58 protein-coding genes (1 of these 58 only partly in view) are annotated in these 57671 nt (G+C 35.0%); 21 read left to right on the top strand and 37 right to left on the bottom strand.

The annotated features are described in order from the left end of the window. From OCL94_RS00890 to pepT, 3 genes are all read left to right on the top strand, one after another. On the top strand, window positions 1-90 hold the 3' portion of the coding sequence (locus tag OCL94_RS00890; RefSeq protein WP_262993613.1) for a threonine/serine exporter family protein. It extends 669 nt beyond the left edge of the window; 90 of the gene's 759 nt are visible here — the last part of the coding sequence; the start codon falls outside the window, past its left edge; the stop codon is at window positions 88-90. A 13-nt stretch (window positions 91-103) separates the two neighbouring features. After that, window positions 104-589: a threonine/serine exporter family protein gene (locus OCL94_RS00885; protein ID WP_262993611.1), complete on the top strand. Its 486-nt coding sequence runs from the start codon at window positions 104-106 to the stop codon at window positions 587-589. Window positions 590-702: 113 nt separating this feature from the next. After that, window positions 703-1926 (top strand): peptidase T, encoded by a 1224-nt coding sequence (pepT, locus tag OCL94_RS00880; RefSeq protein ID WP_262993610.1) that lies wholly within the window; start codon window positions 703-705, stop codon window positions 1924-1926. Between the two features lie 57 nt (window positions 1927-1983). Here pepT and OCL94_RS00875 read toward each other — a convergent pair whose 3' ends face one another. Both OCL94_RS00875 and ytxJ read right to left on the bottom strand, forming a co-directional pair. After that, window positions 1984-3069, bottom strand: coding sequence for a glycerate kinase (locus OCL94_RS00875; RefSeq protein ID WP_262993608.1), 1086 nt, complete (start codon window positions 3067-3069; stop codon window positions 1984-1986). Window positions 3070-3143: 74 nt separating this feature from the next. Next, window positions 3144-3464, bottom strand: a complete 321-nt coding sequence (gene ytxJ, locus OCL94_RS00870; protein ID WP_262993605.1) for a bacillithiol system redox-active protein YtxJ — start codon at window positions 3462-3464, stop codon at window positions 3144-3146. Between the two features lie 141 nt (window positions 3465-3605). Between ytxJ and OCL94_RS00865 the strand changes: the two genes are divergently transcribed. After that, on the top strand, window positions 3606-3818 hold the full coding sequence (locus OCL94_RS00865; protein WP_262993603.1) for a hypothetical protein: 213 nt from the start codon (window positions 3606-3608) through the stop codon (window positions 3816-3818). 93 nt (window positions 3819-3911) lie between these two features. On the opposite strand, the gene OCL94_RS00860 is transcribed toward OCL94_RS00865, so the two are convergent. After that, window positions 3912-4805: an EMYY motif lipoprotein gene (locus tag OCL94_RS00860; RefSeq protein WP_262993601.1), complete on the bottom strand. Its 894-nt coding sequence runs from the start codon at window positions 4803-4805 to the stop codon at window positions 3912-3914. Between the two features lie 125 nt (window positions 4806-4930). On the opposite strand from OCL94_RS00860, the gene OCL94_RS00855 reads away from it, so the two are divergent. Both OCL94_RS00855 and murB read left to right on the top strand, forming a co-directional pair. Beyond that, window positions 4931-5431: a GrpB family protein gene (locus OCL94_RS00855; protein ID WP_262993599.1), complete on the top strand. Its 501-nt coding sequence runs from the start codon at window positions 4931-4933 to the stop codon at window positions 5429-5431. Window positions 5432-5488: 57 nt separating this feature from the next. After that, complete coding sequence (murB, locus tag OCL94_RS00850; RefSeq protein ID WP_262993597.1) at window positions 5489-6406, top strand: UDP-N-acetylmuramate dehydrogenase; 918 nt, start codon at window positions 5489-5491, stop codon at window positions 6404-6406. Window positions 6407-6501: 95 nt separating this feature from the next. On the opposite strand, the gene OCL94_RS00845 is transcribed toward murB, so the two are convergent. From OCL94_RS00845 to nrdI, 4 genes are all read right to left on the bottom strand, one after another. Continuing rightward, entirely contained in the window at window positions 6502-6912 is a 411-nt protein-coding gene (locus tag OCL94_RS00845) for a FixH family protein (protein ID WP_262993596.1), read from the bottom strand. A 130-nt stretch (window positions 6913-7042) separates the two neighbouring features. After that, a complete protein-coding gene (gene nrdF / locus OCL94_RS00840; RefSeq protein ID WP_262993594.1) occupies window positions 7043-8014 on the bottom strand; it encodes a class 1b ribonucleoside-diphosphate reductase subunit beta in 972 nt (323 codons plus the stop codon). 93 nt (window positions 8015-8107) lie between these two features. Continuing rightward, entirely contained in the window at window positions 8108-10213 is a 2106-nt protein-coding gene (nrdE, locus tag OCL94_RS00835) for a class 1b ribonucleoside-diphosphate reductase subunit alpha (protein ID WP_262993592.1), read from the bottom strand. Next, window positions 10176-10571, bottom strand: a complete 396-nt coding sequence (nrdI, locus tag OCL94_RS00830; protein ID WP_262993590.1) for a class Ib ribonucleoside-diphosphate reductase assembly flavoprotein NrdI — start codon at window positions 10569-10571, stop codon at window positions 10176-10178. The genes nrdE and nrdI overlap by 38 nt, the downstream gene beginning before the upstream one ends. Window positions 10572-10990: 419 nt before the next feature. On the opposite strand from nrdI, the gene OCL94_RS00825 reads away from it, so the two are divergent. The 5 genes from OCL94_RS00825 to OCL94_RS00805 all read left to right on the top strand — a co-directional run bounded on the left by OCL94_RS00825 (window position 10991) and on the right by OCL94_RS00805 (window position 16838). Further along, window positions 10991-11839: a DMT family transporter gene (locus tag OCL94_RS00825; protein ID WP_262993588.1), complete on the top strand. Its 849-nt coding sequence runs from the start codon at window positions 10991-10993 to the stop codon at window positions 11837-11839. A gap of 60 nt (window positions 11840-11899) precedes the next feature. After that, window positions 11900-12397 carry a preQ(1) synthase gene (queF, locus tag OCL94_RS00820; protein WP_262993586.1) on the top strand — a complete coding sequence of 166 codons (498 nt, stop codon included), beginning with the start codon at window positions 11900-11902 and terminating at the stop codon, window positions 12395-12397. A 145-nt stretch (window positions 12398-12542) separates the two neighbouring features. Next, complete coding sequence (locus OCL94_RS00815; RefSeq protein WP_262993584.1) at window positions 12543-14051, top strand: peptide MFS transporter; 1509 nt, start codon at window positions 12543-12545, stop codon at window positions 14049-14051. Window positions 14052-14291: 240 nt separating this feature from the next. Next, the gene (locus OCL94_RS00810) at window positions 14292-15797 is read left to right on the top strand and encodes a peptide MFS transporter (protein ID WP_262993582.1); all 1506 of its coding nucleotides are present in this window, start codon (window positions 14292-14294) and stop codon (window positions 15795-15797) included. Window positions 15798-15917: 120 nt separating this feature from the next. Beyond that, the gene (locus tag OCL94_RS00805; RefSeq protein WP_262993580.1) at window positions 15918-16838 is read left to right on the top strand and encodes a diacylglycerol/lipid kinase family protein; all 921 of its coding nucleotides are present in this window, start codon (window positions 15918-15920) and stop codon (window positions 16836-16838) included. 260 nt (window positions 16839-17098) lie between these two features. Here OCL94_RS00805 and OCL94_RS00800 read toward each other — a convergent pair whose 3' ends face one another. From OCL94_RS00800 to OCL94_RS00775, 6 genes are all read right to left on the bottom strand, one after another. After that, the gene (locus OCL94_RS00800) at window positions 17099-17629 is read right to left on the bottom strand and encodes a 5' nucleotidase, NT5C type (RefSeq protein WP_262993578.1); all 531 of its coding nucleotides are present in this window, start codon (window positions 17627-17629) and stop codon (window positions 17099-17101) included. 113 nt (window positions 17630-17742) lie between these two features. Next, window positions 17743-18798: a histidinol-phosphate transaminase gene (gene hisC, locus OCL94_RS00795; RefSeq protein ID WP_262993576.1), complete on the bottom strand. Its 1056-nt coding sequence runs from the start codon at window positions 18796-18798 to the stop codon at window positions 17743-17745. A gap of 63 nt (window positions 18799-18861) precedes the next feature. Beyond that, window positions 18862-20376 carry an ABC transporter permease/substrate-binding protein gene (locus OCL94_RS00790; RefSeq protein WP_262993574.1) on the bottom strand — a complete coding sequence of 505 codons (1515 nt, stop codon included), beginning with the start codon at window positions 20374-20376 and terminating at the stop codon, window positions 18862-18864. Further along, window positions 20376-21299 carry an ABC transporter ATP-binding protein gene (locus OCL94_RS00785; protein ID WP_262993572.1) on the bottom strand — a complete coding sequence of 308 codons (924 nt, stop codon included), beginning with the start codon at window positions 21297-21299 and terminating at the stop codon, window positions 20376-20378. Before OCL94_RS00785 ends, OCL94_RS00790 begins: the two co-directional genes overlap by 1 nt. Before the next feature lie 93 nt (window positions 21300-21392). Beyond that, a complete protein-coding gene (recQ, locus tag OCL94_RS00780; RefSeq protein WP_262993885.1) occupies window positions 21393-23165 on the bottom strand; it encodes a DNA helicase RecQ in 1773 nt (590 codons plus the stop codon). Continuing rightward, window positions 23166-25046, bottom strand: a complete 1881-nt coding sequence (locus OCL94_RS00775) for an ABC-F family ATP-binding cassette domain-containing protein (RefSeq protein WP_262993570.1) — start codon at window positions 25044-25046, stop codon at window positions 23166-23168. A 145-nt stretch (window positions 25047-25191) separates the two neighbouring features. Between OCL94_RS00775 and OCL94_RS00770 the strand changes: the two genes are divergently transcribed. Further along, complete coding sequence (locus tag OCL94_RS00770) at window positions 25192-26004, top strand: ZIP family metal transporter (RefSeq protein WP_262993567.1); 813 nt, start codon at window positions 25192-25194, stop codon at window positions 26002-26004. A 220-nt stretch (window positions 26005-26224) separates the two neighbouring features. On the opposite strand, the gene ltaS is transcribed toward OCL94_RS00770, so the two are convergent. The 5 genes from ltaS to OCL94_RS00745 all read right to left on the bottom strand — a co-directional run bounded on the left by ltaS (window position 26225) and on the right by OCL94_RS00745 (window position 32074). Continuing rightward, window positions 26225-28162, bottom strand: coding sequence for a polyglycerol-phosphate lipoteichoic acid synthase LtaS (ltaS, locus tag OCL94_RS00765; protein WP_262993565.1), 1938 nt, complete (start codon window positions 28160-28162; stop codon window positions 26225-26227). 219 nt (window positions 28163-28381) lie between these two features. Then, window positions 28382-29341, bottom strand: a complete 960-nt coding sequence (locus OCL94_RS00760) for a 5-oxoprolinase subunit C family protein (protein WP_262993883.1) — start codon at window positions 29339-29341, stop codon at window positions 28382-28384. 83 nt (window positions 29342-29424) lie between these two features. Then, on the bottom strand, window positions 29425-29646 hold the full coding sequence (locus OCL94_RS00755; RefSeq protein ID WP_262993563.1) for a hypothetical protein: 222 nt from the start codon (window positions 29644-29646) through the stop codon (window positions 29425-29427). Window positions 29647-29724: 78 nt separating this feature from the next. Beyond that, entirely contained in the window at window positions 29725-31512 is a 1788-nt protein-coding gene (locus tag OCL94_RS00750; RefSeq protein WP_262993561.1) for a bifunctional anthranilate synthase component I family protein/class IV aminotransferase, read from the bottom strand. Further along, window positions 31496-32074, bottom strand: a complete 579-nt coding sequence (locus OCL94_RS00745; protein WP_262993559.1) for an anthranilate synthase component II — start codon at window positions 32072-32074, stop codon at window positions 31496-31498. The genes OCL94_RS00750 and OCL94_RS00745 overlap by 17 nt, the downstream gene beginning before the upstream one ends. Window positions 32075-32261: 187 nt before the next feature. On the opposite strand from OCL94_RS00745, the gene queC reads away from it, so the two are divergent. The 5 genes from queC (at window position 32262) to OCL94_RS00720 (ending at window position 35094) form a co-directional block, all read left to right on the top strand. After that, window positions 32262-32930, top strand: coding sequence for a 7-cyano-7-deazaguanine synthase QueC (gene queC, locus OCL94_RS00740; RefSeq protein ID WP_262993557.1), 669 nt, complete (start codon window positions 32262-32264; stop codon window positions 32928-32930). Continuing rightward, entirely contained in the window at window positions 32930-33340 is a 411-nt protein-coding gene (gene queD, locus OCL94_RS00735; RefSeq protein ID WP_262993881.1) for a 6-carboxytetrahydropterin synthase QueD, read from the top strand. Before queC ends, queD begins: the two co-directional genes overlap by 1 nt. Further along, window positions 33337-34047 (top strand): 7-carboxy-7-deazaguanine synthase QueE, encoded by a 711-nt coding sequence (gene queE, locus OCL94_RS00730; protein ID WP_262993555.1) that lies wholly within the window; start codon window positions 33337-33339, stop codon window positions 34045-34047. The genes queD and queE overlap by 4 nt, the downstream gene beginning before the upstream one ends. A 65-nt stretch (window positions 34048-34112) precedes the next feature. After that, complete coding sequence (locus OCL94_RS00725; protein ID WP_262993553.1) at window positions 34113-34715, top strand: hypothetical protein; 603 nt, start codon at window positions 34113-34115, stop codon at window positions 34713-34715. Window positions 34716-34839: 124 nt separating this feature from the next. Continuing rightward, window positions 34840-35094 carry a GlsB/YeaQ/YmgE family stress response membrane protein gene (locus OCL94_RS00720; protein WP_262993551.1) on the top strand — a complete coding sequence of 85 codons (255 nt, stop codon included), beginning with the start codon at window positions 34840-34842 and terminating at the stop codon, window positions 35092-35094. A gap of 33 nt (window positions 35095-35127) precedes the next feature. Here OCL94_RS00720 and OCL94_RS00715 read toward each other — a convergent pair whose 3' ends face one another. Together OCL94_RS00715 and OCL94_RS00710 are read right to left on the bottom strand one after the other, a co-directional pair. Next, the gene (locus OCL94_RS00715; protein ID WP_262993549.1) at window positions 35128-35856 is read right to left on the bottom strand and encodes a YwiC-like family protein; all 729 of its coding nucleotides are present in this window, start codon (window positions 35854-35856) and stop codon (window positions 35128-35130) included. Between the two features lie 118 nt (window positions 35857-35974). Beyond that, entirely contained in the window at window positions 35975-36808 is an 834-nt protein-coding gene (locus OCL94_RS00710) for an aldo/keto reductase (RefSeq protein ID WP_262993548.1), read from the bottom strand. A 130-nt stretch (window positions 36809-36938) separates the two neighbouring features. Here OCL94_RS00710 and OCL94_RS00705 point away from each other — a divergent pair, with 130 nt between their 5' ends. Then, complete coding sequence (locus OCL94_RS00705) at window positions 36939-37724, top strand: TIGR00266 family protein (protein ID WP_262993547.1); 786 nt, start codon at window positions 36939-36941, stop codon at window positions 37722-37724. A 124-nt stretch (window positions 37725-37848) separates the two neighbouring features. Here OCL94_RS00705 and OCL94_RS00700 read toward each other — a convergent pair whose 3' ends face one another. The 14 genes from OCL94_RS00700 to OCL94_RS00635 all read right to left on the bottom strand — a co-directional run bounded on the left by OCL94_RS00700 (window position 37849) and on the right by OCL94_RS00635 (window position 51019). After that, window positions 37849-38553 (bottom strand): pseudouridine synthase, encoded by a 705-nt coding sequence (locus OCL94_RS00700; RefSeq protein WP_262993879.1) that lies wholly within the window; start codon window positions 38551-38553, stop codon window positions 37849-37851. Window positions 38554-38599: 46 nt separating this feature from the next. Then, window positions 38600-38899, bottom strand: coding sequence for a DUF3817 domain-containing protein (locus tag OCL94_RS00695; RefSeq protein WP_262993546.1), 300 nt, complete (start codon window positions 38897-38899; stop codon window positions 38600-38602). Next, entirely contained in the window at window positions 38892-40235 is a 1344-nt protein-coding gene (locus tag OCL94_RS00690) for a hemolysin family protein (protein WP_262993544.1), read from the bottom strand. Before OCL94_RS00690 ends, OCL94_RS00695 begins: the two co-directional genes overlap by 8 nt. 301 nt (window positions 40236-40536) lie before the next feature. Then, the gene (locus tag OCL94_RS00685; protein WP_262993542.1) at window positions 40537-40794 is read right to left on the bottom strand and encodes a hypothetical protein; all 258 of its coding nucleotides are present in this window, start codon (window positions 40792-40794) and stop codon (window positions 40537-40539) included. Continuing rightward, complete coding sequence (locus tag OCL94_RS00680; protein ID WP_262993540.1) at window positions 40775-41125, bottom strand: hypothetical protein; 351 nt, start codon at window positions 41123-41125, stop codon at window positions 40775-40777. The genes OCL94_RS00685 and OCL94_RS00680 overlap by 20 nt, the downstream gene beginning before the upstream one ends. Then, entirely contained in the window at window positions 41122-42516 is a 1395-nt protein-coding gene (locus OCL94_RS00675; protein WP_262993538.1) for a hypothetical protein, read from the bottom strand. Before OCL94_RS00675 ends, OCL94_RS00680 begins: the two co-directional genes overlap by 4 nt. Window positions 42517-42521: 5 nt before the next feature. Beyond that, window positions 42522-43295, bottom strand: a complete 774-nt coding sequence (locus tag OCL94_RS00670) for a tandem-type lipoprotein (RefSeq protein WP_262993536.1) — start codon at window positions 43293-43295, stop codon at window positions 42522-42524. A 144-nt stretch (window positions 43296-43439) separates the two neighbouring features. After that, window positions 43440-44210: a tandem-type lipoprotein gene (locus OCL94_RS00665; RefSeq protein ID WP_262993534.1), complete on the bottom strand. Its 771-nt coding sequence runs from the start codon at window positions 44208-44210 to the stop codon at window positions 43440-43442. A 112-nt stretch (window positions 44211-44322) separates the two neighbouring features. Next, window positions 44323-45099 carry an alpha/beta fold hydrolase gene (locus OCL94_RS00660; RefSeq protein WP_262993532.1) on the bottom strand — a complete coding sequence of 259 codons (777 nt, stop codon included), beginning with the start codon at window positions 45097-45099 and terminating at the stop codon, window positions 44323-44325. 352 nt (window positions 45100-45451) lie between these two features. After that, complete coding sequence (locus tag OCL94_RS00655; protein ID WP_262993530.1) at window positions 45452-47359, bottom strand: PTS fructose transporter subunit IIABC; 1908 nt, start codon at window positions 47357-47359, stop codon at window positions 45452-45454. Window positions 47360-47369: 10 nt separating this feature from the next. After that, window positions 47370-48290 (bottom strand): 1-phosphofructokinase, encoded by a 921-nt coding sequence (pfkB, locus tag OCL94_RS00650; protein ID WP_262993528.1) that lies wholly within the window; start codon window positions 48288-48290, stop codon window positions 47370-47372. An 11-nt stretch (window positions 48291-48301) separates the two neighbouring features. Then, window positions 48302-49066: a DeoR/GlpR family DNA-binding transcription regulator gene (locus OCL94_RS00645; protein ID WP_262993526.1), complete on the bottom strand. Its 765-nt coding sequence runs from the start codon at window positions 49064-49066 to the stop codon at window positions 48302-48304. 156 nt (window positions 49067-49222) lie between these two features. Next, window positions 49223-50101 (bottom strand): aldo/keto reductase, encoded by an 879-nt coding sequence (locus OCL94_RS00640; protein WP_262993524.1) that lies wholly within the window; start codon window positions 50099-50101, stop codon window positions 49223-49225. Between the two features lie 9 nt (window positions 50102-50110). After that, the gene (locus OCL94_RS00635) at window positions 50111-51019 is read right to left on the bottom strand and encodes a CobW family GTP-binding protein (protein WP_262993522.1); all 909 of its coding nucleotides are present in this window, start codon (window positions 51017-51019) and stop codon (window positions 50111-50113) included. A gap of 246 nt (window positions 51020-51265) precedes the next feature. On the opposite strand from OCL94_RS00635, the gene OCL94_RS00630 reads away from it, so the two are divergent. Beyond that, window positions 51266-51706 (top strand): MarR family winged helix-turn-helix transcriptional regulator, encoded by a 441-nt coding sequence (locus OCL94_RS00630; RefSeq protein WP_262993520.1) that lies wholly within the window; start codon window positions 51266-51268, stop codon window positions 51704-51706. Between the two features lie 139 nt (window positions 51707-51845). Here the strand turns inward: OCL94_RS00630 and OCL94_RS00625 are convergent, their stop codons facing one another. From OCL94_RS00625 to OCL94_RS00615, 3 genes are all read right to left on the bottom strand, one after another. Beyond that, complete coding sequence (locus tag OCL94_RS00625) at window positions 51846-52682, bottom strand: DegV family protein (RefSeq protein WP_262993518.1); 837 nt, start codon at window positions 52680-52682, stop codon at window positions 51846-51848. Window positions 52683-52808: 126 nt separating this feature from the next. Continuing rightward, a complete protein-coding gene (locus tag OCL94_RS00620; RefSeq protein ID WP_262993516.1) occupies window positions 52809-54431 on the bottom strand; it encodes an amino acid ABC transporter ATP-binding/permease protein in 1623 nt (540 codons plus the stop codon). Continuing rightward, on the bottom strand, window positions 54428-56017 hold the full coding sequence (locus OCL94_RS00615) for an ABC transporter ATP-binding protein/permease (protein WP_262993514.1): 1590 nt from the start codon (window positions 56015-56017) through the stop codon (window positions 54428-54430). The genes OCL94_RS00620 and OCL94_RS00615 overlap by 4 nt, the downstream gene beginning before the upstream one ends. Window positions 56018-56135: 118 nt before the next feature. Between OCL94_RS00615 and OCL94_RS00610 the strand changes: the two genes are divergently transcribed. Together OCL94_RS00610 and OCL94_RS00605 are read left to right on the top strand one after the other, a co-directional pair. After that, window positions 56136-56990 carry an undecaprenyl-diphosphate phosphatase gene (locus OCL94_RS00610; RefSeq protein WP_262993512.1) on the top strand — a complete coding sequence of 285 codons (855 nt, stop codon included), beginning with the start codon at window positions 56136-56138 and terminating at the stop codon, window positions 56988-56990. Between the two features lie 135 nt (window positions 56991-57125). Then, complete coding sequence (locus OCL94_RS00605) at window positions 57126-57545, top strand: MarR family winged helix-turn-helix transcriptional regulator (protein WP_262993510.1); 420 nt, start codon at window positions 57126-57128, stop codon at window positions 57543-57545. Window positions 57546-57671: the final 126 nt, after the last annotated feature.

The raw sequence follows: 57671 nt of genomic DNA, 5'->3' as shown, positions 1-57671 counted from the left end.
CTCATAGCGGGTATTGCAAAAGGTGTCGAATCAGCATTAACAGCATTTGCAATTGGTGCAGGTGTAGCAACAGTACTCATTATTTTTTAGAGGAGGAATAGCCATGACGTTACTATTTCAAACGATTATTAGTTTTTTTGCTTCTATCTTTTTTGCGATTGTCTTTAATGCACCAAGGAAACTACTCATGGCTTGTGGCTTCGTCGGTGGCATCGGCTGGATGGTATTTACAATTGCTGAGACTTCTAAACTCACAATGGCCGTTGGTGCATTTCTTGGTTCTCTATCACTCAGTTTATGCGCGCACCTCTTTGCCAGATATTATAAGCGCCCTGTGATTATCTTCAATGTTGCGGGTATCATTCCATTAGTACCTGGAGGCGTGGCGTATGATGCAACGAAGAACTTAATTATTTCAGACTATAGTGAAGCGCTCTCTAAAGGGATGGAGGCAACACTTATATCCGGCGCCATCGCTTTCGGATTGTTAATCGCAGAAATTGTATTTCAATCGACTTTAAAAGGATATAAACACTTTAACTATTATCGTCTCCGCCGAAAGAAGGGTGAACACCCGATACAATTATAATACACACTTATTTTTATTTTATTCATCGATAAAATAAAAATAAGTGTGATTTTTTTATCAAATAAGATTAAAATAAAGATATTCACAATAACTTAAAATTGGAGGCAAAAACAATGAAAGAACAATTAATCGAACGTTTATCAACTTACGTTAAAATTGATACGCAATCCGATGCGTCAAGCACATCAACACCATCTACAGCAAAGCAATGGGATTTACTCAATGTACTGCAAAAAGAAATTGAAGCTTTAGGGCTTGAAACTGATATCGATGAGTATGGCTATTTATTTGCCACTTTATCAGCAAATACGGATAAAGATGTACCAACAATTGGCTTATTAGCGCACGTTGATACTGCGACTGACTTTACTGGAACAAATGTATCACCACAAATTATCGAAAATTTCGATGGCAACGATATTACATTAAAAAATGGATTAGTAATTGAGAAAGAAAAATTCCCCGAGTTAGAAATCTATAAAGGTCACACTTTAATGACGACAGATGGAACGACACTTTTAGGTGCTGATAATAAAGCAGGTATTACAGAAATTATGACTGCAATTGAATATTTAATAAACCACCCTGAAATTAAACACGGTAAAATTCGTTTCGGATTTACACCGGACGAAGAGATCGGACGTGGTCCACACAAATTTGATGTTGAGCGATTTGGTGCAGATTTCGCTTACACAATTGACGGCTCTCGCCGTGGAGAATTACAATATGAAAGCTTTAATGCAGCTGGCGTAGAAGTTGAATTTAATGGTGTGAACGTACACCCTGGCAGCGCAAAAGATAAAATGGTTAATGCACTCAATTTAGCGGTACGTTTCCAAAGTGCTTTACCTGCGCTTGAGCGTCCAGAACATACTGAAGGCTACGAAGGTTTCTATCATTTAATGGATTTACAAGGCAATGTGGAACATGCGAAACTTTCTTATATTATTCGTGATCATGATCGCGACAAATTTGAAGCGCGTATAACAACAATGAAAAATATTATTCAGGACATTCGTGCGGAATTTGGAGAAACATCTGCGAATATTGAGATAAAAGATCAATACTTTAATATGGGCGAGAAAATTACACCACATAAAGACTTAATTGACGTTCCATTAGAAGTCATGAAGTCATTAAATATTGAACCGATTGTAGAACCAATCCGTGGTGGTACTGACGGTAGCCAATTATCATTTATGGGCTTACCAACACCGAATATCTTTACAGGTGCTGAGAATTTCCATGGACCATACGAGTACGTTTCAATCGACGATATGGAAAAGTCAGTGATGACGATTGTCGGAATATTAGCTAAGTTTGAAGAAAGAGCATAATAGTAAAAGATTGATGGCCGATATTTTTATTTTATCGGCCATCTTTTCATTATCGTACTATTGTTTACGCGTTGCAATCATAATATTTTTCATAGCATTTTGTAACTGTATACCAATCTGTATATCTTCTGTATCAGCATGGACTTCAGGATAAATATTGAACTCTATCACTTCTTTATCGTTACTCATCTGTTTATATTGTTTGCCACCACTTAAATAGACATTTATCTTATCTGGATTTTGAAGTTTATTAATTTCACTCACAACGAGTGAGCCTGTCGTTTCATCCAAACTGCCACCACCATATATCACCATATCCGCTTCATCTAATAAACTTTGTATATGTGTACGGTTAAATATTAATTCAGCAGAGGTCATCGTATCGGCTTTAAACATTTGTTCAAATAACGCGCGTATTGCCCCACCGTCTCCACCATAAATAGAAGTCGTTAAATCAATTCCAAATTTATTAAACTGCTGCGCAATATACCAAATGCTATTATCCACCGTCTGTTTCGTCTCAAAATCAAATTGACTTTGGGCAATATGACTCTCTTTACCATAAATTTTATATTGATGATCACTGACTATCGTAAAAGTTGCATCTTTTAAACGTGTATCCATATCACCAAATTCCATATGGCGAATTTCCTTTAAATCACTTTGCGTCATATGACCTTCTATAACAGCATAATCACGATTATAAAATTTAGCACCGAACGCTTGTAACATACCGATACCTGCATCAAATGTCGTTAATCCACCAATTGAAATAATAAACGATTGAATGCCCATATCCAGCCCTTGTGTTATTAATTCACCTAAGCCGTAACTTGACGCATGAAGTGGATCATTGGATGTCGCTAATATTGATTTACTATCGATAAGCATCGTATCGTGCCCTAATATTGCCACTTCAACATCTGACGGAATCAGTAGCTCACTATGCACATGACGTAATAATTTACGTCCTTTCTCCCATACGAGTAACGCTTCTATCATATTCTTATCACTTTCGAACAGCGGAATCATCACAATGTTCGACTGTGGCGCCACTGCTTTCACTCCATCAAATACATATTGGTTGGCATGATGAGAGTATAATGTATCAAAAAATGAATCCATTGCGATTAATATTTTCATCATTTCCTCCAAAATAAATAACTAATAGCATCACTATTAGTTAATCTTGTTTGTATTAATTTTTCTGCACATCACTATTCTTCTGCTTTAGAAAGATTCGCGATTGTTATATTTTTATGGCTGTCATGCCATGTTACTTCACCGTTATTAAAGTAAAATGCTTGAGGTGATTCATGCTTTATATTCGTTTTTTTTGCGATATAATCCGATAATTCACGTGCATCCTGTACGATTAAGTAATAAGCGTTAATGTCACGCTCATATGCAAAATTATCAAACTGATCATAAGCACTCGCTGATATTGGGCATGTGTTTGAATGTTTTAAGAAAAATACTTTTGCATTTGTTTCTAACATTTCATCAAACTGTTCCACAGTATTCAATTTAATTATCATGATTTCACCCCGTCAATGTGCATTCGATTTTTAAAATATATCACGGTCAGATTAATTTTGCAATCTATTATTTATATATACCCCTATCTCAAACAATTACGCATTGTTATAATAAAGTTATACAATGAATGGAGGATTATAATGAAAACACAAAAATTCCCACTGAAACGTTGGACATTTATTGATACACTGAACACATGCGTACTCATTTATGTAATACTCTTCTTTAAAGATATTAATAAGAATCCGACACTGACTATCATCATCTTTGCTGCAATTGCAATCTGGATTATTACCGTTATTGCAAAGAACGTTATTATTTCTAAACAAAATGATACCCACCAGAATAAATAATAACAATCATACTACAATTACGATCAATGCATTAAAAACCGAACAAAGCACATAAATCACTTTGATTTATTGTCTGTTCGGATTTTTTATTGTTTATTGTTTCGCTTCAAGTGCTTTCAATGCTTCGTAATACTTCTCATCCATCGTTTTTATATATTTTGTATTCTCTAGAATATCCTGTATCGGCAATGCCTGTAAGTCACCTTCTGTTTTCATAGCAACTTTACGTTCTTTATAATAATTAATTAAGCTATAGTACGTTTCTATCGTTGCTTTGCGCATACCGATCACATTTTTCGAAGTCAGTTTCGTTTGATTCAACTTATCAACATTTGATTTCAGTAACGGAATTAATGTTTCATCGATATATTTTTGCTTCTCAGTCACTTTTGCACTCGTCGTTAAATAAGCGACTTTGTCTTTGAGTACATCGCTATTAGCATTAATGAGTTTTGATAAAGTTTCAAGTTCACTACTATCCTTAGGATTTTGTTCAGCTTTCAACACATAATTCTCATTCAAACTTTTGTTCTTCTCAAATACTTTCGTATATTGTAATATCTTTTCGTTAGAATGAATCGATTGATTAAACAACTTCATGTAACGTTCGAGTTCTGAAATAAACTGTTGCTTCTTCACTAAGTTACGTAAATAAATTTCGTGAACATCTTTCACTTCTTTCGTCTTTGGATCGACTGCCTTTACTTTTTTCTCATATTTATTCAGTTGTGGTTTAATCTTCTCCTGAATATCCATTTCAATTTGCTTTAACTGCTGTTTCTTCTCTTCCGTCACTTCTGCACCAAGTAACTGATCTGCTTTATCTAACCCTAAACGATCAATCTCAGAAACAAGTTTCTGTTCTTCAGATTGTACATCTTTCATTTGCGCTTTATAATCATTAATGTCAGACTTTACTTTATTACCACATCCGGCAATAATGGTACTTACTAATAAAATTAGCATAAAGATATTGATATTTTTCATAAATAATCTCCTCGATATCAATATTATACAGAATTTGAATGAGAATTTAAACTATGATTACCTTGATGCAATTACGGCCTCATTTCAATATTGATTCATTGCTTAAAAAGAAAGGAACAATCTCAATGTACAAACAAAAGCCTCAACTTACAATTAATCATACGACACAGCACTTTCATCAGCAATTTCAAAAGATTGACACGATGTTAATGACTTTACTCGACACTCCTATCATACAGACGTTGCATGTTGGTTCAACAGCTATCGACGGCGCCTTAACAAGCGGTATTATCGATGTGCTTGTTGTCGTGAAAAGCTTACACGCGATGACCACACTCGATGAAAAAAGACTGAATTTGCAACACTTTTATCGTCTGCATCATCCATATGAGAAAAAATGTGTCTATGCGAAATTCGATAATTTACAAACATTAAATGAAACCATCCGACTACACATCGTTGAAGCCGAAAGTAAAAAGCTAGAACGCTACATTGCGGGCCAACAACTATTAACACAAAATTTCATCGCATTTAATGCAGTAAAGGCTGAAATAAATCATGAAATTTCTGTGAAGGAATACGAAGATTTAAAGTCAAAATGGTTTAATAGACATCTGTCGGTTTAAAAGACAATGATTAACTGATATAATAAAGTTTGAATTTACCGAAAGGGCGTAATATACATGCAAGTGAAAGCAATTTATGAAGGACTTAGTGCTTTAATCGGTCCAGATCATATTAAGATGAATGAACCTTTAAAAAATTATACATACACTAAGACTGGCGGTAATGCTGATATTTACATTACTCCAAAAAAATATTCTGAAATTCAAAAGACGATTCAATTCGCAAATCAAAATCAAATTCCGATCACTTATTTAGGCAATGGTTCAAACATTATTATTCGTGATGGTGGTATTCGAGGTATCGTCATTAGTTTACTTGGCCTTACGGAAATACATGTTGAAGTCGATACAATCATTGCAAGCAGTGGTGCTGCTATTATCGATGTTTCACGTACAGCACGTGACCATCATTTGACTGGTCTGGAATTTGCATGCGGTATTCCCGGTTCAGTCGGCGGTGCAGTATTTATGAATGCTGGCGCATACGGCGGAGAAATTAAAGATGTTATTGAAAGTGCAACGGTAATTGACCAGCATGGAGACATCATTACTTTATCGAATGAAGCACTTGCATTAGACTATCGTACGAGCATCATACAGTCTAACCACTACGTAGTGCTCGAAGCAACATTTAAATTAGAACGCGGTGACGTAAATGTCATTCAATCGCAAATGGATGTATTAACAGAGCGTCGCGAAGACAAACAACCGTTAGAATATCCTTCATGTGGTAGTGTATTTAGAAGACCACCAGGATACTTTGCAGGACAATTAATTCAGGAAGCTGGATTACAAGGACATCGAATTGGCGGTGTTGAAGTATCTAAGAAACATGCCGGCTTTATCGTCAATGTCGATAACGGTACAGCGACTGACTATGAAGCAATGATTGCTCATGTACAGAAAGTTGTGTTTGACAATAGCGGTATTGAACTGCAACCGGAAGTAAGAGTGATCGGTGAACCGTTACAATAAATATTATTAATATATATCGATAGACGATGAAAGTGAAACACCCCAATTGCGTTAGCAATTGGGGTGTTTCATATGTCACGTATTCATATGTCGAATTATTCAACAACGATATCTGCGTTTGGCATAGTATGTGAATTATGTGCTGTCACATGACTAATCACGTTATAGTTGCCTTTTTCTTTAAACGTATATTCTAACGTATAAACGCCGTTTTCTGCTTTTTTCACTTTTTCTTTTACTGATTTTTTCATATCCTTGTCTTTAATGATTTCAAACATTACTTCATCTGCATCATTAACTGCATCATCACCATATTTCACTTTTGCAGTAATTGTTACTTTTTCTCCAGCTTTCGCTTTTGCCGGTGCTTTTAAATCAACCGTTAAAGCTTTCACATCTTTAGATTCAACGTGTTTACTATGACCTTCATGACCTTCGTGCTTTTCTTCGTGTCCACATGCTGCAAATAATAGTGCACTCGCAGCGATTAACATTATTTTTTTCATTATTTTGTCCCCCTATTTTTAAAATCTTTTTTCATTATCGGAAACATTCCGTTCTAAAGCAATGAATAAACTGTGACAATACATAAAAAAAAACAAGCTGATGCAAAGTTTGTCATCAGCTTGTCAAAAATTATTCGTTGTCAAATACAAAATCTTCATCCGTCAATGCTTCAACGTTTAATGCGATGACATAGCCATCACCTTTCACACTAAAGAAATCATGGTTTTTCGTCGAAGTATTTAATGCATTCTCAATAATTGGATTGAAGTCTTTTTCTTCAAAGTATGGCTCGAATCCTAAATTCGCTAATGCTTTATTACCGTTATACTGTACATAGTTTAATACATCTTCCGTTAATCCAACACGGTCATATAACATCTTCGTATAACTTTCTTCATTGGCATAAAGCTTTTGCAGCATATCATACATATCTTTATCTGCTCTTACTTTCTCATCATCGGTTAATTCATTACGCAAGCTTTGCGCATCAAGCCCGGTGAATACACCGTGGATTGATTCATCTAATAAAATCTTACGAATGATCTCACCTGACGTCGTCATCTTTCCTTGTCCAGCAAGGTATAACGGATAATAGAAGCCACTATAGAATAAAAATGTTTCTAAAAATACTGATGCAACACGTGCCATATATTGATCATAAATTGATGCATCTTGGGCCCATAATTTATGGTAACGACTTACGATTAAATCTGATTTAAACTTTAAATGCGGTTCATTGACAACCCAGTTATCTAACAGTTCATTTGTTTCAGATGAAGGTAATAATGTCGTGAAAATATGAGAATAACTTTTCGCATGAATTTGCTCCATCATCCCCATAAATGAATAAACTGCTTTCTTACGCAAATCCTGCGTATGTAATCCGATCAACGGCATTCCGTCATCTGCCTGATGTGTATCTAATCCAGTAAGGCCTGCTAATGCATGGTTAAATGTATATTTCTCATCATCAGTTAATTCTTTCCAGCTGGCGATATCTTTTGACACTTTAAATTCAGATTCCACCCACATTTGTGAGATATTTTGACGCCAGAACATATTCGTCATATCTTCCTGCGTATTCCAGTTAACAGCTTTCATCTTGTCAGTCCCTTTTTTATGATTTGATAAACAGTATTAAGAGACCAATAACTGGCCTCTTAATCCAAAATGACTTTATATTGTTCATTCATATTATACTGCACAGCTAGTACATTCTTCTACACTTAATAATTTATTACGTGTATAGTATAAAGATTTTAAACCTTTATGGTGTGCATAAACATAAAGTCTAGATAATTCTCTCGTAGAAATATCAGAGTTAACAAAAAGTATCGTTGAAATCCCTTGATCCACATGTTCCTGTATCGTCGCAATTAAATCGATTAATTTCATTTGGTTCGTATTGAATGCTGATTTATAGAACCACATCGTTTCCGGAGATAAGAATGGCATCGGGTAGAATGTTTCTGCATTGCCGTATGTTCTACGCTCAATTTGATCAACTATCGGCATCACTGAACTTGTTGCATTTTGTACATATGAAATACTTTGCGTCGGTGCGATGGCTAAGCGATATGCATGGAAAAGACCATTTTTCATTACCGCTTCTTTTAAGTTTGACCAGTCTGCTTGTGTTGGAATCGTCATCCCTTCAAATAATACTTTCACTTTATCTGAAGTTGGTGTGTAATCTGTCGTTTCATATTTCTCGAAATACTTGCCTGATGCATAATCAGATTGTTCGAAATCAGCATAACGTTCATTGCGTTCAACCGCAATCTGCATAGAGCGTTCGATTGAATAATAGTTCATCATCATGAAGAATGTTGCTGCAAATTCCTTCGCTTCTTCACTTTCGTAACCAATCTTATTCTTCGCTAAGTATCCATGTAAGTTCATTACGCCCAGTCCAACTGAATGTAATTCACGGTTTGCTTTTGCAACGCCTGGTGCATTCTTAATATCTGCTGCATCACTTACCGTAGTCAATGCATCCATTCCGATATGGACAGATTCCTGAAACTTCTTAGATTCCATTACATTAACGATATTAAGTGATCCTAAGTTACATGAAATATCACGTTTAATTTCGTCATCTGTGCCGTAATCGTTAATCACTGATGTCTCTTGTAACTGGAAGATTTCCGTACATAAGTTACTCATTTTAATTTGTCCGATATTTGAGTTTGCGTGAACTTTGTTGGCATTATCTTTAAACATTAAATATGGATAGCCTGATTGCAATTGTGTTTGTGCAATTAAATTAAGCATTTCACGTGCGTCTTTTGACTTCTTCATAATATTTGGATTATTCACTAGCTCATCATACATTTCATCGATGTTTAAGTCATCTAACGTAATACCATATTCACGTTCTACAGTATGAGGCGCAAACATAAAGAATGCTTTACCTTCTTTTGCTAAATCGAAGAACTTAGAAGGCACGATTAATCCCGTAGAAATCGTTGATAATCTTAAATCTTCATCCGCATTTACTTTCTTCGTATCTAAAAATTCTAATACATCGTAGTGGAAGATATTTAAATAAACAGCACCTGCACCAGGACGTTGACCTAATTGATCGGCATAGCTGAAGCCACCTTCTAACGCTTTCGCTACAGGTAATACACCTTTCGCTACACCTTTAATGCCTTTAATCGCTTCACCACGCGCACGCAATTTAGATAAATTGATGGCTACCCCACCACCAATCTTTGATAATTGCTTCGCAGTAGAATCGATATAGTTGATTGAGTTTAAGCTATCATCCACTTCCAGTAAGAAACAAGAGACTAATTCTCCACGGCGTGCTCGACCTGCATTTAAGAATGTCGGTGTTGCTGGTTGATAGCGTTGTTCGATCATTGCTGAAACAAGTTGCTTCGCTTTCTCTTTATCACCTTTTGCTAAATAAAGCGCCACAATCACTACGTGTTGCTTATAGTCTTCTAAATATTGCTTCTTATCATTCGTCTTTAAAGCGTAATCTTTAAAGAATTTACTCGCTGACATATAGCTCGCAAATTTAAATGGAATACTGTCAGCATAGTGAATAATGTCTAATAAATCTAATTCTGTATATTCTTCAAATAAATTATAATAGAAATCTTGATCCACTAAGAAATGAAGACGTTCAAGCGGTGAATCAAAATGAATTGTATAGTCATGAATTTCCTCTAAGTATACCGCTAACGCTTCCTGATCTTTGTCAATATCAAAGAATCCATCTTCGCGTCGCTTTGTTACCTGATTATTTAATTCAATATGTCTGTACTGTTTCTCTTCTACTGTTTTCATTACATTTTTCCACCTTTTCATTGAATAATTCAACATCTCGTTTGTTACCATGTAGTTCAAACTTCATTAACAACGGCACGTGATACGTTGTGCTGATAATATCTCCCGCTTTTGCAAAGTTCTGCCCCCAATTGCGGTTTCCACTCGCTACTACTGCAAATAAATGTTGATGATAGCTTTCTAAAAATTGAGAGACCACATCCGGCACTTGTCCAAAGCCAATTGTTCCTGTGACGATGATAAAAGGCTCTGACACTCCTTGTGCCATTGCAGTTTCCAGAGGGATAACATGGGGTTGTTCTGACTTATGAATAAAACGGCGTACATTACCTGTTAAAGAATAATAAACGATTAACATGTACTTCACTCCCGGACCATAAGGAATGTTTTTAAGATTAACCTTACGCATTTTTTATATGTATAATGTGTCGTAAATTTCTCTTTTTTGTTTAAAATTATCTTGTGTCTCTCATAAGATATAACACAAGATGTAGTGGTGTTGAAATTAAACACACACAAGATATACGAATAATTATAGCACTTAATATTTCCATTTCAATTAGAACAACTCTAAATTTTTTTTATTTTCCGTATTGACTTTTTCTTCGTTTTTCTTACCTATTGATATGACTAGTTTGAGCGAACTTGAAATTTTGTAACGTACTCAAAGAAATTAAATTCTTCATCTGAGAATTGAAAAATATTCTAATGCATGGTATAAACATAACTTATGTTAAGATGAAGATACATTATTTTATAACGTAAGAAAGGATTCCTATGGATAATAAACTCAAAGGTATTATATGGCTCTTAATTGCTTCACTCGGCTTCAGTTTAATGGGGTTATTCGTCAAATTGTCAGGTGATTTACCCGTCGTTCAAAAATCATTATTTCGAAATATCGTCGGTATGATCCTCCCGCTTTATTTTGTATATCGTTACAAGACGAAGTTATTTGGAAGTTTAAACAATCAACCTGTATTGATGATGCGAAGTTTATTCGGTTTAACCGGTGTACTGCTCAACTACTATACGATTGATAAGATGATCTTAAGTGATGCAGATATGCTGAATAAACTCAGTCCATTTTTCACGATAATTTTTTGCGCACTCTTCCTGAAAGAACATATTAAACGCTATCAAATGATTAGCATGATTATCGCTTTTTGTGGTGCGTTGTTCATTATTAAACCCAGTTTCTCATCGGATATGCACATCGCGCTGATTGGTGTCGCTGGTGCCATCTTTGCTGCTCTTGCATACACGACACTAAGAGTGCTCGGCTCAAAAGAACAATTTTATACAACCGTATTTTATTTCTCATTTTTTTCAACGCTTGTTCTTATACCTTTAACGTACTTTCAATACGTTCCGATGACCGGCACCCAAATTGTATATTTACTGTTATCAGGTGTATTTGCCACGCTCGGACAATTCGGGTTGACGATAGCCTATCAACATGCCGCAGCGAAAGATATATCTATCTTCTTTTATTCAACTGTACTCTTTAGCGCAGTGATTGGCTTTATTACTTTTCAGGAAACGCCTGATTTATTAAGCTTTGCAGGTTATATCATTATCTTTAGCGCAAGCTACTATATGTTCCAGCGTGCGCGCACAGTATAACATTCACAAATCTTGTATAATACATTATAATGAAATAATTAAAATTGACGGAGGTGCCTCATGGCTGGCAGACAAAAAGATGAATTACAAGATATTACACTACTCGGCAATCAAAACAATAAATATTTATATGAATACGATCCAGGCATTTTAGAGTCGTTTGATAATAAACATCAAGGTAGAGATTATTTTGTGAAATTTAACTGCCCTGAATTTACAAGCCTTTGCCCGATTACAGGTCAACCTGATTTCGCAGCAATATACATCAGTTATATTCCAAATGTTAAAATGGTCGAATCAAAATCACTTAAATTATATTTATTTAGTTTTAGAAATCATGGTGATTTCCACGAAGACTGCATGAATATTATTATGAATGATTTAATCGCATTAATGGATCCGCATTACATCGAAGTTTGGGGCAAATTTACGCCACGTGGTGGTATTTCAATTGATCCGTATACAAATTATGGTCGACCAGGAACGAAATATGAAGAGATGGCACACTACCGATTAATGAACCACGATTTATATCCTGAAACGATTACAAATCGTTAATCTATATACGTATGAACAAATACCTCTTTTGGGGTATTTTTTTATTAAAATTTGAATTGTCTTAATATTTAAATAAGTGTATTATATATAAATAGTTTTATTTTTTATATTTTAAGTATCATTGATACGCAAGGGGGAAAAGGGTATGGCGCAACACACACGCGATGAAGTTGTGAACAGTATGCCGAGAACTGGGTTCTTCGGTCATCCTAAAGGTTTATTTACATTAATGGTAACAGAGTTCTGGGAACGCTTTAGTTACTATGGTATGAAAGCAATTTTAGTGTATTATCTTTATTATTCTGTGAAAGATGGCGGTTTTGGATTACCGGATGCACTTGCGATGCAAATTGTATCGATATATGGTGCATTAATTTATATGAGTGGTGTCATCGGGGGATGGCTTGCTGACCGTTTCATTGGTACTCGAAAGTCCATTTTCTATGGTGCCATCTTAATCATGATTGGACATATTCTCTTATCATTACCGAATAATTTCAATTTATTATTAGCGGCTTTATTATTTATCATATTAGGTACAGGGTTATTGAAACCCAATATTTCATCTAACGTCGGTGAACTATACCATAAGAATGATCCGAAAGTAGATGCTGCATTTACACTATTCGTTATGTCTATTAACTTAGGTGCATTTATTTCGCCACTATTTGTAGGATGGTTACAAGAAAATGTCGGTTTCCATGCTGGGTTCATGGTTGCTGCAATTGGGATGTTCTGTGGTTTAGTTGTTTATGTACTTCGTGCTAAACCAACGCTCGGGTTATCAGGTTTAGATGTTCCAAACCCAGTTACACCTGAAGAAAAGAATAAAACAATCATCACTGTCAGCATTATTGTTGCTATTGTTGCTGCATATTTCGGTATTGGTAAAGCAACAGACAGTTTATCGTTAGCAAGCTTTATGAATGTCGTATCAATTGTCGGTATCGTATTACCGTTCTTCTATTTTATTAATATGTTTATCTCTAAAAAAGCAACAGCAGATGAGAAAGCACGTGTTGGCGCATATATTCCACTATTCCTAGCAGCAGTTGCCTTCTGGAGTATCCAGGAGCAAGGATCAACTGTACTTGCAACATTTGCAGATAAGAATACACAATTAAACATGGGCGTCCTGACAAACGGTGCGATTGATTTCAAAATTCCAGCAGCTTGGTTCCAATCATTAAATCCATTATTTATTGTGACATTAGCGCCAGTATTCGCATGGTTATGGGTGAAATTAGGACGCTTCAATCCACCTACCGTTGTAAAGTTTAGTATTGCATTATTTTTAGCTGCATTAAGTTATTTAATTATGGTCTATCCACTAACACACGGTGGCCACTTAATGAACCCAGTGTGGCTCGTATTAAGTTATTTACTCGTAACGATGGCGGAGTTATGTTTATCGCCTGTCGGACTTGCAACAACGACTAAATTAGCACCACAAGCCTTTACATCACAAATGATGAGTGTATGGTTCCTGGCTAATACTGTGGCACAAATCGTTAATGCGCAACTGGTGAATTATTATGATTCAGTTGAAAAGTATCAATATTTCAGTCATATCGGCCTTGTAACTTTAGCATTTGCTGTCGTGCTATTTGTCATCAGTCCATTTATGAAGAAATTTATGCGTGGTATTCATTAATATTACTTTTGAGGTATACCTTTTTAAGGGATACCTCTTTTTTTATACCAATAAACTTTTACACTTTATGATGGCAACACGTATTGCTTACTATAATATTGTTACAAACCGTTGAACGAAAATAGTTTTGAAAATTCCGACTATTAATTCTCATATTGATTGTCTAAAATTTAATGGTAAAATAATATTCTGAAATAATATAAATTTTCGAAATATTTATAAATCGAAAGGGTGGAAGAGATGAAGTATACAAGAGAAGAAATGGTCGAAAGTGTTCCACAAACGGGATTCTTCGGTCATCCTAAGGGGTTAGGAATTCTATTCTTCGTAGAGTTCTGGGAACGTTTTAGTTATTATGGTATGAGAGCAATCTTAGTGTACTATATGTACGATACGATTGCGAACGGTGGTCTTGGTATGGACAAGACAGCTGCAGCAAGTATTGGATCAATGTACGGTGCATTAATCTTTATGACAGGTATTTTAGGTGGTTGGTTAGCGGACCGTGTGTTAGGTTCTAGACGTGCCCTATTATACGGGGCAACTTTAATTATGTTTGGACATATCGCAATGAGTTTACCGTTCGGTGTGCCAGCATTTTTAGCGTCAATGTTCTTAATTATCGTAGGATCAGGTTTAATGAAGCCGAACATTTCAAACGTTCTTGGTGGTTTATACCATAAGAACGACAACCGTATGGACGCTGGATTCGTAATTTTCTATATGTCAGTTAACATGGGTGCATTCGTGTCACCATTAGTTGTTGGGGCGTTACAAAAGAACTATAACTACCATATCGGATTTTTAGCTGCGGCTATTGGTATGGCACTTGCTTTAATTGCGTATGTTATATTCAATAGAAAAGCATTAGGTTTAGTTGGGGTTGAACCAACACATTTACTTGAAGGTGAAGAAAAGAAAAAATACGCAAGAATTTTCTCAATTGCTATTTTAGCTTTAATCGTTATCATTGCTGTTGGTATTGCAACAGGTTTATTAACATTTAATACGTTTTCATTTATTGTAACGATTTTAGGTATTGTATTACCGATTATTTACTGGACAACAATGTATCGCAGTAAAGATGTAACAGATGTAGAAAGATCACGTTTAATTGCTTATATTCCATTATTCTTAGCGAGTGTCATGTTCTGGTCTATTCAAGAGCAAGGTGCAAATACGTTAGCGATCTTCGCAGATGAATATACACAACTTGATTTAAATAAAGTATTCGGTATTAATTTCATGATTCCAGCAGCGTGGTTCCAATCATTAAATCCATTTTTCGTTGTATTATTAGCGCCAGTTATTTCAGCGTTATGGTCGAAGCTTGGTAAACACAATCCGTCAACGCCAATTAAATTTGCAATTGGTATTTTAATGGCTGGTATTAGTTTCTTAATCATGGTGTTACCTGCACATTCAGCAAGTGCATCACACTTAATTAACCCAATGTGGTTAGTTGCATCATTCTTAATTTGTGTAATTGGTGAGTTATGTTTATCACCTACAGGATCAGCAACGTCAGTTAAATTAGCACCTGTTGCCTTTAACTCACAAATGCTAAGTTTATGGTTCTTATCTAATGCAACTGCACAAGGATTAAATGCACAGCTTGTGAAGTTAATTGAGCCACTTGGTTATGCGAATTACTTCTTATTTATCGGTGCATTATCAATTATGTTATGTGTTGTTATTTTCTTATTAAGCCGTTTTATTTCTAAGAAGATGCAAGGCATTCACTAATCTTTATTAACAATTACAGCACTCGGGACAATCGTCCTGAGTGCTTTTTTATTTGATTAATCCAATTTAAAACGGGAATAGTACAATTAAAACAAACTAGAAAGAAAGCTGGAGGATAATATGCAGAAGTTTAAATCAGGCATACTCTTTTACCATGATAAAGCCGGGCAAGGTGATGTTCATCAAATTATTGGCGAAGTGAGTAAACATTTAACGCAGTTAATAGACCAATTAACCCTTTATCGCAGTACAGAACAAGGTGAAATTTATGATTATTTAACGCACAATGAGACTCAATTTGATATTTATTTAATACTGGGTGGTGATGGAACTGTCCATGAATTAATGAACGGTATGATTGATGGTAATCATCATGTACCGATTGGCATATTACCTGGTGGGACTTTTAACGATTTCACGAAGACACTTCAGTTAAACCCTAACCCGGTTAAAGCAGCACAGCAACTCTTAGCAGCTGAAGTAAAGTATTATGATGTCATGAAGACGAATGATCGTTATGCGCTTAACTTTGCGGGACTTGGGCTTATTGTTGAAAATTCAAATAGCGTGAACCCGGATACGAAAAGTAAAATCGGGAAATTTAGTTATTTATTCTCGACGATTAAAAATGTGACTAACCCTACTTTCTTCAAATATCACGTTGATGTTGACGGACAAACACATGAAGGTGAATCATCTATGATTATTGTGGCGAACGGTGCATTCGTTGGCGGCAATAAAATACCGCTCATTGAATTATCACCGAATGACGGGAAACTGAATGTATTTATCTTCAAAGAAAGCGGACTGAAGTTGTTTACTGAAATGATTGCGATGAAGTCTGAAATTAATTGGAATGAAATCAGTCAGAATATCGAGCATATTGCTGGAGAACAAATAAAAATTACAACAGATGAAACAATGGATGTTGATGTTGATGGAGAAATTGATTTGTCTACACCACTACACGTGAGCATCGTACCAAGTCAACTAAAAATATTAACAGCAACCGATCGATTAGTGATAAACGAAGAAAAGTAAGTGGGATGTATCAACAATAAGTTCGCAATACTCGGGTGTATTGCGAACTAAATCACTACATAACATATGATTACTTTGATTTCTTACCACTATAAACACAAAAAGTTCGCAATACTCGGGTGTATTGCGAACTAAATCACTACATAACATATGATTACTTTGATTTCTTACCACTATAAACACAAAAAGTTCGCAATACTCGGGTGTATTGCGAACTTATTCTTTGCATGCGTCTAAACGCTCATTCGATAGCCTTCTCACTAATCTTCAAAAAAGTATTGTTCTACTTCCAGCCAGCTTTTCACACGGTCAAATTCTTTAATACTTTGATTATGCACAGCATCAAATATTATCCCTGTACCTTTAAATGCTGTGAGTTGTCTCGGATTATCATCTATTAAATAATCTGTCCCAACAACGCCTTTATTCCCACAGAAAATAAAATGTTGCGGGTCTAAAAATGGAAAGTGTTCACGTAGCCATTCATATTTCGCATCGAACGATGTCGGTACATCCATCGCCGCTGTCGCGATATACACATCAAAATGTTGATTAAGTCGCTCAACAACTCGAATCGCATCAGGTAACACTTCTAAATCTCTAAAAAATGAACGATCTAACAATAAATCATCCAGTTTGTCCACGTGTTCTGGATATTCAGTTCGTAATTTTTTCTCATATAAATCTTCTTTCTTAATATCCATCCCGGTACGTTCATTAAACTGAAAAATAACTTTCTTCAGTGTATCTGCTAACACTTCATCCATATCAATCGCAATTGACTTCTTCATCTCTGCACCTCTTCTTATTATTCTCTAACATTTCTTATTTCTATTATAATTCAACCTACAAAAAAAGCTAAACGATACGATTACCGTCTAGCTTATTTATTATAAAATTTGTACTACCCGAAATATTCGGTTAACGCTGCATCAATCTTATGATTATCCTGCTCTGTACCAATCGTCACACGTACTCCATTTGGCATCGGTCTTGAAATAACCCCATGACTTATCAATGTATCAAATAGCGCTTGTGGTTCATTTGTCTTAATAAATATAAAGTTAGTCTGACTCGGATAAAAATGTTTACTATAAGGTTGTGCAAACAACCATTCTCGTGCTGATTGATTGTGTCTTACATAATTTTGTAAGTATGCTTGATCTGCTAATGCAGTGCTTGCTGCCAGCTGTGACAAAGTCGTCACATTAAATGGTAGTTTCACTTTATTAAATTCTGATACATACGCTTTCGATGTCAGTGCATACCCAATCCGCATTGCTGCTAATCCATATGCTTTAGAGAACGTACGTAACACGATAATATTAGGAAATGCCTTTAACAGCTGTAAACTATCCGGAAAATCAGTTGCATCAACGAACTCAAAATAAGCTTCATCAAGTACTACAGGTATTGATTCCGGCACTTGATTTAAAAATGTTCTTAATTCTGTTTCATTTACATACGTTCCTGTCGGATTATTAGGATTACATATCCAGATTAATTTTGTCTTCTCGCTTATCGCCTGACTCATTGATACTAAATCATACTTACCTTCTTTTAAAGGAATCTTTGTTAACGTCGTATTTTCAATTAAAGCATGCGTTGCATATTGAACAAACGTGGACTCACTAGTAATCACTTCACCATAGGGTTCAAGAATCGCTCTGGAAATCATCATAATGACTTCATCTAATCCCGCCCCAACGAGTATTTGTTCTGATGGTAATCCGTAAAATTCCGATAGTTCTGATTTTAAATATGTTGCTTCAGGATCAGGATAGTAATTAAAACCATCCAGTGCTGCACTTAACTTCGCTTTCACTTGAGGCGTTGGTCCAAACGGATGCTCATTACTTGCTAAACGACTAAATGATCCTGTAAATCCTGTTTTACGTTTTAACGCTTCTTCTGACAAACCTGCTGAATAAACTTGTAGTGTTTTTAATTGTGGTTTCATCGCTGTTCCTACTTTCTATTTTTTTGTCAGTACAATGATTTTCACTAAATTTCGCCCGACTGATTATTTAATCAGTTTTTCTTTCTTTAAATACGCTTTTGCAACACTTTCTGGTGATTGATTTTCATATGCAACCGCATAGTTCATCGCCTGCATTTCTTCATCTGAAATCTTTCCTGCTAATTGATTCAATGCTTTCACAACTTCAGGATGAGCTTTAATCGTTTCATTCTTTAATAAAGGCGCTCCTTGATAAGGCGGGAATAAATGTTTATCATCTTTCAATACAACCATATCATATTTCTTAAGTTCAGCATCTGTTGAATATGCATCAATTAAATCAATTTTACCTTGTTCAACCGCCTGATATCTAATTTTAGGTTCCATCGTTTTTACATGGTCAATCGAAATACCATATTGTTTTTGAATCCCTTTATAACCATCCATCCGATCATTAAATTCTAACGTAAAACCAGCTTTTATTGTAGATTTCACTTTTTGAAGGTCGCTGATTGTCTTCAAATTATTTTGCTCCGCAAACGATCTTTTCACCGCTAAGGCATACGTATTATTGTATTGCATTGGCTTTAATAATGACATTTGATACTTTTGATTAATGCTATTGTTCGCTTGCTTGTACACTTGCTGTTCTGTCGTATATTTCGGATCTTCTTTCGTAATCTCGCCTAATACTGTCCCTGTAAATTCTAAATAGCCATCGATATTATCTGATTTCAAGGCATTAAATAAAAACGTCGTCTTACCCATGCCAGGTGCTACTTCAACTTTTACGTCTGTCTTATCCTCTATGATTAATTTATACATATTTGTAATGATTTCTGGCTCTGTACCGAGTTTACCGGCAAACTTCATTTGATTATCCTTCTGGAATAATAGTGGCCAAATAGCTACGATTAGAAATGATAATAATAACAGTCCGGTTACCATCATCATCTTGCGATAGCTTAATTTCTCCATGCGTTTCAATATGAAATCAAATATCAATGCTAATATTGCTGCCGGAATTGCACCAAGTAATAATATATTCATATTATTACGATCAATACCGAGTAAAATTAAATCTCCTAATCCACCAGCACCAATGAACGCTGCAAGTGTTGCAGTGCCGATAATTAATACCATTGCCGTACGAATCCCTGCCATTATAACCGGCATCGCAATTGGGATTTCAACATTTTTCAGTTGGCGGAAAGTATTCATTCCTATACCTTGAGCCGCTTCTTTTAACGATGGATCAACTTCTTTAATCCCTGTATATGTATTTCTTAATATCGGTAACAATGCATAAATTACGAGCGCAATAATTGCAGGTACACGACCAATCCCAAATATCGGAATCATCAAACCAAGTAGCGCTAAAGATGGGATTGTTTGCATGATTGCTGCAATATTAATAACAGGTTCTGCAATCTTCGTATGGCGTGATAACCAAATGCCTAATGGTATCGCAATCAATGTCGCGATTAATAATGCGATAAATGAAATTTGTATATGCTCAAAGAGTGTTTGAGCTAATTCCCATTTACGATCTTGTAATGTTTCAATAAATGACTGCATTATTTCGCCTCCTGACTGAGACGCGCAAATACTTTATCACGAGAAATGATACCAATAACATTACCGGATTCATTCACTGCAACATGCTCATGTTGACTTAACATACGAAAGACTTCTTTAGAACTCGCTTGCGCATCAATTGACGCTGTCGTTGCATAATTGATAGCAGTATCCATATAATTACGTGCAAATAATGTATTCATCATCGCATCTCCCATAAATGACTTAACGAAATCATTATTCGGTTGATTAATGAACGATTCCGGAGTACCGATTTGCTCTATTTGACCTTTGTTCATTAAACAGATGCGATCGCCAAGTTTCATCGCCTCAGCAATATCGTGTGTTACAAAGACAATCGTTTTATGAATTTCTGATTGCAGTCGGATTAGATCATCCTGCAACTTCTCACGAGATAATGGATCGAGCGCACTAAACGGTTCATCCATAAGTATTACCGGAGGATCTGCCATTAATGCACGTACAACACCAACACGTTGTTGTTGACCACCCGAAAGTTCACTTGGATAACGGTACATAAACTCTTCTGCAGGTAATCCTACCATGTTCAGTAAATGTACTGCTTGTTCTTCAATGCGTTGTTTCGACCATTGCTTCATCAATGGCACCTGGCTAATATTCTCTTTAATTGTCATGTGGGGAAATAGCGCGATTTGTTGTAATACATAGCCAATATCCCAGCGCATTTCATCCAGTTTATAATCGCTGACGGGTTTCCCTTTAAAATAAATAAATCCTTTAGAAAGTGGTATCAATCGATTAATCATCTTTAAAGTCGTTGTTTTACCACTTCCTGAAGGACCAATTAATACAAAGAATTCGCCTTCTTTAATTTCAAAAGAGATATTATTCACAGCGATTTTCTCATTATATTGTTTTGTCACATTTTCGAAACGTATCATACGCCACCTCTTAAAAAGTTTATTGTTTTACTTATATCCTAATTTTTAATATTAAAACATAAAGTTAAAAATAAAAAAGACATGACTAACACGTCATGCCGAATATGCTTTAATCGCCTCAATAAAATCAGGGCAATAATGTTTTAATTTATATGAACCGACACCTTCAATCAAAATCATTTCATCTTTAGTGGTCGGTTTCTTTAATGCAAATAATTGTAACGTATGATCAGAGAATATCGTAAACGGTGGTACGGATAAGCTGTCTGATAATTTTTTGCGTACATCTTTCAACGTTTTTAACAAGTTTTCATCTGTTGTTTCAATCGTCGTAATTTTAACACGTTCATTATACGATGGACTTTTATAATACGTCATCACTTGCTGATTTCCCGTTAATATATCCTTCGCACTTTCATGACAGTAAAGCTTACCGTGTTGTTCGATAATATATCCATTAAATAATAATGTCTCGATAAACGATTGAATAGCACTCGTCGTATAACTTTTTAATAAACCAAATGTCGATAACTGGTCGTATTGTGAATGGATAATCGCATCGTCACGTTCACCATGCAATACTTTTGTGATGATTAATTTATGAACGGGTGTCTTAATGCGCACGATGCAGCTTAATATTTTTTTCGCTTCTGTCGTCATATTATAATTTTCGATGTGCTGAATACAATTTGAACATTTACCGCACTTCGTTAAATATTCATTCGGATTAAAGTAATTAATAATTGTCGACTGTAAGCATTGTTTCGTCTTCGTATAGGCTATCATCTTATTGAGCTTTTCCTTCTTGAGCTCTTTCACCGCTTCATCCTGACTCGTTTCAATAAAGAACTGTTGCAATTTAATATCCTGATCACCAAACATCAGTAAACACTCACTATCTACACCGTCTCGACCTGCACGACCTGCTTCCTGATAATAACTTTCTAAATCTTGTGGCAAGTTATAATGAATGACGTAACGTACATTAGACTTATCAATTCCCATTCCAAAGGCGTTTGTCGCAATCATCACTTTAATATCATCTTTCACAAATAGCGATTGATTATGGTCTCTTTCATCTTTTTTTAATCCGGCGTGGTATATGGTATGTGTGATGTCTTCCATCTTTAATACTTCACTTAAACTTTCTACTTGTTTACGTGTACTTGCATACACAATACCAGAGTCTTCACTATGCGATTGAATATAAGATATTAATCGCTTTTGCTTTTGATATGTTGGATCAATCAAAAATGATAAGTTCTCACGTTTCGTGCTCGTTTCTATCACATGTTCAGGCTGGATATGTAGTAAGTCACATATATCTTCTTTCACATCTAAGGTTGCTGTTGCTGTAAGCGCCATAATCGTAAACTGATGCGGTAAAGTCATCACTGCACGAATGGACTCGCGGTAACTTGGTCTAAAGTCATGACCCCATTTCGATATACAGTGTGCTTCATCAAATGCAATCAATTGTATATCGAGCTGATATAACAAATGGATAAATGCGCGCTGATTAAATCGTTCCGGTGCTACATAAAGAAATTGATAGTCGCCATTTAATAGCTTTGTTTCGATTGCTTTTGTTTCTTTCACCTTTTGTGTCGAGTTTAAATAGGCTGCCTGTATTCCATTCGCATTTAAACTATCCACCTGGTCTTTCATTAATGAAATCAAAGGACTAATGACAAGTGTTAGTCCGCCTTTCATCAAACCAGGGATTTGATAACAGATTGATTTCCCGCCACCTGTCGGTAATATCCCTAAAGTAGGATGGTTGTGGATTGCATTCTCAATTAATGCCTTTTGGCCTGGCCGAAAAGCTTCGTACCCAAAATATTCTTTTAATATACGTTCCATGATTTACTCCATTCGTTCACTCAGTTCATCCCACTCTTCGAAATAAGTTTCGTACTGTGCTTCAATTGATTGTCGCTCTAATGTCAATTGGTTTAATTTATCATAATTCGTAGATTCACCTGCAATGGCTGCATCAATCGCTTCAAGTTGTGCTTCTAACGATTCAATTTCTTTAGAAAGCCATTCGAAGCGACGTTTATCTTTGTATGAAACGCGTGTTGATTGTTTCGCTTGCACAGTGGCTTTCTCTGCTTTCTCGGTCGATTCTTTACGCTGTTTCTCTTCTTGATCGGCAATTTGTTTATAACTTAAATAATCATCGAAATCACCTAATACTTTATCGATACGTTCATTATTAACAAACCAATATGTGCTAACAACTTTATTTAAGAAATAGCGATCGTGACTGACAGTAATCACCGCGCCATTGAAACTTTCCAGATAATCTTCAAGAATTGTTAAAGTTTCTGTATCTAAATCATTTGTCGGCTCATCGAGTAATAAGACGTTCGGCCCTTCAATTAATATGCTTAATAAATATAATCGTTTACGCTCACCTCCACTAAGACGATGAATGTATGTACCGTGCATGTTGGATGGAAATAAGAATCGCTCAAGCAATTGTGTTACAGATATTTTCTCACCTGTTGCTGTTGTTGCAGCTTCCGCTTTCTCACGCAGAAAGTCAATAACACGTAAATCCTGATTCAGTTTAACATCATCTTGTTTGTAGTAACCAATGCGAACGGTTTGTCCGGTAATCATCGCACCAGCAGTCGGTTCAATTAGGCGGGCAATAATATTTAATAATGTTGATTTACCAGTACCATTTTGACCGACGATGCCGATACGGTCTGTTGTTTGCACAATCGTATTAAAATCTTTAAATAGTACTTTGTCACCGAAATTCATCCCGATTGCTTCGAATTCAAATACTTGTTTACCGAGGCGCTGATGCGCTAAATTAATTTCCATCGTTTCTTTCGTTTGATGTGACTTCACTTTATCTTCTATCGCCCCGAAACGATCAATACGCGCTTGCTGTTTCGTTGTTCGCGCCTTAGCACCTTTGCGCATCCAGTCTAATTCCTGTTTATATAATTGCTTTTCTTTCTGTTGTTGTTTGCTTTCAATCACTTCAAGTTCTGCTTTATGGCCAATATAATCATTATAATTGCCTTTGTATAAATGTAATTTACCATTGCGCAGTTCAACAATTCTATTCGTCACTTCATTTAAGAAATAACGATCATGCGTCACGACTAATACTGATTTCTTATATTGCTTGATAAATGAAATTAGCCAGTGAATGGATTCAAAGTCCAGGTGGTTCGTCGGCTCATCTAACAATAGTAAATCCGGTGATTTCAGCAGCGACTTTGCAAGGGCAACACGTTTCTTTTGTCCGCCACTTAAAGCTGATACAGGTTGCGCTAAATCCATAATGCCTAGTTTGGTTAATATCGTTTCAGCCTCAGCTTTATAACTGAAACCATCCATTTGTTCAATACGTTGTTGTATAGCACTTAACTGTTCAATTAAAGTATCGTTCATTTCTGTTTCCATTTGTTTAAGCAATGCATCATATTGTTTAAATAATTGCATGACTGGATGATGTTCATCGATCACATTATCAACAATCGATAGTGCCTCATTGAGCATCGGTTGTTGTGCTGCATATTCAATCGTAAAGTCTTTCGGGTGCGTGACAATACCATGGTGATCTTCAATGTTAGCAATACACTTGAGCAATGCACTTTTCCCGGTACCATTGATGCCGACGAGTGCGATTTTGTCGCCTACCGAAATACTCAATGATATATCTTCAAAGACCGTTTTGACACCATATTGTTTTGATAAATGTTCAATTTTATAAGCTTCCATATAATCTTCTCCTAGCATGTGCTTCATGATTATCTTTCACTGAAGACGTTCAAATTGTGATATAACAGAATGTCGTTTTATGATATAGTTATGTATTATAAACTTCAGTATTATATTATACACTTTTTTACTACAGGAGGTACACATGTTCGAATGGTTTAGTCAATTATCACCAGTGCTACAAGCTGGACTTGCCGGATTATTTACTTGGGCGATGACCGCTTTAGGCGCATCTGTTGTCTTTTTATTTAAATCCGTAAATACAAAAATCCTCAATACAATGCAAGGATTCGCTGCCGGTGTAATGATTGCCGCATCATTCTGGTCGTTACTTGCGCCTGCAATTGAGTTTAGTGAAAAAGCTGGCAACACGGCGTGGATACCTGCTGCGATAGGCTTTCTTGCTGGCGGAATGTTTATTAGAATGCTAGATGTTATTATTCCGCATATTCATCCGACAGCACAACCAAGTCACGTGCATGAAGGACCGAAAACGAATTTAAAGAAATCAACGTTATTATTCCTAGCGATTACGATGCACAATATTCCTGAAGGGCTAGCGCTCGGTGTAGGCTTTGGTGGCGTTGTCTCAGGAAATAGTCAAATGTTGATGGCCGCGGTAGGACTTGCTATCGGGATTGGGATTCAAAACATTCCTGAAGGATCCGCATTATCGTTACCGATTCATGGCGATGGAAAGTCGAAATGGCGCGCATTTCATTATGGACATGGTTCGGCAATTGTAGAACCTATATTTGCGATGGTCGGTGCAGCTGCGGTATTACTCATTACGCCGATACTACCTTATGCATTAGCATTTGCTGCAGGGGCAATGATATTTGTTGTAGTTGAAGAGCTTATACCTGAATCACAATCATCTGATAATACCGATTTAGCCACGTTAGGATTAATGATTGGCTTTACGATTATGATGATATTAGATGTGTCATTGGGATAGAGGCTGTTTTTAATGCGGTTAGGACCGAACAAATTGGAACCATCACCAAAAAATCGTTCTTTGATTTTGACGGTGGTGGTGAAATTTGACGAGGTCCTGCATTGAAAACGCCGTTTGAGAGTCTGTTTTTAATGCGGTTAGGACCGAATTAAACGAAACCACCCGTAAACCTGATATCAGGTTTACGGGTGGTTTTAATATATTCATATCAGAATTAGTTTTATTTCTCTTTCCCTTTAGTACCGTTGATATACGTGTATTTCGTAGGGTCAATCTTTTTGAAATCTTTATTATTGTAGAAGCGTAATAAGTCGCCATTTAATAATGAATCTGACATTTCTAATTCTTTCTCAACGCCACGCTTCATTTCCTGTGCTTCTTTCTTCTTCGCATCATCTGTTAACGGTAAATTCGTCTTATTATCATAAAACACACCGTTAATCGATTTATATTTCGGACTAATAAAGTCACCATTTCTAAATGCTACAGTATCTTTATGTCCTTTAGACATTAAATCCGTACCAAACATTACATATGGTTTAGCATCAATACCTAATAAATGTAAGATTGTTGGTGCTACGTCCATTTGACCTGCATACGTATGATCCACTTTACCAGGCAATCCCGGTACTTTAATGAATAATCCTGTACGTTGTAAGTCCATAAATTTCGTCGGTGTAATTTCCTGACCTAATAACTGCTCCATCGCTTTATTATGGTTTTCTGAAATACCATAATGGTCACCATAAATGACGATAACTGAGTTGTCATATAAGCCTTCTTTTTTAAGATCTGTAACAAACTGTTTCACCGCTTCATCTAAGTAACGTGCAGTTTGTACATAACCATCTACTGTCGGATTTCCTGTTTTCGGTGAATCAATCGTTGCATCCTCTTTATCAATCGTGAATGGATAGTGATTCGTTAATGTAATTAAATGTGAATAGAATGGTTGTTTTTCTTGTTTCAGGAACGGTATAGATTCTTTAAAGAATTCTTTATCTTTTAAACCTAAGTTCTCTAAGTTCTTCTCAGACATATCATAGTATGATGCATCATAAAATTTATCAACACCGAAATGTTTATATATTTGATCACGGTTCCAGAACGTTTTGTAATCACCGTGCATTACTGATGTTGAATAACCTTGTTTCTGATGCATAATCGCAGGTAAAGATTGATATGTGTTATCACCTTTCAAGCTATACGCTGAACCTTGTGGTAAACCGAAAATACTATTATCCATCGTTAATTCAGAGTCACTCGTCTTACCTTGTCCAGTTTGGTGGAAGAAATTATCATAATAAATGAAATCTTTATTGCCACTCGCTAACGTATTTAAGAATGGCGTTACTTCCTGACCATTCACTTTAAAGTTAATTAAGAATGTCTGGAAACTTTCTAAATGAATCTTAATCACATTTTTCTCTTTTGCAATACCGAATGTTGCTCCGTTTGGTGCAGCATATTTCGTCTTTGTATAGGATTGTACTTTCGTTAAATCATCTGAACTTGCTAATGCTTTCTGTTGATTATTCTGGATTGTCTTCACGCCATCATAAACTGTAAAGTTGAATGGTCCTAAATATTTCACTAAATATTTATGGTCGAATGTACGTGTTAATAATTCCGGACGATCTGTTTCTGCAAATGCTAAGTTTAAGAAGAATAACGCGATTGAAACACCCATTAATACAGGTACATATTTCTTCTTAAATGAATGATTTGCTAATGATGACTTTCTAAATAATAAAATAAACAAGAAGATGAACGTATCAATGAAGTAAATGAAATCATACCATTTGAATGAGCTCCATAAAGCACCGCTCATCGATTCTACATTACTCACCTGGTTTAATGTACTAAATGTAATGAAATCAGAAAAGAATCTGAAATATACAACATTCGCATACAGTAAGAATGTTAATAAGAAACCTCCTATAAACACAAACCAGTACGCTTTCTTGCCTTTAAAAAATAGAAATACACTTAATATCAAGGCAACTAAACTATATGGATTCATCAATAATATTAAATTTTGAACTAAACCTTTAACACCAAGTGACAAATCAATATAATAGGCAAAATATGTTTTTATAGAAACAGCAAGCACTGTTAATAAGAAAAACATAAATATTGTTATTTTCTTTTCTTTCATCTCATTTCCTCCATTAATATATTCATCTCTTCGATGGTACAATTTATATTTTTAATCTTAAGTTCGCAACATTTACATTATATTATTTATTGTAACACGAACGTAATATTTTTTCTGTGTACAATATACTAATTTATACTGTTTCAAGACAAAATTCAAGTATTTTTACTCAGATTTTATCATTTTCGTGTAAATTGTGACTAAATTACGTACACTTGTCTATACATTTAACTCTTTTTGATGTAAAAATTCAATTTGTGTTAATACTGTCTTTAACCAGTTTTCATAACTACGTTGCTGACGCTTCAACTCACTATCCGAAACCCATTTAAAGTAAAGTTTAGAACCTGGTTTCTTTTGTGAGAGTTTCGGTAAATGATACGGTGCTATATTCGCGATGTGTGGATAATGTTTATCTTGATGCGCACTCTTTAAAGAAATAACAAGTTCACCGTTATCCGAAATTTGTACGGCTCCACTTTGTTCAATGGTGTGAGTGTTTAAACGATTCTGACATGCAATTTTTTTACCTTCCAGTACAAAACCTGTGCGATCAAATCGGTTCGTCACAACATAAATATCTTCCTGCATCGCTTGTTGAATGGCTTCAGGTAACGTGTCATCAACCGTTGACAAATGAAACACATCTGAATAATAAATTCGAGCTAAAGAATAGGCGTCAATCCCCCATGCGGTTTCTTTTCGCTTTGATAAATTATCAAAGAGTTTCTTCTGGAATGGTGTATAACCTCGCGTTAATTCGAAGCGTGCACCTTCGTGAATAATATAGTCATCCGATTGCTGTAAACGACTTTCATCGAGTTGCAGACCACCTGCAATCGCCATATAAACACGTGTACCTTTCTTTGGCTGATCGAAATACAACGTTTCGCCTTTCTCCATTAAATGCACTTTCATTGGCATAATGCGTTTATCTTCTGTGTAAGCATAGAACTCTGCACCCATCAATGCGATTAAAGTCGGCTCTCTAAAATGTATGGTCGGTGCCTGAAAGGTCATTTCAATCGTTGGTGTATTCACATCATTGCCTAATAATGCATTGGCTAGTATATGAGATAATGCATCACACGGTCCATTTAAAGAGAGTGTTGCATTAGTATTACTTTCAATTTGCTGAATTGACGTATAAATACCTGCTGTTTGAAATATAATAGACATGGTCACATGTTCCCTTCTTAATAAATTTACATTATTCATAAAGTCTTAACATCGGTCGTAAGTCGTAAAAAAAATTCTACCGATTATGTTCGGTAGAATATATTGGCAATATCAATCAAAATTGTTCTAAAACAAAAAGCGATAAACATGACAATAAGTAAGGACGCAAACATAGTACCGTAAACCATTGTGATGGCTTGTTTCATTTTATTTTCTTCAAAGCGCTGAATAATCATTCCATTCATTATATAAACGAGTAAAGATAAACCTGCTATTAACAACACGATTAACACGCAATTCAACATTCTCTTCACCTATTTCTGTAATTACATTGATTAGCATTTATTATAACGTTTTTAATTGTAATAATAAACTAACTATCATTATTCAATGATTAAATCGATTTCAACCTGCTCTCTCAAACTGTTAATCATATAAATACGTAAGCGTCCTGATACATAATCATCAATAAATGATTGAAGAGGGATTGCCTGCTCTATTAGATGGCCGTTATCTATTAACGATTGGCGCATGCAGCCATTTAATATATATGGATGTGCTGATGTAATGTATTGTCCGTCTCTTTCAATCATAAGATTACCAATATTAAATTCCAGGACTTGCGCGCCATCATGAAATAATGTCAAACCATCAGATGCATACTGCGAACGTACTGACGTCTTATATTGGTGAAACTGCTGTTCATTAAATTGCATACGTTTCAATGACGCTTGATGTATCATTGTAGGCATCGGACGAATTGCGGACTCAATTTGCCCAGACGAGCTCACTGTTAGCCGATACATTTGAGGTGTATCAAGATGATCAAATGATTGTTCAAACAACTGATTAAGTTGTGTTGTATCACATTCAATATTAAAATGATTTAATGCTTTAATTAATCGCGCTTGATGGTAATCTTTACGTTGAATCTGACCTGCTTCGAGTCGCATCGTTTCGATTAAATGAAAATCTTTTGGTAGATGAAAGTCTTTTGGTATAGATACCCCTGTTGCATAAGATGGGCTATCTAAATATTTCAGTACATTCGACTTTGCGACCATTTCTTCATATTCTAACACTGCATCTGAATCGATCGTAATGCCACCACCAACACCATATACAACCGCATTACTATCATGTTGATATTCCATCGTACGTATCGGTACATTAAATATTGCCACTTCATTCGGTACAATTAAGCCGATTGCACCACAATAAATAGAACGCGGCGTATCTTCTAATCGCTCAATAATCGACATGGTCGATTGCTTCGGTGCACCGGTAATTGATCCGCATGGAAACAAAGCTTTAAAGATATCATACAGCCCATGTTCTCCAATATTTGCTGTAATTGTTGACGTCATTTGATAAACCGATGCATATCTTTCAATGGTGAAAAGATGTGGAACACGAACACTGCTTTGCGCCGCAATTTTACTTAAATCATTGCGTAATAAATCAACAATCATTACATTTTCAGCTTGATCTTTAGTCGATTGTTTCAAAAATTCATAATTTTTCTTGTCACGCATAGCATCTGTACTCGTCGGCATCGTCCCTTTCATCGGTTTCGTCAGGACACTTTTCGACTTTAAATCATATTGAAAGAATAATTCCGGTGATATACTGACAATTGTTTCTTCATCGTCTTCAATATATGCAGTATAACGTCCGTGATGATGTGCTAACTGTTGATAAACATGATATAAATTACGCTCATGATTGGCTGCAGTTAATCGCGTCGTGTAATTCACTTGATACGTATTCCCTAATCGAATTTCATGTTGTATCGCTTGAATTTGCTGTATGATATGCGCCTTATCATGCATAAACTCAAAATCTAACGCCACTTGTGGTGTATCTGTATTAGTATCAGTATCATTTTCCTTCACTTCATCCGTGTATTCATCTGGCTGATCAAAATAATAAAGCTTTACTAAATGATGAGCGTTATGCATCGCTTTCGTCTTTAAGCGTGCATCGAACAGCTTACTTGCCTCATATTTCATCGTGACAAGTACAATATCCTGACTTGCTTCCGCTTCACGCAATGCACTTTGTAACGCGACTGCATCATTCACCTTTACGATACGCTTCGGATGTGTGAGTTTATAATGATACGTTCGCTCTATTTCATCGATATATTTAAAATTAATTTCCGCTCTCATACGCTGCTCCTTTAATAAACGTTTGTAACATACGCAAACCATCTGTCGTTAATATCGATTCCGGGTGAAATTGAATGCCATATACCGGTAAACTTTCATGTCGCACGCCCATCATGATATCATCTGCCGTCCATGCCGTCTTTATCAATGGCAAATCTACCTCCTGATTTGAGCCAAGCGAATGATAGCGTGCTACTTTCGTAGGTGAAGATAATCCTTGAAACAACATACTGTTATCATGAAACACATCTACTTGATGCCCATGTACAGGACGTAATTGATGAATTTCATTATTATAATGCATCATAATCACCTGAAAGCCTAAACAAACTCCGAGTATCGGCACTTGTCCGGCGAAATGATGTAATACTTCATGTGCAAATCGTGCATCTTTCGGGTGACCTGGACCCGGTGAAAGAATAATATGTGTTGGTTTCATTTGATCTATTGCGTCTATTGTTAAGTCATCTATTGTTTTCGTTACGACAACAGCATCCAGTTGTTCTAAATAATGCACGATATTGTATGTAAACGAATCGTGGTGATCAATCATTAATATCATTTTTATGCCTCTTTTATCTCATTAGTAGAAAACGCTTTTATTAATTTAATGATTTTATTATAGCTTTAATGTGTTATAATGAGAAACGAAATTTAATAAGAGGTTCCTAGCACACACCCTCTATAAAAAACTAGTTCGACACTTTGCTAGGGGAAAGTGTCTTTTTTTATTGAAATGAGGAATAGAAATGGAAAAACAATTAAAGCAAGATAAAGCACTCGTAGTCTTTAGTGGCGGCCAGGATAGTACAACATGTCTGTTCTGGGCGATGGATCGCTTTAAAGATGTTGAAGTGGTTACATTTAATTATGGACAGCGCCATGCTTTAGAAATAGAAATTGCACAACAAATTGCACAAGACTTAAATATTAAACATCACATACTCGATATGTCTTTATTGTCACAACTATCACCGAATGCATTAACAAATCACGACGTGGCAATTACACATGATAATGACGTCCCGAATACTTTCGTCCCGGCGCGTAATTTATTATTTATGAGCTTTGCAGCTGCATTAGCGTATCAAATTGAAGCGAAACATATTATTACGGGCGTTTGTGAGACAGATTTCTCAGGTTATCCAGATTGCCGCGATAACTTTATTAAATCATTAAATGTCACAATTAATTTATCAATGGACATGAATTTCGAAATTCATACCCCTTTAATGTGGCTGGATAAGAAAGAAACATGGGCGTTAGCAGATGCATTAGGACGTTTAGATTATGTCAGACAAAATACATTAACGTGTTATGAAGGCATTCCTGCAGATGGATGCGGAGAATGTCCAAGCTGCTTATTACGCAATAAAGGACTAAACGATTATTTAAATGAAAAGGAAGTTTTATCATGATGCAACAAATCTATCCTCAAGTGAATCATAATTATGCTTTTGAACTAAATAAAGATATGAATTTCTCTGCTGCACACTATATTCCAGACGAACGTGCTGGGGTGTGTAGTCGTACGCACGGTCACACGTATTTTGTCAATGTGACAATCGCCGGCAATGATTTAGACGATATGGGGTTTTTAGTGAATTTTAGAGATATTAAATCAATCATTAACGATACGTTTGATCATACATTGATTAATGATTTACCTGAACTTAAAGATAAGATGCCGTCAACTGAGCTTGTCGCTAAAACGATCTTTGATATGATTGAAAGTCATTTACAAACACTGCCGCACCAACCGAAATGTTTACAAATCTTCTTACGAGAAACACCAACGAGCTATGTTGTGTATCGAGGTGTGCAATGAAAATACCTGTATTAGAAATATTCGGACCGACAATTCAAGGTGAAGGTGCAGTTATCGGCAGAAAAACGATGTTTGTCAGAACAGCGGGATGTGACTTTAAATGTGACTGGTGTGACTCGAAGTTCACATGGGACGGTAGTGCGAAAGATGATATAGAAATGTTAACTGCAGATATCATTTATGAACGTCTTCAAAGTTTAGCACCTGATAACTTCAACCATGTTACGATTTCAGGTGGAAATCCGGCGCTTATTAAAAATATTGCAGCGCTTGTTGAATTGTTACATTCAAAAAATATTGAAGTCGCACTTGAAACTCAAGGCAGTAAATTTCAACAGTGGATGACTGAAATCGACCAGTTAACGATTAGTCCGAAACCACCAAGTTCTAAAATGAATCAGGATATCAATCAACTGGACTTTGTGATTAATCAGCTTGAGTATAACAAAGTCTCATTAAAAGTAGTGATCTTTAATGATGAAGATTATCAGTTTGCACAAATGATTCATCATCGTTACCCGAATATAAAATTTTACTTACAAGTTGGAAATCCATATTTAGATGACAGTGTTGAGCATCATACTGAAAAGTTATTAACGCGTTATGAAACGCTTATTGATCAAGTCATGCAGGATCATACAATGAATGACGTATTTGTGTTACCTCAATTGCATACGTTACTCTGGAGTAATAAAAAAGGCATTTAATCTTTGAATTAAACGTCTTACTTGTTATAATTCTTTTATGTGACATAAAAAGGGAGGTAGAAATATTGGAAAAAATATTATTACTTAATATTATAATTGCAAGTTTAATATTTATATATTTCTATAAGAAAGAATTAAAACATTCTTATATCCCGATGATTTTTAGCAATGTCATTATTATCCTCCTGAACTATCCTTTAGTAGGACAATCAAATTTTATTTCGAAAACATTTGTCCTTTTCATCGTTACGATGAGTATCGTCCATATATATTTACGCTATTATCATTATGAACACTATACATTATATGTACCTAATCCGTTCATTCACTTTATATTTACAGCAATCAATAGTATCGCTATACCATTTATTCTCGCTACATCACATCAATCACTTTATCAATCCAGTGCCTATTTAAGTGTTTCTATTTTTATATTAGGCCTTATACTATATCAATTATCGGAGGTCGATCGACCTGTACGATGGTTTCAAATTGATTCAATCAATACATATCGTTATATCAAGCACCCTAAACAATTAGGTGAAATATTTTTCACACTCAGTTATATGCTTTTATCACTGCTGTTACCATACGGATTCATCTATAGTATGACCGGTTTGGCATATATCATTTATATAAAGAAAGTAAACCTCTTTAAAGAAACATAAATAATTTTTGCATTAATATGTTTATACATATGCATGCCGGGTATTAACTACTATAAGCAAAAAGCTTAAATAAAATGCTTATAACGTTTTTATTCTAAGCGAAAATTATTAGGAGGTTTATCATATGGGCTTTATTATTACATTAATTATGGGTGGTTTAATTGGATGGTTAGCTGGCTTAATCATGCATAAAGATATTCCAGGTGGAAAGATCGGTAACATTATTGCTGGTTTAATCGGTTCATCAATTGGTAATTATTTTATTCCACATTTCGGACCACCAATTTTAGGTTTTTATGTAATTCCAGCTTTAGTTGGTACTGTATTATTAATTGCGATTGTATCTATCGTATTACAAATGATGCACAAACGTCGTTAATAGAAAAAGCCCATATGGGCTTTTTTTTATGCATTAATTTAAGTGTTGTGTAATAAACAAACCAATAAACAGTGTAATAAATACTGCATTTCCAATCTCCGCGATGCCTATCTTCATCGGCTTTAATGGTTTCCCGTATAATACAATTGCACGGATTAAACTTGGAATAAACGCAATGCCGATTAACGGATGAATCATAAATGCAGCAATAACCCCTAACGTATGATATCCGAATGATAAATATTTATATTTAATATTCTTCTTCTCTCTAATCATCGTCTTCACATAAAATGTTGTACCTACAAAATATAAAAAGCTAATAAAAAAGACATAAATCATATTATGATGTAATTGATGTGTTCCAATAAAACATGCTAATACACCTGCGATTGAGAATATTGTAATCGCACTGAAATCATTCAATATATGGCGTTCGTTACGCTGTGATGCAAAGTATAAGTTAATCGCACCGAATGGCAACATGGCTAAAAAGAAAAAGAGCACACGATAATCATTTAGTACAACTGGAATGAGTAATATCGTTGCAATCGCAAGAAATAATAGACTTCCTTTGACGTAACCGATTTGCTTCTTACGTTGCTTCACATAAAATAATAAATTATCGATAAAGAAAAAGATCATAAACCAGGCAGCAAAGAATAATATTTGATAGAAGTTAAAAGAACTCGCAAACATTCCGAAAAGCACAGGCATAATAATCATTGCCCAGGCACCGTGTTGATTTGGTTTTTTAAATTTCATTGTCTTCACCTCACCAACTATTGTACTAAAAGAGATAAATAAAATACCTCTTTAAATATCTCAATTTTATGACGGATATTTAAGAGGTATTTTTTGATTATAGTTTTGTGGTTATCGTTTACATGTCCCCAATTTTAACGACATCAGGATCTCTAAATTGTCTTGTATTTGTATTTAAGCTATCAATCTCACGAATATCATCGACAGACAATTCGAAATCAAAGACGTTAAAGTTTTCAGCTATTCTGTCTGGATTGCTTGATTTTGGAATTACAATTCTGCCACAATCAATGTGCCATCGAATAATAATTTGTGCGACTGTTTTTTGATATTTTTCGGCAATACTTTTTAATATTTCATTGTTAAATAATTCGCCGCCACGCATTAATGGACTCCATGCTGTCACTTTAATGTCATGTGCCTCACAATATGCTTGTAATTCACTTTGATTAAATACCGGATGAAATTCAATTTGATTGACGACAGGTTTAACTTTCGCAACAGATAATAGCTTTTCAAGATGATGCTGTTTGAAATTTGCGACACCGATTGCTTTAATCTTACCTTCTGCATATAATGCTTCCATTGCTTGATAACTTTCGATAAATAAATCATTATCCGGGCATGGCCAGTGAATTAAATATAAATCGATATAATCTAATCCTAACTTCTCAAGGGAAGCATTGAACGCTGCTTTCGTCTTGTCATAGCCTTGATCATCATTCCAGAGCTTTGTTGTAATAAACAATTCTTCACGTGGAATGCCGCTATTATTTAGTGCTTTTCCTAATGATGCTTCGTTGAAATAAAAGTGCGCTGTATCGAATGCACGATAACCTGCTTTGATTGCTGCGTCAACGACACTTTGCATTTCTTCTTCTGACACTTTGTAAACACCAAGGCCAAGCATTGGCATTTCAACATTGTTATTTAATGTTATCGTATTTGACATATGTTTCACTCCTTTTATGTAAAGTGTACGTCTAATAAACAATTAATTCAAAAGTTATGCAGTTATTGAAAGCGAATTCTTTCATAGTTCTGTATAATATAAGTGACATCATAAATTGGAGGATATAACAATGAACAACCACGAAATTGATTACAAGATTTATGGCGATGATATGCAATATGTTGAAATTGAATTGGATCCGAATGAAACGGTTATTTCAGAAGCTGGAGCGATGATGATGATCAATCCTGCTATTGAAATGCAGACGATATTTGGTGATGGTTCTTCATCAGGTGGTACTGGCTTTATGGATAAATTATTTGCAGCTGGTAAACGTACATTAACAGGTGAGAGTTTATTCATGACGACATTTACCAACCGTGGTCAAGGGAAACAGCACGTCTATTTTGCAGCACCTTATCCAGGTAAGATTATTCCCATTGATTTATCAGAAGTTGGTGGAGAATTTATTTGTCAGAAAGATGCATTTTTAGCAGCAGCACAAGGTGTGAGTGTTGGTATTGCCTTTCAGAAGCGCTTAGGTGCTGGATTCTTTGGTGGTGAAGGATTTATTATGCAACGTCTGCAAGGAGATGGCATGACATTTATTCATGCAGGTGGTGCGATTATGCGTCGCCAACTTGCGCCAGGTGAAGTGTTATTAGTTGATACAGGTTGCTTAGTTGGTATGACGCCAGATGTAGATTATGATATTCAAACAGTACCAGGCTTAAAGACGAAGTTATTCGGTGGAGAAGGTATCTTCTTAGCTCGACTTCAAGGACCAGGAACAGTGTATATTCAGTCATTACCATTCTCAAGATTTGCTTCACGTATCTTTGCTGCAGCTCCTGTAACAGGTAAGTCTTCTGAAGAAGGTGGCATCGGCGGTTTATTCAACTTATTTAGCGAATAGTTATATCATGTACAAAAGCATCCCTCATCATTGATGGGATGCTTTTTAGGTGAGTTAGGTTTTGTTTGTTAGATGGTTGCGATATATGATGTTTATCACAACCATCTAGCACACTCAATTCAGTTTATCGCTTCGGCTGATAGCCTAACATTTCAAATAACACACTTTTCTCATTGTCAGTTAAGTCTTTCCATTCCCCTAACTTTAAATCATCGACTAATATATTCATGACGCGTAAGCGTCTCAATTGTTTCACTTCGTATCCAAGTGCTTCACACATACGACGGATTTGTCTATTCAACCCTTGTGTTAATATAATCTTAAATGTCTTCGTATTCACTTTCGTGACTTCAGCTAGTAATGTCACAGTATCTAAAATTTCAACACCTTCTGCCATCTGCTTAATAAACGTATCAGTAATCGGCTTATCGACTGTAACAATATACTCTTTCTCATGTTTCCCTTCTTTACGCAAGATCTCATTAACGATATCACCGTCATTTGTGAGCAATATTAACCCTTCACTATCTTTATCTAGCCGCCCTATATGGAAGATGCGTTCTTTATGACCAACGAAATCAACAATATTTCCTTTAATATGACGTTCCGTTGTAGATGTAATACCACGTGGTTTATTCAGCTTTAAATATACGTAACCTTTTTCCAGCTTAATTTCCTTATTATCAACTGTTACGATATCATCGTCTCCTACTTTACTACCCACTTCAGCAAACGCACCGTTAATCTTAACACGACCCGCTTCAATCCATTTATCAGCACCACGTCTCGAACATACACCTGCTTCTGATAAATATTTATTAATTCTCATCATATAAAAACCTCCAAAAAAAGAAAGAGCATTTCAGCTCTTCTCTTTAATAATATTTAGAACGTACGAAATAGTGGTCATAAATAAAAGTACCAAATGGTATAAATGCTACGAGTAAACCTAGTGCTGGCCATTTTATCGGCCATTTCACTTTTAACGTTACCATGATTAAAGTAATCACATACACAGTAAATAAGAATCCATGCACTGAACCAATCACAGTTACGACTTCCGGTTTACCTGCAAAGTACTTTAATGGCATCGCAATGCCAAGAAGTAATAATAATGATCCACCTTCTAAAAATCCGAAAAAGCGAAATACACTCTTTAATGTTTGATTATTCATCTTTGTCATCCTCATTATCCATCGCACTACGAGAGGCATTAAACTCTTTATGTAATGCTACTGCTTTAATTTGATGATTTTCAGCGTCGAGTACAACCCATTTATCATATTTCGTATCAACATAATCATCTTTATCGATATCCGGATTTTGTGCCTGCATCCAACCACCAATTGTATCGATGTCTTCAGCATCTTCAAATACAATACCGAATTTCTCTTCAATATCATCTAATAATACACGACCGTTGATTTGGTACGTGTTGTCACCCGTCTTAATAATATCATTCACTTCATCATCGTCAAATTCATCACGAATTTCACCGACGATTTCTTCTAATATATCTTCCATCGTTAATATACCTGCAGTTCCACCGTACTCATCAATAACGAGTGCGATATGGACACGTTCACGTTGCATCTTAATTAATGCGTCACTAATACGTGTCACTTCGTGGATTAACGGCAGATCATGAATGTGATCTTTAATACGAACAGGATCGCCTGAAGCATATTTCGTTAAAAATTCTTTCACGTTGATAAAACCGATAATATGGTCTTTATCACCATCCTCAGAAATTGGATAACGTGTAAACTGATGTTCGTTTATGACTTCTAGCAATTCATCGATATTAAACGGTTGCGTTAAAGTAATCATTTGCGTACGCGGTACCATAATATCTTTCGCTAAACGTTCATCAAAACTAAATATATTTTGCATATACGCAAGTTCCGTATGGTTAATTTCACCACTTTGATAACTTTGCGTCATAATAATCTTTAACTCTTCTTCACTCATTGCCTGATCATGATCAGCAGGTTGAACACCAAAGATGCGTAAGATTAAGCGCGCTGTGCCATTCATTGCCCAAATTAACGGTTTCATAATAAAGCCAAAGAAATATAAAGGGCGTGCAAAGGCTAACGTCATTTTCTCAGCATATTGAATTGCCAGTGATTTCGGAGCAAGTTCACCTAATACTACGTGAATAAACGTTACGATAAAGAAACTTAGTCCGACAGTAATCGGTTTACTCATATCGGTAGGAATGTTGAATAAATGTAAGACAGGATGAATAACTGATGCGAATGTCGATTCACCAATCCAACCTAATCCTAAAGCGGTTACTGTAATCCCGAGCTGACATGCTGATAAATAATAGTCCAGATGATTGATCATATTTTGAACAATCTTTGCAGTACTGTTGCCTTCACTTACTAACTGATCGATGCGTGATGTTCGTACCTTTACTAAACTAAATTCTGATCCTACAAATAATGCGGTTAACATGATTAATAATGCAAATAATAATAAACTTGATATGGTTTGTATGTCCAATTAATTCCCTATTACTAGGGATTCACCTCCGGAATATGTTTGGTGACTACGTAAGTCACACTTGATTATTGTTTCGTTAAATTTAAAGTTTAAATGAATATAAGTACAATTTATGACCTTCCCAACAGTAGTCACCTCCTCGGTAGATTAATAAATATTTTATCATAAATTTGCGTGTATTAATATTACAGTGTATTTAAATATTATAAATTTGGAATAGAGAATCATTGGATTAAACGTGAGAGGATATACGAAAGAATATTATTTTGCATCTACTATTTTGTTATGATATATTTTCAAATTAGAATATTGCTTCGAATTTATGCATTAGATTTTCAACATCATTTATGGCGCTATGCACCCATTTACCTTCTGACTTATCTTCAAAATTCGAAATAAACTTTTTTGTATCGTTTATAAATTCATCTGATTTTTTATTTTCAAAAGTTTGTACACTAAATAATAATTTATTTAAATTATACATTTGATTTTCACACACTAAGTTTATTATGATATTTTTTTGTTGATTCTTCTTTAATTCACTCAATAGACTGTGCATAGTAATCCTCCTCCAACAATTGATCGTACTTTCTTCTGAAATCACTTTTACAATCTTCTATTTTCCATTCCAATTCATTTATTCTGGCATTTAGTACATAGTCACTTTCATTTTTATATTCATCAAGAATATTTATTAATTTGTTTTGACACTCTGAATGTAATAAATTTTTTGAACGTAAATATTGCGCTTTATCGTATGTTTGTTGGTTCTCTCTTACGATACGTCGTTTCTGCTCAAATAACCAATCAATTTCATCCTGTAATTTTTTTATTTCTAATTTATGTTCATCTTCTAATTGCTCTATTTTGTATTGAGTTTGATAATTCAATTTATATACACCCCAAATAACGAAGATAACTCATCATCTTTTTCAATTAATTTTTCGATACTATGCTTTATTTTATCAATTAAGGTATTACATTCTTTTTCAAATTGATGAAGTTTATTCATTTTTTCATCAATATTATCGAACGGTCTATCAATAAATATTTCCTTTGTCACTCCACCATCAGCTAAAGCAGAATAACGTTCGCTTTCCGAAAGCTCATCACCTAATAGTTCAGCACTATAAATGCCATTTTCCCATAATACCTTAAATTTTTCTTTACTCTCGTCATATTCTGCTTTGTAAACAGAAATCATCTCCGAAGTGATTGAGCGATAATCCTCAAGAATGACAAGTGAAGATATTTTTTCTAACACTATTTTTTGTTGACTTGATAAATGTCCGTTTGTACTTTGAATTTGAACAGCCAAGTTTAAAATATTTTTTAATGCTTTGCTAGAATGATTTATGTATTTTTTTATACTGCTAAATTGATAATTTACTTCCTTATAGTTTACTCTACTATTCTTGATGATTGATTGGGCATCATTTTCTAAAAAGTAAGACATACTATGTCCCTTACCATTTGGTATTACAATTTTTTTACCCATATACTTACTAAATGTAAATTGATTCACCATATTAAGTTCATCTTTGTCTGAAACGAACCATGTGATTTTGCCGTTATAGGTAACATAATCTTTCTGTATTTTTAAATACTCAATTTTGTTTAATGTACGATAAACAAAAGGGATGTAAGAAACCATTTCCTCTCGCATCACTTTTAATTTTTCGTCTTCACTTTTTTGATTTAAATTTAAATGATGTTCATCGGTAGTTATGATATCAAATGGAAGTAATAAAGTTGCATTGTTATAAATCGGCGCTGAGTTATATACGACGATGTCATCAATGTGATTTCTAAGCCCAAATATCACTGCATTATGACCGCCTAGTGAATGACCAGTAAATGTGCTAATTTGATAATTTTTTTTGATGCCGTCTATAAAATTTTGCATATTTCTGTTGTGAGGGTGATAAGCACTTTTAATGTTCGTCCCTATATTTTTGTCAGCTAAAACATCTTGTAAACCATGCAACGTTCCTGACCCAAAATTTGTACCACTAAATCCTACAATTACTTTGCCTGTATTCTTATCAAGAAAAGCTGACGCACTCATACTATGGTCTTTGTCTAAGAAAGCATCGATGAATTCGAGGTTTTGGGGGAACTTATTTTCTCTTTCTAAATCCAAAAAACTTTCTGACAAAGTTTTTTTATTATTATTTGGATTTGAGTAAAGATAATTTTCGACATCATAACTAACTGATGAAACTGTACTAGTACTTTCACTATTCACATTTATTTCTTTATTAATATTTATATTTTCCATTTCTATCATTCCTTCGTTGGTTGGTAAGAAATACTTTCTCTAAACCTTAACATTGGTTCATTTAAGTTATTGTAATGTACATTAAATTTTACATAGCCAACACTATTACCATTTAAGTCACCCATTCCATTTAAATATAATTTGGCTTGTTTTTGATTAATATTATATTGATTTTGAATCCATTTATTTATAGGATGCATTTTTTCTAACTTATATTCTGAGTTATACGAAGGCACATTCCCGTTATAATGAGTATTAACTCTTTCAAATTTAGATAAAGATCCTATTTTTTCATCCTGTACCAGGAATCTAAATTTATCAATTTTATTTTTTATTTCTGCAGGTGCAATCTTAGTTAACAATAATTTGTTATTCTTTACTGTAAGTGGATATTGTGATTCTGAATTTTCTAGATTATTATTAATTTCATTAATAAAATAGTATCCTTTAATTTCTTTTGTATTCCTATATATATACAAAGCTATGCCTTCAACATGCATTACTTCTTTATCCTTTGTCTCGTGTGCTATGTCTGATATTAACACCCACATACCTTTATCGTTCTTTTCAAACTGATCGTCACGGAATCCTTCTTTATCGTAAAAATCTTCTATGTTTTTAGTTGGATATACTGATAGATGTTTTTCAAAATGTTGTTCAACCTTTTGCTCAATATTGCTTTCACCTTTTTCTTTTTGATTTGAGTCAGATGAGCATCCTGAAATTATCATTGTTGTCATAACCCCCATTATCATTAATTTTTTTATTTGGAACATCATTAAAAACCTCGTTTCTAGTAATTTTGGAAAATACTTTATTTATATTTTAAAATTAATTATTCGAAATAAAAAGTCATAACAATATATTTTTTCCAATTTTCAATTTTATGAATTTGATATTCAAAAAAATGTCCTCACAAAATCCTATTTCGTTGGTTGGTATGAAACACTTTCTCTAAACCTTAACATTGGCTTATCTGGGTTATTGTAATTTACATGAAATCTTACATATCCTACACTATTTCCATCTAAGTCCCCCATACCATCTAAATATATTCTGGCTGCTTTCGGGTTGATATTGTATTGTTTTTGAATCCATTTATTTATAGGATGCATTTTTTCTAACTTATATTCTGAATTATACGAAGGCACATTCCCGTTATAATGAGTATTAACTCTTTCAAATTTAGATAATAAAACAATTTTTTCATCCTGCACTAGAAACCTAAATTTTTCTACTTTTTTTCTAATATCATTCGGTGCTGCTTCACTCAACACTAGTTTGTTATTTAGAATTTTTATTGCATATTTTTTTCTTTTATGACCAGGATTATCATTAAATTCATCAATATGATAGAATCCACTCACTTCTTTTTTATTTCTATACATGTACAGAACTACACCTTCTACTTGTAATACGTTATAATCAGGGGTTTCCTTGGTTATGTCTGATATTAACACCCACATACCTTTATCGTTCTTTTCAAACTGATCATCACGGAATCCTTCTTTATCGTAAAAATCTTCAATGTTTTTAGTCGGAAATACTGATAGATGTTTCTCAAAATGTTGTTCAACCTTTTGCTCAATATTTCCTTCATCTTTCTCTTTTTGATTTGAGTCAGTTGAACATCCTGATATTAACATCACCAATAGCCCACTCATCAGAAGTATCTTCTTATTATGTATTAACATATTTCAACCTCATTCCTATAAAAAGTAGAATAACTGTTTATAATATACATATATTTATAAAAAAAACCTTTAAAAACTAGTATATTATACATGTCTTTAAAGGTTTTAATACTTATACAGAATGAACGCTAATAAATGCCTTACTCAAATCATTAAATCGATCTGGCTGATCAATATTACAAACATGACCAGAATCTTTAATCACTTCAAGGCTAAAGTTCCCATTCTCTTTCACAACTTTCTCAACAGGTGGAATAAACAAATAGTCCTCTTCCCCCATAATAAATAAAGTCGGAATTGTCTTCGTCGCAACTTGCAAATGACTTAAATAAGGATTAATCAATTTCGTTAAACTAAACCACTTTACAAACTGCTTTTGACTCATCTTCTTCGCTTCATTGATAAACGCAAGACGTGACTCTTCATGTGCTTTCTTCGGCATAATAATCCATGCAAATAGTTTATATAACAACATGAATGGAATGAAATTCTTCGTCAAACGCCCTATCATTAATAAAAATTTTGTGCGAATGTCCAGAGAAATAATCGCACCACCTAATACAAGTGATGTTACACGCTCTGGATATCGATTGGCGATAGTTTGAGATACAATCGTCCCTAAACTCATACCTATAATATGTGTCTTCTCAATATGAAGTTCATCTAATACTTCAATGACTTCAGCAGCAAGTGTCTTAAATGAATCATCTTTCTTCCAGATAACCTCTGTCGATTTCCCATGTCCTCTTAAATCAACAAGTAGTATGTTGAAATCTTTTCGGAAATAACGAATCTGTTTAAACCAAATTGTCGAACTCCCACCAGCTCCATGAATAAAGGTAATCCATGGTGCATTTTCATCTTTTAAATAAGTTTTATAATATAACATAATAATCATCCGTTCTTTTAATATTGCTCGTAAACTTCATTTTTAAGTATTTATTTTATTTTAATATACAGTAATGTATATACCCTAATTTCAAAATATTATACCATAAAATAGTTATATTCAACTTGCATGAAAGTACAATTTCCCGAGAAATATTTTATTATGCGGACATAAAAAAGACATTTATATTTTAAGCGGATGTTTCTATGTTGTTATTAGGCATGCAAGTAAGCGATAACTAGTGTTTATCGCTCACCCATACGAGTAATCGCAAATCAAACTATATACGCATAAAAAAAGAAGATATGACATGAATCATACCTTCTTTTAAATCTACTGATATACGATAGAATTATGCTAATTCAGCTTCTTCTGAAAGCTCTGCTTCAGTTGGTTTCTTCTTAAGTAAACCATAAATTACTGCTGATACAACTACACCAATCGCTAATGCAAGTAAGAACATTGGCCAGTGACCTTTATCTAATCCAACGACGAAGATACCACCATGTGGCGCTGGTACGCGACAACCAAATGCCATCGCTAAAGCACCTGCTGTTGCACTACCTGCGATCATTGACGGAATAACGCGTGCTGGATCAGCTGCTGCGAATGGAATTGCTCCTTCTGTAATGAATGATAGACCCATGGCAATATTAGAAACGATTGAACCTCGTTGTACTGTAGTAAATTTATTTTTAAAGATAATCATTGATAATGCAATGGCTAATGGTGGAACCATACCACCAATCATTGCTGCTGTAATTGGAGCATTATTTCCTGCACCTAGAGCTGCTAAACCAAATGTATAAGCAGCTTTATTAAAAGGTCCACCCATATCAATTGCCATCATACCACCTAATACTAAACCTAATAAAATAATGTTTGTTCCACTTAATCCATTCAATCCATTTGTCATAGCTTCGTTTAGCCACTTTGTTGGTGGGTTAACAACAAAATTCATTAACAATCCTGTAAATAATACACCAAATACTGGATAAATAAGTGTTGGTTTTATTCCATCAAGTGATTGTGGTAACCACTCAAATGATTTTTTGAGTAATAACATTAAATAACCTGCCATAAATCCTGCAACTAAAGCTCCAAGGAAACCTGAACCACCACTTGCCGCCATCATACCTCCAACCATACCTGGTGCTAAACCTGGACGATCAGCAATACTCATTGCAATAAAACCAGCTAAAATTGGAATCATTAAAGTAAACGCGTTGCCACCTATATCATTTTTCAATAATGCAGCAAATGCATTAAACGTTTCATGTTTTGGATCTGCTGATTTAATTCCCCAGAAGAAACTTAAAGCGATTAAGATACCACCTGCAATTACAAACGGCAACATGTTCGATACACCTGACATTAAATGTTTATAGAATCCTTTTTTCTCTTTGCTGCCAGATGATTTCACTGCGCCACCTTTAGCTTCAAATAATGGTCTTGAAGTGTCTTGTGCCATATTGATTAATTCTTCTGGTCGTTTAATCCCATCTGCAACAGGTACCATAATGACATTTTTACCATGGAAACGATTTGTTTCAACGTTCACGTCAGCTGCAACGATAATCCCTTTCGCACGTTTAATTTCTTCATCAGTTAAACGATTTTTAACACCACCAGAACCGTTCGTTTCAACTTTAATTGGTACGCCCATTTTCTTCGCTTGATTTTTAAGTGCATCTGCTGCCATATACGTATGTGCAATCCCTGTAGGACATGCAGTAACAGCTAGCACTAAATTATCATCTGAAGCATCCCCTGTCGGTGCCAGTACAACTTCTTCTTTCGTTTCTACTTCATCATTTTGCTCAATAATTTCAATGACTTCTTCCACTGTCTTCGCGTGTAACAATTGTGCACGCACTTCTTCATTCATTAGAATGCCTGATAATTTCGCTAATGCATCTAAATGTGTTTGTGCCCCACCAGCTGGTGCAGCAATCATAAAGAATAAAGTTGCGGGTTGTCCGTCTAATGATTCATAATCCACACCTGCAATTGATTTCCCGAAACCAATCGCCGGCTTTGCTACTGCATCCGTCTTCGCGTGCGGTATCGCTACACCTTCACCTACGCCAGTAGTACTCTGTGCTTCACGTGCATGAATTGCTTCTTTATACGCTTGTTTATCGTTTAATACACCCGCATTAAACAATGTATCCACTAATTCATCAATGACACCCTCTTTTGTCGTTGCTGTTAAATCCATTGCAATTGTAGATTCTTTTAATAAATCTGTTATTCTCATGATTACACCCCTATTTTCCTTCTATTTTAGTTATTGTTACGTTATTTATAATTTCAGCGATTTGTGCGCTTGTTGCTAAATCTTCAGTAAAAGCTGTTGCTGTCCCGCATGATACTGCCTGTTTAAAGCATGCTTCGATTGATTTGTGTTGTTCAAGTCCTGCAACCATGCCGGCAACTGTTGAGTCACCTGATCCAACTGTATTTATGACTTTCCCATTAGGTACAACCGCTTTATAGCAATCTGTTTCGGTAACGAGAATCGCACCTTCTCCACCTAAAGAAACGAGCACGTTCTTTGCACCCAGTGCCATCAGTTGACGCGCTGCTGCAATCGTATCCTGATCATTGTTTATCGTGACATTAAACATTTCTTCTAGTTCTACTTTATTCGGTTTAACGAATTCAGGATGAAACGGTAAAGTTTGTGTCAGTAATTCTTTTTCCGCATCAACGACAAATGGAATCTTTTGTGTTGCACAAATTGATGCAATCGTTGCATATATATCGTCCGGCATTGATTTCGGTACAGAACCAGCAATAATGACGAAATCATCTTGTGTTAATGCTTTAATCTGGTTCAGTAATGCATCTATTTGTGCTGCCTGAATAGTCGGTCCTGGTGCATTTATTTCTGTTTCATTGCCACCTTTTAACTTCACATTAATTCGTGTATCTTCATCGACACGAATAAAGTCTGTATGAATACTAGATGCTTCTAATGAAGACTTAATGAAATCTCCAGGAAAGCCACCAATAAATCCTAACGCTGTTGACGTTTCACTTAATGCATTTAATACGCGTGATACATTGATACCTTTACCACCTGCAAATTTATGCGTTACTGTTGCACGATTCAATGCACCTAAATCTAATTGGTCTGTAAACATCACATAGTCAATCGATGGGTTTAAAGTAATTGTATAAATCATATGCGACTCCTTTATAACAAGTATTTTTCAAATGGCTTCGTTTTATCATTTTTACTATTTGTAATGATGATCGTCTTATCTTGCTCAAGATCACAAATCTTAGCGAAAGTGTATTCCTCAAACTTAGAATCATCGAGTAAGAAATATGATTTCTGCGCACAATTCACTGCTATTTGTTTAATATAAGCTTCTTCAATATCTGGTGTTGTTAAACCATATGTTTCATGAATACCATTTGCACCCATGAACGCTTTATCAAATCGGAATTGTTTCAAGTTCTCAATCGCCTGTACACCGATAGATGCATATGTATCCGTCTTAATAAAGCCACCAATCATATACACTTCAATCCCTTTATCCACAAGTTTAGGAACATGCGTTGCACCATTCGTCACAACCGTAATATGATGTTGCATTAAATATGGAATCATCGCAAGCGTTGAACTCCCTGCATCTAAATAAATACAATCATGATCTTTAATTTGTAATGCAGCAATTTTCGCCATCTCATTTTTCTCTTCTACTTTTGTCGTTGACTTTATTGCAAAGGCAATATCACGATGCTTTTCTGTAATTTTTTTCGCACCACCATGAACGCGAATAAGTTTACCTTCCTTTTCAAGCGTTGATAAATCTCTACGTATTGTAGACTCACTGCTCGCGGTGACATCCATTAATAGTTGCAATGAAATCACATCATGTGCATCTAGTAAGTTTAAGATTGTTTCGTGTCGCTTTATCGTTAGCACCATCATCACTCCTTGATTACACCCCAATAATATGACTTCCAGCCATCAAAGTCAATCGTTTTCAGTCAAAAACGTTCAAGTTTTTTTATTTATTTTGAAAATCGTCATAAAACGGTCATAAAAATAAATAATAATTAATATAAAATAACGCATGCTGAAGAAGTTTCAACATGCGTTATTACGCTAAAGTATATCTCTACCTAATGCTGCTGTATAAATCATAAACCATTCATTATCGGTCAAATACTTATCAAGTGATGATAGGGCAACTTTTGTGCGTTCAATATTTTTCGAACCGACAATCGGATGAATCTGATAAGGTAAATGATTGATGAAGCGATAGGCAATATCATCTACTGAAGTATCATATTGATGCGCAATTGCATTTAATACCGTTTGTACTTTACCCGTTTTAAATAGATCGCCACCTGCTAACGGGCTCCATGCCATAATATCTACTGCGTTTGTCTTCATATGATTTAACGTACCATCTTCAATATTTTCTATCGTTAGTGGTGACAGCTCCACTTGATTGTACTTTAAGTCTAAACCGACACGCTGCATCGCTTGATTCAATGCATCAAACTGATGCGCTTTAAAGTTAGATACACCAAATTGTTGCACAACCCCTTTTTGTTGCAATCCTTTTAACGTATCCGCTACAACTTCTGTATCTAAAAGCGGCGACGGGCGGTGCAATAACAATAAATCGATTGAATCAACTTGTAACATCTTTAAACTTCTTTCTACTGATGCTTCAATATGCGCTTTACTATAATCGTATTTATGAAAATCAAACTGCGGCATCGTCTTTGAACGTAATACAATCCCACATTTCGTAACGATTTGCATCTGCTTTCTCAAAGCCGGCGTTAAACTTAACGCATCGCCAAATATACTTTCACATGTATAATCTCCATAAATATCTGCGTGATCCATTGTCGTTACACCTAAATCAATCAGTTCATGCAAATAGCGATTAAGCTCAGCTTTAGAGTATTGCCACGTATTTAATCGCCAAAATCCTTGTACCACTTTCGACATTTCTACAGAATGCATCATTATCCGCTCCTATCCAAATTGTAATAAATCAAGTTGATTTAATAATTGTTGCTTATTTAATGATTCACCGATAATAACTAACTTTAATGGTAAGTTCATCATTTCTTCTTCATATTGTGGTATGCCATATGCATATTGAAATAATACCACTTGTTCTGGATTTTCTCTAAATTTAATAAAGCCTTTCACACGGAGTACACTTTCAGGTAAACGTTGTAACCAGGCAACAAATTGTCGGGCATCAATAGCACCTTTAAATTCATAAACAACAGATTGAATACCGTGATGTAAGTGAACATGTTCATCGATACAATCACCATATAACGATAATGCATCAGCCGGTAACGTACAGTACGTCGTTTCGATTAATTTACCTTTCGGATTAAGTGCCGTGACCGTTTCAACAACTTCAAGCTTTTCTGCATCACTGATTAAATCAATTTTGTTTAATACTACAATATGCGCATATTTAACTTGTTCTTCCATTAATCGTTGCGTCGTTTGTGAGTATTGTTTGCGGTTCAAAAATCTTGAACAGTCTAATATCGTTGTAATATTTTGGACGGTCGCAATTTTAGTAACCGATGGATCAGTACATGCATCATATATTTCAACAGGATGCGCAACACCTGTCGCTTCTATAATAATTAATTCCGGGTGGTGGCGATGATATAAGTCATTTATTTGAATCGCAACATCACTCTTTAAATCACAACAAATACAACCATTTAACAATTCATTGTATGGTGTATCTTCACCTAAAATTTTAGAGTCCACATTAAAGCCACCGAGTTCGTTCATTAAGATTGCGATTTTGCGGTTTTCATTTTCTTTTATAATATGGCTTAATAATGTCGTCTTCCCACTACCTAAGAAACCACTAATAATTAATATTTGCATCTTTTCTTGTTCGTTCATCTCTTCATCTCCAAAGTTCATAATCGTAATATAATGTCGTATTGATGTGAATACAGTAGCATATTTTTGAATATATTGACACTTTATATTCAAAATGATTATAAAATTACTTGAAAAATGTTTGTAAATGTAATAAGGTATTTAAGAACAGATTAGGTTATTTCGCATTTATAGAGTATACTAGTAAATAGATGTATACATAAACACCATGATAGCTGTTTTGCATACATACTTAGGAGGCACAAAATGACAGATTACTTCAAGCTAGACAATCAGCTTTGTTTTAGCTTATATAACGCTCAAAGACAAGTTAACCGATACTATACTAACAAAATATTTAAACAACATAACCTAACCTACCCTCAATATTTAGTCCTTCAAACACTCTGGGCATCATCACCCGTTAATGTAAAAAAATTAGTTACCGAATTATCTCTTGATACCGGCACCATTTCACCTTTACTGAAGCGTATGGAAACAAACGGACTGATTACGCGCGTACGTTCTGATTTAGATCAAAGGGAAGTCTTTGTTCATCTTACTGAAAAAAGTAAAGCGATTCAACCCGAACTCTCAGACGCAACGAGTATATTAAGGGACGCTTCTCAATTTACTGATGCTGAATATGCAGAATTCGGTAAATTATTAAATAAGCTCATTCAAAGTTTAAGTGAAAATGAATCATAACACAACAATGAAGCTGGTATAATTTATTCCACCTCAAAGAAAAACCGAACATACTATTAAATCGTCTTTGATTTATAGTATGTTCGGTTTTTTATCTGGAAAGATGCGATTGGGATTAGCTGTGAGTAGTCCGCCTACATTATTGCTTTATCCATGCAATACCAATCGTTCCATAACCTAAATGGACGCCGGCAACTGGTACTAATATTTCACTTACGATATTGATGTCCGGATATGTTGCTTTTAACCATTCAACATAAATATCCGCCTCAGACGCGTCGCCTCCATACACGACACATATTTCCTGCGGTTTAAATGCTGCAATGTTTTTCTCAACATGGTGCTTCACAGCATCAATGACTTTCTTCTTCGTTCTCACTTTATCTATCGGATAAATACTGCCATCTTCAAATTGAAGTACTAAATGAATATTCAGCAATCCTGCCATAAAGCTTTGTGTTTTTGATACACGGCCACTTTTTTTCATTTGATTTAAATTTTTCGGATTTAAGATTAATACTGCATCTTCCGCATATCCTTTCAGCGTCTCTACAATCGTATCAAACGACTGCCCTTCAGCGTTCATTGCTTTCCCCGCCTCAATCATCGCCTTCATTGGATAACTACCAATCTTACTATCGATTACTGCACTCGTCACGTTAACTTCCTGACTCGCGATGACCGAACTTTGAAATGATCCCGTTAATTTGCTTGATGGATGAATTGCGATGACATGCGTATATCCTAGTCGCTCAATTTCAGCGTATACATCATGAATCTCCTGGAAGTTTGGCTGCGTTGTCTTCGCTCCATCACCATATTCTTTTAATAAATCATAGAATGCTTCGACTGATAATTCAGCCTGGTCTTTATAATGTTGTTCATTTAAGATAACACCCATTGGTACTACAAACACATCTTTCTCACCGATAATACAGCCAGATGCCGTATCTGTTACCCATGCTATTTTATTCATCGTGTACCTCCTCTAATTTAATATTATTTTATCACAAATTCAAAATAACGTTTAATATAAATAATAATTTTGTGAAAATTATCGTATAAATCAAAGGTTTGATGGACAATATTTTAAAATAACACTTTATATTGATAACAATTGTTTTTGTAAAAGGTGATACAATTGCGCATCGGGCGAACGTAATAAAGTTGCATTACCTTGTTCGATAATTTGCCCTTTTTCTATTAAATACAACGTATCACATATTTCAAAGACGGATAAATCATGCGACACGATAATAATCGTATGATGTTGTAGCTCCTTCAAATAATTTAACATTACAGTCGCATTCTCACGATCAACGCCGTTAAAGGGCTCATCCAATATCCAGATCGGCTTATCTCTTAATATCATGCGAATAAAGTGTAAACGTTGCTTTTCACCGCCTGATAAATTTTCCCCAAACGATTGTATTTCACTCTTACTGTTAAATGGGAGGTTAAAATGCTTTAACCATTGATTTAGCGTAGCGTCATCCACTTCAGTCATCATATTGTCAGCCACCGTTCCATTGATGAAGTGATTTTCCTGTGACATTACATTAAACATTTCTAATAAATGAGCGGGTGTTTCTACTAACGCACCGTTCAATTGATATGTCCCCGATATCTTTTCTAATCCGAGTATCGTTCTTATCAGTGTCGTTTTACCGGCGCCACTTTGACCGGTTATACCGATAATTTGTCCTTGCTGAATCGTCATATTAATATTGTTTAATCGATGATCTACTGATACATCATTTAATGTGATAGATTGCGGCGCTTGATTTATTGCATCATAGTGTATTGTCTTATTTAATGCATCAATATGTTGAATCGATGCATCCGTTTCATTTTTATGATAAGGATAATGAATCATTGGGACGCTCATTTCAAAAAGCGTAATCGCGACCATCACCATACTTAAATACATCATTGTATTGAGTGTCGGATCAACCCTCATGACACAGATCACTAAAAATATTGCAACCATCGCAATCGTATTTAGCATAAAATCATAGAATATAATGATGTGATGCTCTTTATCAATCATGCGCTCCATAGCACTTTGACGTTTCAATAACTGCTTGTAATAATTTTGCTTTGTATCAAACACTTTTATCGCTTCATATGATAATTGGTAGTCCATTAATTGCGCTTCAAACTGTTGTACGGCCTCTTGCTTGTTGTTGACAATGCGCTTCATATAGCGCGAAACAATCATTGGTAATACTAATGTTAGTAATACGATAGCACATACAAATACAATTACGGCATATAAACTAAATTGTGCGTAAACAAAAGCGACAATCATTGTTGTAACCATTGCGATGATTGGAGGATAAATCACACGTAATAATAAATTCTGCATCTTCTCAATATCATTAACCGTTCGATTTAATAACGTTGATAGCTGATACGTCGATTGAATCGCTAAAAAGTTATCAAATAGTCGGCTCACTGTCACAATTCTCACATCTTTCAACATTTCAAAGGTCGCTTCGTGGCTTATTAAACGCTCATAGTATTTGCAAATCGCACGAATCACCCCAAATAACTTGATTGTTGCTACAAGTGTCATTAACGTATATAACGGTACTTTAAAGGCGCTTTTAGAAAGCATGAGTCCACTTAAACTAAACATACCGATAGCTGTAAGTCCGCCTATTGTACCGATTATTATCGCGGTGATTAATGACTTTCGTGTAGATCGCGCAATATATTTCATGACAACACCTCCTGTAACGTCACACGCTCACGTACGGATACTTGCCCATCTTTAACGATAATGACATGTTCTGCCGCTTCAATTGTCTGCTGATGATGTGCAATGACCCATACTGTACATAATTGCTTCAATTGTTCAATTGCAGCATGAATGATTTGTTCACTTTCAATATCCAGCATGGCAGTCGGTTCATCAAAGATAACAAGCGCTTTCGGTTGAACGAATACACGTAATAACATTAAACGACGCATTTCACCGCCGGATAATTGTCGTCCTCCTTGTCCTAACATCGTGTCATAACCTTCTGGCATCGACATAAACAAATCATGTAATTTCAATAATTTCGCATAGTGATAAACCATTTCGTGATTTACCGTTTGAAACATCGTAATGTTCTTCATAACACTCGTATTCATAATGACTGGATGTTGAGCCAAATAAACGATATTGTCTTTCAACTGTTGTGGCATCGTAAGTTGTCCACTCGCATATTGCAAGTTCGCAATAACTTTCGCAAAAGTCGATTTACCTGCTCCACTCGGACCTGCAATAACATAATGATTGAGCGGAAACGTTGTATGGACATTTAATGTATATTGTGAATCCGGATAATGCACAGCAACATTCTCAAACTGGAAAGTTGATGCCTCATGATAACGGATATTTGTTCCAGGTGAGTGTTCATCCAACGCTTGCTCAATCAGTTCACCGTATCCACTTGATTGCTTACCTGTATGGAATGCCATCCCTAAATCTTTCAATGCATTATAGAATTCTGGTGCTAACATAAGTACAACAACTGACACATAAAACGGAATCGTTTGAAATACGATTAACGACAATCCTATCTCTAAAGCAATAATACCGATAGATAACATTGCAATAAATTCAATCATGAGCGTCGATAAAAATGCAGTTTTTAATATTTTCATTGTGTTCACTTTATACGCTTCAGAATAGTCGGCTATCTTGTGCATAGCAGGTGCCTCATGCTTAAATAATTTGATTGTCATAATCCCTTTCATGACATTTAAGAAGTAATTTGAAAAATGATTAAGCGACAACATTTGTTCCGTTGCTTTCTTCGCTGTATTGATGCCGATAATAATATAGAATATCGGGATAAATGGTGCAGTTATACACATGATTAAAGCTGTTTGATAATGGAATTGAAATAAGAAGACAATGATCATCAAAGGTATCAGTGTCGATTTATAAACTTGTGGCAAGTAATCAGCAAAGAATGGATGCATTCCTTCAATAGCTTGCTGACTTAAGTTCATCGTAGCACCGACCACTCTTTGCTGCGTGATGAGTTGACTTCTAATTACAGGCTTTACTTTGCAACTTAATCGTTGTCCAGTATATTTAATCGCAAATTGCAGAACACTACGGGACAATAAAATACAAAGAATTAAGACTAAAGTCTTATATATATTTACTTCGTGCTTTGTTAACATAAAGTCGATAATCTTCCCTATTTCTAAGCTTTGAAAAATAATAACAAGCGATAATAGGAAGCTGAATACAAACAATACGATATGTATACCAATATACGGTTTCGTTAATTGTGTTAAATATTTCACATAATCACTCCTCGTATGCATTATAGCATTTATCATGAAACATGTATAAATAGTGCATCCGAATGGGATGTGGTATACTTTTTTAAAGTATTGAAATCAAATTAAAGGTGGTTCACGCATGGAATTTTTTGAATTAATTAAAGCACTCATACTCGGTATCGTTGAAGGATTAACAGAATTTGCGCCTGTTTCGTCAACTGGACATCAAATTTTAGTCGATGATATGTGGTTACAAACAAAGCAAGTTCTTGGTAGTCAGGAATCTGCCAATACATTTAAGATTGTCATTCAACTCGGTTCAATTTTGGCTGCGGCATGGATCTTCCGTCATCGTTTCTTAGAAATGTTTCATTTAGAAAAAGATAAAACGCCACATCCATCAGGCAAAAAATTAAATTTATTACATGTATTTATCGGTTTGTTACCCGCTGGTATTATGGGGTTACTATTCAATGACTTTATCGACGAACATTTATTTTCAGTTCCTACTGTATTAATTGGATTAGCATTAGGTGCGTTACTGATGATTGCAGCGGATATTTACGCTAAAAAAGTTCCTCATCCTACAACAGTCGATGAAATCAGCTACAAAAATGCTTTACTGATCGGTATAGCACAATGTTTAGCATTATGGCCAGGTTTCTCAAGATCAGGTTCTACAATTTCAACAGGTGTATTATTAAAAATGAACCATAAAGCTGCCAGTGACTTTACATTTATTATGGCAGTGCCAATTATGCTTGCAGCGAGTGCTAAAAGTTTAATTAAAAATATCGAATATATTCAAAGTGATCAAATCACCTTCTATATCGTTGGTTTTATTGCTGCATTTATTTTCGGTGTATTATCGATTCGTTTATTCTTAAATTTAATTAACCGTGTTAAATTAATACCTTTCGCGATTTACCGATTAGTGCTTGTAGCCATTATTGCAGTATTATATTACGGCTTCGGCATCGGTCACGGTATATAATGCATAGTACAGCTCATCTTTTGAGCTGTATTTTTATTTCATACAAGCACTCCATTGTTATGAATAAAATTATATTTTTGAACGAAAAAGTGATATACTACATTTATATTTAACCTATTTATATAAGGAGCGTCTATGCCAAAAAAATCAATTGACTATCAAATGTACCACGTTCAAAGGGAGATAATAAGATATTATAATCGACATTTATTGCATCAAACACAACTCAGCTATCAACATTATCTCGTTCTTATGGTATTGAGCGAAGAGAAGAAAATACCGTCTTTAAGTTTAGGCGAACGACTTGCGTTTCAATCGGGTACGATTACACCGATCTTAAAAAAGATGGAAAAACGTGGATTAATTCAACGTCATCGTAGTGAAACAGATGAACGTGTTGTCATGGTTGAATTAACTGTTGAAGGTGAAGCAATCGTCGAGCAATTAAGACATATCCCACTTGATGTATTTCGAGCGAGCCAGTTGGAATTTGAGGAGTATAAGAAATTAATGTATTACTCTAAGAAGATCGTAGACAACGTGACTTATGAATAATAAACGGAGAGGCTATCGAATGAGCGGTTAGACGCATGCAAACTGGAAACAAAGCCGAAAAATCGCTCTTTGATTTTGAAGGATTTGTTGAAGTTTGACGGGCGTCTGCTCATGAGATGCCGTTTA

The organism is Macrococcus capreoli (genome assembly GCF_025628935.1).
Lineage (GTDB): Bacteria > Bacillota > Bacilli > Staphylococcales > Staphylococcaceae > Macrococcoides > Macrococcoides capreoli.
This window is presented reverse-complemented; position numbering and strand designations above follow the sequence as displayed.

Excerpts from the sequence above, each read along its gene's own strand:
- OCL94_RS00885 (WP_262993611.1), top strand. The coding sequence starts at position 104 with ATGACGTTACTATTTCAAACGATTATTAGTTTTTTTGCTTCTATCTTT.
- pepT (WP_262993610.1), top strand. The coding sequence starts at position 703 with ATGAAAGAACAATTAATCGAACGTTTATCAACTTACGTTAAAATTGAT.
- OCL94_RS00875 (WP_262993608.1), bottom strand. The coding sequence starts at position 3,069 with ATGAAAATATTAATCGCAATGGATTCATTTTTTGATACATTATACTCT.
- ytxJ (WP_262993605.1), bottom strand. The coding sequence starts at position 3,464 with ATGATAATTAAATTGAATACTGTGGAACAGTTTGATGAAATGTTAGAA.
- OCL94_RS00865 (WP_262993603.1), top strand. The coding sequence starts at position 3,606 with ATGAAAACACAAAAATTCCCACTGAAACGTTGGACATTTATTGATACA.
- OCL94_RS00860 (WP_262993601.1), bottom strand. The coding sequence starts at position 4,805 with ATGAAAAATATCAATATCTTTATGCTAATTTTATTAGTAAGTACCATT.
- OCL94_RS00855 (WP_262993599.1), top strand. The coding sequence starts at position 4,931 with ATGTACAAACAAAAGCCTCAACTTACAATTAATCATACGACACAGCAC.
- murB (WP_262993597.1), top strand. The coding sequence starts at position 5,489 with ATGCAAGTGAAAGCAATTTATGAAGGACTTAGTGCTTTAATCGGTCCA.
- OCL94_RS00845 (WP_262993596.1), bottom strand. The coding sequence starts at position 6,912 with ATGAAAAAAATAATGTTAATCGCTGCGAGTGCACTATTATTTGCAGCA.
- nrdF (WP_262993594.1), bottom strand. The coding sequence starts at position 8,014 with ATGAAAGCTGTTAACTGGAATACGCAGGAAGATATGACGAATATGTTC.
- nrdE (WP_262993592.1), bottom strand. The coding sequence starts at position 10,213 with ATGAAAACAGTAGAAGAGAAACAGTACAGACATATTGAATTAAATAAT.
- nrdI (WP_262993590.1), bottom strand. The coding sequence starts at position 10,571 with ATGTTAATCGTTTATTATTCTTTAACAGGTAATGTACGCCGTTTTATT.
- OCL94_RS00825 (WP_262993588.1), top strand. The coding sequence starts at position 10,991 with ATGGATAATAAACTCAAAGGTATTATATGGCTCTTAATTGCTTCACTC.
- queF (WP_262993586.1), top strand. The coding sequence starts at position 11,900 with ATGGCTGGCAGACAAAAAGATGAATTACAAGATATTACACTACTCGGC.
- OCL94_RS00815 (WP_262993584.1), top strand. The coding sequence starts at position 12,543 with ATGGCGCAACACACACGCGATGAAGTTGTGAACAGTATGCCGAGAACT.
- OCL94_RS00810 (WP_262993582.1), top strand. The coding sequence starts at position 14,292 with ATGAAGTATACAAGAGAAGAAATGGTCGAAAGTGTTCCACAAACGGGA.
- OCL94_RS00805 (WP_262993580.1), top strand. The coding sequence starts at position 15,918 with ATGCAGAAGTTTAAATCAGGCATACTCTTTTACCATGATAAAGCCGGG.
- OCL94_RS00800 (WP_262993578.1), bottom strand. The coding sequence starts at position 17,629 with ATGAAGAAGTCAATTGCGATTGATATGGATGAAGTGTTAGCAGATACA.
- hisC (WP_262993576.1), bottom strand. The coding sequence starts at position 18,798 with ATGAAACCACAATTAAAAACACTACAAGTTTATTCAGCAGGTTTGTCA.
- OCL94_RS00790 (WP_262993574.1), bottom strand. The coding sequence starts at position 20,376 with ATGCAGTCATTTATTGAAACATTACAAGATCGTAAATGGGAATTAGCT.
- OCL94_RS00785 (WP_262993572.1), bottom strand. The coding sequence starts at position 21,299 with ATGATACGTTTCGAAAATGTGACAAAACAATATAATGAGAAAATCGCT.
- OCL94_RS00775 (WP_262993570.1), bottom strand. The coding sequence starts at position 25,046 with ATGGAAGCTTATAAAATTGAACATTTATCAAAACAATATGGTGTCAAA.
- OCL94_RS00770 (WP_262993567.1), top strand. The coding sequence starts at position 25,192 with ATGTTCGAATGGTTTAGTCAATTATCACCAGTGCTACAAGCTGGACTT.
- ltaS (WP_262993565.1), bottom strand. The coding sequence starts at position 28,162 with ATGAAAGAAAAGAAAATAACAATATTTATGTTTTTCTTATTAACAGTG.
- OCL94_RS00760 (WP_262993883.1), bottom strand. The coding sequence starts at position 29,341 with ATGTCTATTATATTTCAAACAGCAGGTATTTATACGTCAATTCAGCAA.
- OCL94_RS00755 (WP_262993563.1), bottom strand. The coding sequence starts at position 29,646 with ATGTTGAATTGCGTGTTAATCGTGTTGTTAATAGCAGGTTTATCTTTA.
- OCL94_RS00750 (WP_262993561.1), bottom strand. The coding sequence starts at position 31,512 with ATGAGAGCGGAAATTAATTTTAAATATATCGATGAAATAGAGCGAACG.
- OCL94_RS00745 (WP_262993559.1), bottom strand. The coding sequence starts at position 32,074 with ATGATATTAATGATTGATCACCACGATTCGTTTACATACAATATCGTG.
- queC (WP_262993557.1), top strand. The coding sequence starts at position 32,262 with ATGGAAAAACAATTAAAGCAAGATAAAGCACTCGTAGTCTTTAGTGGC.
- queD (WP_262993881.1), top strand. The coding sequence starts at position 32,930 with ATGCAACAAATCTATCCTCAAGTGAATCATAATTATGCTTTTGAACTA.
- queE (WP_262993555.1), top strand. The coding sequence starts at position 33,337 with ATGAAAATACCTGTATTAGAAATATTCGGACCGACAATTCAAGGTGAA.
- OCL94_RS00720 (WP_262993551.1), top strand. The coding sequence starts at position 34,840 with ATGGGCTTTATTATTACATTAATTATGGGTGGTTTAATTGGATGGTTA.
- OCL94_RS00715 (WP_262993549.1), bottom strand. The coding sequence starts at position 35,856 with ATGAAATTTAAAAAACCAAATCAACACGGTGCCTGGGCAATGATTATT.
- OCL94_RS00710 (WP_262993548.1), bottom strand. The coding sequence starts at position 36,808 with ATGTCAAATACGATAACATTAAATAACAATGTTGAAATGCCAATGCTT.
- OCL94_RS00705 (WP_262993547.1), top strand. The coding sequence starts at position 36,939 with ATGAACAACCACGAAATTGATTACAAGATTTATGGCGATGATATGCAA.
- OCL94_RS00700 (WP_262993879.1), bottom strand. The coding sequence starts at position 38,553 with ATGAGAATTAATAAATATTTATCAGAAGCAGGTGTATGTTCGAGACGT.
- OCL94_RS00695 (WP_262993546.1), bottom strand. The coding sequence starts at position 38,899 with ATGAATAATCAAACATTAAAGAGTGTATTTCGCTTTTTCGGATTTTTA.
- OCL94_RS00685 (WP_262993542.1), bottom strand. The coding sequence starts at position 40,794 with ATGCACAGTCTATTGAGTGAATTAAAGAAGAATCAACAAAAAAATATC.
- OCL94_RS00675 (WP_262993538.1), bottom strand. The coding sequence starts at position 42,516 with ATGGAAAATATAAATATTAATAAAGAAATAAATGTGAATAGTGAAAGT.
- OCL94_RS00670 (WP_262993536.1), bottom strand. The coding sequence starts at position 43,295 with ATGATGTTCCAAATAAAAAAATTAATGATAATGGGGGTTATGACAACA.
- OCL94_RS00665 (WP_262993534.1), bottom strand. The coding sequence starts at position 44,210 with ATGTTAATACATAATAAGAAGATACTTCTGATGAGTGGGCTATTGGTG.
- OCL94_RS00660 (WP_262993532.1), bottom strand. The coding sequence starts at position 45,099 with ATGTTATATTATAAAACTTATTTAAAAGATGAAAATGCACCATGGATT.
- OCL94_RS00655 (WP_262993530.1), bottom strand. The coding sequence starts at position 47,359 with ATGAGAATAACAGATTTATTAAAAGAATCTACAATTGCAATGGATTTA.
- pfkB (WP_262993528.1), bottom strand. The coding sequence starts at position 48,290 with ATGATTTATACAATTACTTTAAACCCATCGATTGACTATGTGATGTTT.
- OCL94_RS00640 (WP_262993524.1), bottom strand. The coding sequence starts at position 50,101 with ATGATGCATTCTGTAGAAATGTCGAAAGTGGTACAAGGATTTTGGCGA.
- OCL94_RS00635 (WP_262993522.1), bottom strand. The coding sequence starts at position 51,019 with ATGAACGAACAAGAAAAGATGCAAATATTAATTATTAGTGGTTTCTTA.
- OCL94_RS00630 (WP_262993520.1), top strand. The coding sequence starts at position 51,266 with ATGACAGATTACTTCAAGCTAGACAATCAGCTTTGTTTTAGCTTATAT.
- OCL94_RS00625 (WP_262993518.1), bottom strand. The coding sequence starts at position 52,682 with ATGAATAAAATAGCATGGGTAACAGATACGGCATCTGGCTGTATTATC.
- OCL94_RS00620 (WP_262993516.1), bottom strand. The coding sequence starts at position 54,431 with ATGAAATATATTGCGCGATCTACACGAAAGTCATTAATCACCGCGATA.
- OCL94_RS00610 (WP_262993512.1), top strand. The coding sequence starts at position 56,136 with ATGGAATTTTTTGAATTAATTAAAGCACTCATACTCGGTATCGTTGAA.
- OCL94_RS00605 (WP_262993510.1), top strand. The coding sequence starts at position 57,126 with ATGCCAAAAAAATCAATTGACTATCAAATGTACCACGTTCAAAGGGAG.